The sequence below is a fragment of the Effusibacillus consociatus genome, from assembly GCF_042652925.1.
In the GTDB taxonomy this organism is placed as follows: Bacteria; Bacillota; Bacilli; order Tumebacillales; family Effusibacillaceae; genus Effusibacillus; species Effusibacillus consociatus.
Genome location: NZ_JBHSHC010000115.1, coordinates 1 through 40,449, shown reverse-complemented (window position 1 = coordinate 40,449; position 40,449 = coordinate 1). Strand labels below are relative to the sequence as shown.

Genomic DNA, 40,449 nt, shown 5'->3' with positions numbered 1-40,449 from the left:
ACGAATAAACTCGATTTCCAATCCGTTGTCATGAGCGATTCGTTCGGCGTGTTCCCGTAATTCTTCCCGAATAACGTCAGGATCCTGACGCACACAAAATTGAAATAAATTAAAATAAAAGGCGACATTTTCGAAACAAATGTCACCTCCAATCTTACCGACCAACATATAAATTTCTTAACAATGTTGGCACGGATGTATCAAATCCCTTATTTCACCATAAAGAGTTTGCCCTAAGCTATGAAAAAAGAAGGGCTTATTCCCAATAAAATCATTCGGTACATGAACGTCTGTACCTTCCCAATCCGTTCATTTTCGCATTGAATGTAAAAAAGGTGAAAAGAGGTACAGCCCATGTTCTTGCAAATCCTGCAATGGTTTCTAAATCAATACGGCGGAACTAACGGTCAATCTTTCCTTCCACGATTTTTCGGCCAACAACGGGAATTTCCACCTGCAATGCCGGGATTTCCAAATTTTTTCTTCCCACACAAATCTGGCAACCCAGATCCTTCACCCCATATGCCATTTGGCTTTCCGACCTGGATGTCAAAATGGATGGAGGGAACCGGGGGTAGACCGGGGACGGTCAATCCATTCTCTATGTTTCAAAACAATGGTCAACCATCCAATCCGAATGGTTTCTGGCCATTTCCGGCAAATGCGAACTTTCCCGCTGCTCATACCTCGAAAAAAAGGAGAAAGAACAAGAAACGGCGTACAAGATGAATCTATCGAAAAAGCCTTCTTTCCGTTCAGGATAGAAGGCTGCTTTTTTAACTGTCGAGGAGTTGGTCATGAAAGACGAAGAAGGATCTTCTCATTCCCCAATGTTGTCCTCAAACCATACTTGTAATGCTTGAAGCGAAGTAAAGCTGAAGATTTCTTCTCCGTTTTGACCATCATCGCTTCCCGCATTTTCTCTTAACGAGATTTGACCTCCGTCGTCTGAAACGATTATGGCGTATGGATAATTTATGTTGATGTATCTCGAATCATCATCGATATCGAGTTGATTGGCAAATCTTTTGGAGGCCTCTTACTCTGCTTTCCTCCGATCCACACCTCAATCAACATTGCAGTTTGGTTAAGCTCCAACTTGATGTCCTGAATTCTAGTTGGCTCCGGAATAGGATCCCCATCTCTTTCCATACCGTAAAGATGGAGAGCCATCGCTTCCTTTGCCATCGCCAATGCTTCTGTATCGTCATTCCCGCATGTGTAGCCACCTGGAAGATCAGGAAACTCAATTGATATGCCATCTGATCATTTGATTTGCAAAACAAAAAATCGGCAGTCTGTATGACTACCGATTTCCTTGATATGACTGGTGCCGGAAGCCGGACTCGAACCGGCACGGGTTATACACCCGAGGGATTTTAAGTCCCTTGTGTCTGCCATTCCACCACTCCGGCATGGAATAAATGGAGGCGCCACCCGGATTTGAACCGGGGAATAAAGGTTTTGCAGACCTCTGCCTTACCACTTGGCTATGGCGCCGTGAAACACCCATGAAAGGTGCACACTCCAAGGTGTCTGAAAATGGTGGAGCATAGGGGATTCGAACCCCTGACCTTTGCACTGCCAGTGCAACACTCTACCAACTGAGCTAATGCCCCATTATCGGCGACAAAGTATATTATACATAGCCGGAGCGAGATAGGCAAGAGGGCGAAAAAACTACCAGCGGGACTCTTCGCTTAACTCGGACTTACACACCCGGGCAAAACTTCAACATGCTCCTGAAAAGCTCCGGTGAAACCCTCGCCACGCTCGATTTGAATCCATTCTCTCCGCTGGCAGTGCAGTCCTTGGGTAATAAAGTCGCAAGCAATCTGCGGATCAATCCTGTCCCCGCAGGTATACACGTCGACACTCGCGTATCCGTGCTCGGGAAAACTGTGAATGGTCAAGTGCGATTCGGAAATGATAACGACCCCGCTTACCCCGTGCGGCGTGAACTTGTGGAACGTCACTTCCCGCACTTCCGCTCCCGAATTCAGAGCCGCATTCACCATGATCCGTTCGACTTGCTCCATATCATTCAAAATTTCAGGGTCACATCCCCACAATTCCGCAATAACATGACGCCCCATCGTATCCATTTCAGATCCCTCCAAACTCACAACAGCCATCCACCCAAGCAGCACCACACTCGTGATGGATATTGTGCAATATGTACGTTTCAAGGGCAATTGTGATACTTAGTATCTGACAGGGGGCAACAAATTAGACTTGGAAAAATTTAATGTTTACGATTTAGGAAATCCTCAATTGCGGCCTGGTGAATGTCCGAATTCCAAAGTGACGCACACAACCGGCTTTCAAGATCCATTGCTTCTTCCAGGCGCAGATCCCGCGCCTGACGCATCATTTGCAGCATGCTCTGAACGGCCAACGGAGAATTTCCGGCAATTTCTTCTGCGAATTTCCACACCTTCTCCCAGAAGGCCTCTTTTGCTGCAACTTCATCCACAAGTCCAATCCGCTCCGCTTCTTCGGCTGAAAGCACCCGACCTGTTAAAATCAGACGGAGCGCTTTTTGATACCCAATTGTTCTTGCAAGAAGAGCTGCCCCTCCCCAGCCGGGAGTTATCCCAAGTTTCACCTGTACAAATCCAACTGTAGCTGTTGTGGAAGCCACCCGAAAATGACATGCCGCAGCAACCTCCCCGCCACCGCCGCGCGCAGCCCCGTTCAATGCAGCAATCACAGGCTTTTGAAACGTTGCAATCCGGTACAGGATATCGCGCATGTCTGTCCATTTTTCATATACATCATTAGGTGTTTGAAGCACTTCGTGGAATTCTTTCAAATCCCCGCCGGCAACGAATGACCGTTCCCCGGTTCCGGTCAGGATTACGACCCGGACCTGATCGTTCTCCTCCGCCTGAACCAGTGCATGCGAGAGACCTTCCATTACTTCAGAGTTAATTGCGTTGCTTGCTTCAGGTCGATTAATTCGCAGTACGGCAATATGATTGTTTGTTTCATACACAACCGATCCGGACATAAAAACCCTCCGTTCAAAACAGTATGCATTTATCGTAACAAACTTCGAATGGAGTGTGAACATCACGAAAATAAAAAAAGGCCTTACCCAACGAAGGTAAGACCATATTCAGAATCTTGAGTCGGAAGCCGCCCCCAGTTTAAACATCTTGGTCACTAAAGGGACAAACTGTTCCCCCGGTAACTGTTTAATGGAAGAAAATTAAGGAGTGTTCGAAACTCCTTCCTGTTTAACCGGACCACGCTCCCGTCGATTCACCGCGAATGCGACCGCCAGAACAACAACCGCTGTCAAAATCGGGATTAGATAATGAGAACCCGGAATCGCATGAACCCATTTTTCGATGTTTTTATCCGATATCAGCATTTCCCCTGCCGTATAGGCAAGGATCCCGGCTCCTATGTAGATGATGGCCGGATATTTTTCAATTAATTTAAGAATGAGCGTACTTCCCCACACGATGATCGGAATGCTTAACGCGATACCGATTACCAACAGCCAGAAGTTTCCTTTTGCCGCTGCGGCAACCGCCAATACGTTATCCAGACTCATAACCAAATCTGCGACAATAATCGTCTGCACAGCCTGGAACAAGTTAGCTCCTGCCTTAATGTCTACATTTTCTTCTTTGTTCACCAGTAGTTTATAAGAAATCCAGACAAGCAGCAGACCTCCGATTACCATTAAGAACGGGATCTTTAAGATCCAAACCACCACAAACGTAAGGAGGATCCGCAATACCACCGCGCCCAAAGTGCCGTAGCCAATCGCTTTTTTCCGCTGAAGATCGGGAAGATTGCGGCTTGCAAGCGCGATTACGATCGCATTGTCTCCGCTGAGTACCAGGTTGATAATTATAATTTTCAATAAATCCGCAAAAAATCCAACATCCATTCTTGTCGCCTCCCCAGAGTAGTGTTCCACAAAATCGAAAAATAAAAAGACCCCTGCCTCAAATCAAGAGGCAAAGGTCTTGCAAACAACGTTACGTTGCCAGTAAAGCCGGGGTCATTACCCGGAATGACGACTTTACTGTAAAAGCTACTCCCCTTTGCGGAACAAACATATGCTTTCAAAAAGCATATCGCGGTCCCGCCCATATTGTCAATGAGAATGTTTCCATGTGAATATTTCCAGAAACGTTTTTTGACAGGAATCTGTCGAAGTGTATCGAATTCTATATAGGATATGTTGTGTAGATGGAGGTTGTGACTGATGGAAAATCGGCTGAAGCCCCGTGTGAAAATTTTGCGTTATTCCGATCCGGACCGGTTATCCCTCGCCAAAAACGCGGCGATATTTTTAGGAAAATTAGACGAAGAAAACATCAAGCGCCCGTTAAACATGCTGAAAATGGGCCATACATCGGTGTTTCGCGGCGAACACGTCAAGTTTGAATTCTGGACCACCAAGGTGGTGTACGACCACTTGGCGACCTATACAACAGCTCAGCTTCGTGCATGCGGGGGGCTTCGGGCTAACGAAGCCCACCATTTTATCCCGCCCGTTGAAGCTCCCGAATTGTACGAAATTGGGCAGCGGCATTTGGAAACTTACAAAATGCTGGTTCACGGGATCGACCCCGAAACCAATGATCCAAAAGAGCGCATCCGGTTGCAAACTGCCCGTTCTGTGGCTCCGATGAGCGTCGAATTGCATTACATCCTGCAGTTTAATTTCCTAACCCTGATGGAAGCTGTCTTTCCACAGCGCATTTGGGAACCGGGTGCCCAACCGGATACGTTCGAAGTCGTGAATATGATGTGGGAACAGGTTCGCGAACATGACCCCGAGTTGTGGGAGCTTGCAAAAGACATCTACGGCCCGGAAGCGATTGCCTGGAAAAAAGCCCGCGCTCGATTAAAGAAAGAGAACCCTGAACTGTTCCAGGAAATTATGACCAAATACGGTCAGCTTAAATCCATGTGGAGCTAAGCTACTATTAAAATCTTTTATGGAGGAAAATTATGAACGTATCACGCCGGCTCGAGAATTTTAGCTCGGCCATCTTTTTTGAACTGAATGAACTTAAACAGCAGCTTCGTGCCGAAGGAACGGACATTATCGATTTGGGGATCGGATCACCTGATCTTGCTCCACCACCTCATGTGATCCAAACTTTGTCGGAAGCAGCTGCCGATCCGAGTGGATACGGATACCCGACTTCTGAGGGCAGCCTCTTTTTTCGGGAAGCGGTCGCAAATTGGTATAGGAATCGGTTCGGCGTTCACCTGGATCCTCAGACCGAGTGCATCGCACTTATGGGTTCCCAAGACGGGTTGTCCCATTTGGCACTTGCTTTAGTGGATCCGGGGGACTATGTACTGGTTCCCGACCCTGGATATCCGATCTACGAAGTCAGCATCCATTTGGCAAACGGGGTTCCTTACCTGATGCCGCTCAAGGAAGAGAATCAGTTTCTGCCCGATTTCTCGACGATTCCCGCCGAAGTCGCTCAGAATGCAAAATTCATGATCCTCAACTACCCGAACAACCCGGTCACAGCAGTTGCAGACCGTGAGTTTTACGAAAAAGCCATTTTGTTTGCCAGACGGCACAACATTGTTATTGTCAGCGACATTGCTTATTCAGAATTGGCGTTTGACGGTTACAAGCCGATGAGCATACTGGAAATTGAGGGTGCCAAAGAGGTGGCTGTCGAGTTCCATTCTTTGTCCAAAAGCTTTAATATGGCGGGCTGTCGGATCGGCTTTGGGATTGGAAACAAAGAGATTCTCAAAGCACTCGCCATTGTGAAATCCAACATCGACTATGGAATTTTTACCGCGATTCAAAAAGCGGGTGCAGCCGCACTTCTGGGTGACCAAACACATACCGTTACAATGTCGAAGACCTATCAGGCACGGCGTGACGTATTACTCGACGGACTTGCCAAGATCGGTTGGACGATTCCCAAACCGCAAGCCACCATGTTTGTTTGGGCCAAGATTCCGGTGGCTATGTCATCCCGTGAGTTCACGCGTGAGCTTCTGCGTCACACAGGTGTTGCAGTCGTACCGGGTGTTGGCTTTGGAACCCATGGGGAAGGGTTCGTACGAATTGCCCTGGTACAGCCCGCAGAGAAACTTCAGGAAGTGGTAAGCAGAATTAAGGACAGCGGAATGCTTCGTTAACGCGGAAATGCAACCGGCAGCCCCCGTTATCTGCTGGATGAGGCAATTCGTCTCTTAACCGAACAAATGGAGAAACTGACTTATTCGTAACAAGCTTGATAAATTGCGAGCACATCCGCCTCCCGCAGTTGACGAATCCCCGGGATAAATCCTTGCCCGCGGCCGCCCACCCGAACCGCATCGGCCGCGATCCGGGGAAGTGCATCCTGCGGGATTCCCTGATTTTTCAGGGTGTCTTTCACACCGATTTCTTCAAACCAGGTTTCCACCGCTTGAATGGCAGCTTCCGCCGCCTTCAGATCATCCGCCTCCTGCACCCCAAACACGCGTCTTCCCATTTGGGCGAATCGTTCCGGACGTTCCTTGTACACATAGCGAAAATAGTCGGGTGCCAGAATAGCAAGTCCCCTGCCGTGCGAGATGTCATAGTGACCTGACAGGGGATGCTCCAATTGATGAGCAGTGAACGAACCTCCCCGGCCTGCCCCCGCCACCCCAATCAGAGCCAGCGTACTGGCCCAAAGGATCGCCGCTCTCGCCTCATAGTTTGTCGGCTCTGCCAGGGCAATTTTTGCAAAACGAATCACCGTTCGCATCAACCCTTCACTGATCTCATCCTGCACATGGGCATCCTCTTCTCCCGTCAAATACACTTCATACAAGTGGGAGAAAATATCCGCACAACCGTCTGCGGTATAGGAAACCGGAACGGTATAAGTAAGTTCAGGGTCAAGGATGGCAACTACCGGAAAAAGAGCCGGTCCGGTAATGCTGGCCTTTTCCTTCGTTTCCCAATTCGTGATCACTGCGATTGAATTTGCTTCTGAGCCTGTGGCGGCCAAGGTGGGCACCGTAAGGACAGGAAGGGCTTCTGTGATCGGCAGCAGTTCTTTCCAGAGTCCCGTATGTCCTCCCGCCATGTATTCATGGATCGGTCGAAGGGATTTTGCCACCGCGGCAATCGCTTTCGCAGCGTCCATCACTGATCCCCCGCCGAGCGCAACTATCAGATCGCAGTCTTCTTCTCTCGCGATGCGGCCCCCTTCATCAATTGTTGAAGCTCTGGGATTTGGTTCGATCCGATCAAATACCAATACCTCAAGCCCTGCCCCGTTCAGGAATTCAAGAACGCAATCCAGGATCCCGGTTTTCTTGGTGGAAGTTCTGCCGGTAACCAGAAGAACTTTCCGGCCATATTTAACCGCTTCCGCGCCGATTTTCCCAACTTCGCCCGCTCCAAACAGAATTCGTGTCGGCATCTGCAATTGAAAATTCAACATTCTTCTCATCCCCTTTTTTCCGATCGTATGGCTTAGTATTTTATAGCTCCCTTGGGAAATTCTAAAAAGGACTATTTCCCCATGTAGGAGGGCTTGTTGTGCGTTTCATGACTGTTCTTATGCTGCTTGCCGGCCTCACTGTCCTTGCTGGTTGCAATAACCCCAAGCAAGCTTTGCCGAAAGTAGGAGGGCCTGCCATACAAGGTGTCATCGGCGAGGGGCCGATCAGTGAATTGGATCTCCCGATTGTCGAACGACAATTGCTCGAAGGCATGAAGATACGTGCTGCCGGCGAGCGTCCGTTAAAAATTGTCCAGACAGCTCATACCAGCCGGGTTTCCTATGTATTGTACAGTATGCCAAACAACGACGGGCTCGCGGTAGTGTCCAAACAGGGTCCCAATGTGCGGATCCTGAATCGCATTCCGATTGTTCCCGGAGATCCGAATAAAAACCTAGTGTCGTATAATACGATCGTGGCCGGTAACCCGTGGGATCCTGACAACGGCGTCGTGTTCGGCATAGTGTATAATCCCTACATCAAAACCATTGAAGCGTTCTTCCGGGATACCACCAAAGTGAAAGTGGATGTAACAAACCCCCGCGGGTTTATTATCATTCGTCCCGGGGCCGATACCCGATTCGTCCAAATTAACGCGATTGGCGACGGTGGATTGTGGTGGACGCAGGACACCCGTTGACCGGCTTACTTAAACAACTCTTGGTAGGCTGACAGGTCAATCCCCTTTTTTTCAAGGAATTCTTTAATTCTCGCCTGATCCTTCTTTTCTCCGGCGATAATATATCCGCGAATCACATCATCTTCTTCAATCTGGGAATGTCCTTTTTCGGAAGCGACTTCCCGGATTTTTTTATCAATCATCTTTTTTGCCATCGGTCGAACGAAAAATGGGATTGGAGATAACAGTTCCTCCAACAGCTCTTTGGATTTGGTCGTATATTCCATGTGTAACCGCTCCTCACGATGTATTAAATTGAACCATCCAAAATTCTACCATTGTCCCGCAATCATTTCCAGTGATCGTCCGGTACAGGCGAATTTTACCTCTCAAAAAAACACCTTTTTGGGCACACACTATCTGTAGTTATTTCTTATAAGCAAGGGGGATCTCACGTGAGACCTGTACTCCGCCGCAGAACAGATAAGGGAATTCCTTTTTTTTATTTTGACTTGGCAGACCCAAGTCACGAAAGTCTGTTAAAAAAGGCCCGCAAACTGGATCCTATGGCTGCAATCAGCAAGGTAACCCGGTACGACGAATATTGAGGTGGTGTTCCATGAAGACAGCATCCCGATTACTGCTCTCTCTGCTGATCGTATCACTCATTGCGGTTACTCCCGTTCGGGCGCACGATGAGTTGTCAGCACCGCCGCAAACCGATCCGACAGCCAAGTTTCAAAAAGCGTCCGCATTGACCAAAGCTCCCTGGTTTTACATTGCAGCGATGTATCAGTATGAAACAAATTTGCAGTGGAAAAAGAAAGGACAAGCAGGAGGAACAGTTGTTGAACTTCCGTCCAATCTTTGGTGCGGTACACTGAATCCGAACCAAACGGACCGTTACGAGGGGACCATCAGGATCTACAACGGGATCGGACGGGACGGCAATAAGGATGGGATTGCAGATCCCAAAAATGAAGAAGATGTATTGTATGCGCTTGGGACTTTTCTCGCTTCGAACGGAACTTCTGAGGAAGATGTGCGTATCACACTGTGGAATTATTATAACGAATCGATGATTGTCGATCGGATCACCAATTTCGCCCGCATCTACAACCAGTTTAAAACTACAGAATTAAAGGGAAACGCCTTTCCTATCTCCAAGCGATACAATTACTCTTATCGAAGCACTTGGGGGGATCGCCGGGGGTGGGGCGGCCGCCGGATCCATGAGGGCACCGATATCTTTGCGGGATACGGAACGCCGGTTGTTGCCACATCCTATGGATTTGTTGAACTAAAAGGATGGAACGATTACGGCGGATGGAGAGTTGGTATTCGAGATTTGAACAACGTGTACCATTATTACGCTCATTTATCCAGTTATGCGAAGGGAATTCAAATCGGAAGCATTGTTACCCCAGGACAAGTGATCGGGTATGTGGGATCCTCCGGCTACGGAAAGCCGGGCACGTCCGGAAAATTTGCCCCCCATCTTCACTATGGGATGTACAGGGATACGGGAAAAACAGAATTTGCTTTTGACCCAACCCCGTATTTGCGGCGTTGGGAACGGCAAACGAAAGCCCGCTAAACAGCGGGCTTTGTTGTTTACTCATCCCCGTAAGTCACATCATGTGTGGGGTGGATGAACGGGGCGAGCGGTGACGGAACATCGCCTGACAATAACAGTTGGTTCTCTCTTCGTTCAGAACCCGGGTCATGTTCATTATCGACCCATTGATCTCCCGACAGAATCGCCGGGTCAATCTCTCTGCTCCAATGATCAAGCGGTGTGTCACGCCAAGGTGCCTTTTTTTCACGCAGTGGCGGATTGATGTCTGTCATCTCCGCATCACCTCCGTTCATATTTTTCCCGCCTGATGCCGTGGAATGCGCTCATGTAGAATTGTCATCAGGTACATACTGGGTAAAGAAGGCGATTCATGGATGGAGCAGGAGAATAGGATATGAGTGATGAGTTGAATATGGAGCTGCTTGGCGACCGAATCCTGATCGTTACTCCCCACCCGGACGATGAAACGATTGCAACAGGCGGCCTCATCCAACGAGCTTTGCAAAGGAAAAAACAAGTTCGATTACTTGTCGCAACAAATGGCGACGGCTTCCGGAAGGCGGCCTGTCAAATGTCCGGCAATCGCTCCCCCAAGCCGCAGCACTACAAACTTTTGGGAGAAAAACGGCAAGCTGAACTTTTGCGCGCCGTATCGATTCTGGGTCTTTCTGAAAATCACGTACGCTTTCTGGGGTTTCCGAATGGAGGGCTGGCCCATCTTTGGAATGAGCATTGGGACACGACAAAAAAATATTCCGGACGAACCGGGTGCACCGAATGTCCGTACTCTCTGGCTTATGCTTCCCATGCGCCTTATTCGGGCCAACAATTGGCACGGCTAATCGAATCCGTGTTAACTCAATATGAACCAACGGATGTGATTTTTCCGGCGCGTGAAGACCGCCATGATGACCACTGGGCGACACAGGCGTTCACACAATACGCAATTGCCAAATGCAAAATCCAATCGCATCAGTGGAGCTACCTGGTACACTATCCGGATTGGCCCAATCCGTACGCATATCGGCCAAACCACAGTCTGTCTCTCCCTTCCGACTACGATTTCACATCTCAATGTCCGTGGTTCACCTTCACTTTAACCCCGACGGAGGTAACAGCGAAATTACGGGCACTTTACGAACATAAAAGCCAAATCGAGGTCATGAAAGAGTATCTGGAATCATTCGTGCGAAAAAATGAACTGTATCAGTCAGTCCATCCTGAGCTCTTCCGGCAATCTGCCACCCTTCGAGGGTCTAAACACGAGATCAACCTGACTTATCAATCAGGGATTTGGAATCTTACTGTAATGCCCTATCCGCCTTCAGATCCCGCTCTGAAATTCGTGGTGTTTTTGCGTTCTTTATCGACCGATTCCGAACAACAGTATGTTTCATACGGAATGGCCCATCGAATTCCTAACCAGATTCTGCGAGGTGCCCATCATTTCTTTTTGTCGTCGGAAGTCCGAAAAAAGGGGAAACCGATTGACCGCACCTCTTGGGGACTCTATTGTCTTTCGGCAGATGACTCAGGTTCGGTCGATCTATAAGAAAATCTAATTTCAGTTTCAAGTCCCCTCGCATATTTATTTACTAGACAGCAATCTGCTGTCAAAACCTGAGGGGGGATTCAATTGGCAGCCACTTTTGCTCGCGTGTCAGGTTGGATTTTCATTGTCCTCGGCATTTTAGGATTTTTTATCAATGATTTATTCGGACTTATTCAATTTGATTCAGTTCATAATGCGGTTCATCTACTATTCGGAATACTGGGTCTGGCGGCGGCAGCAACGAACAAAGCTCAGATTTATGCAACCATCCTGGGGGCGGTCTATGTACTCTTGGGGGCAGTCGGATTCTTTCTCCCATCGCTTTTGGGAATCCACCTCGAAGCACTTGAAAATATCCTGCATCTCGTTCTTGGTGTGTGGGGCCTTTTTGTCGGAGTATATAAGAAGGCATAATGGCAAATCCTACAGACTGCGGACTTACCCCGCAGTCTTTTTCTTTTTTCATCACCAAGAGGAGGCGATTCGATGAAACTGCGCGAACTCATGACCAGTGAGGTTCAGACCTGCAGTCCCCAGGATACGGTTGTAGAAGCTGCTAAAATCATGCGGAATATTGATGTGGGGATTGTCCCGGTTTGTGAAGGCGACAGATTGGTTGGTGTGGTGACCGACCGGGACATTGTATTGAATGTCGTTTCTGAGGGGAAAGACGTCAATACCACTCGTGTACAAAATTGCATGACCAGCTCCGTGGTAACCGGTACTCCGGATATGGACGCACATGCTGCAGCCGATCTGATGGCGGAAAATCAAATCCGCCGTCTGCCGGTAGTCGACAACGGACGACTGGTGGGGATTGTTGCAATTGGTGATTTGGCAACCATCACGATCCATGAAAATGAAGCTGGCCACGCACTGTCCCAAATTTCGGAACCGAGCCAACCCCAACACTGATAGGCCCATCAAAGTGAAGATAAGTTCACGCAGCTTATTCCGGGTACTTTCACTCTGAGTACTAAGTCACGCTTAGGCACTAAAGTGCCAAAGCGTGCTTTGGTTGGAGGCCCGAAAATTTTAAAAGTGACAAACAGACCGCCCTTCCGGTAGAATCAGATCGACACACTACCGGAAGGGCGGTCCTTTATGTCACCTCGAAAATGGCGATTGTTTATTTGGCTCACCATCACCATATTGTTTATGCTTTTGATCTTTGTAAAATCGGCCGAACCCTATCAAGAGCAGGATCTAAAACCCCAATTGTCCGCTTGGGTTCCGCTTTCGGTTCTGGAAACATTGCTTCCCCGTATTGAATTCCAATACGACAAGGATCTGATCACTTGGCGGCAGCCCTATGACATGATGGAATTTTTGATTCGAAAAGCGGCCCATGTCAGCGAGTTTGCCATTCTAACCTTGCTATGGATTCGAACATTCTCCCATACGAGGCTAACAGGTCCGAACAGCACATGGATCAGCGGAATGATCAGTCTTTTGTATGCGCTGTCCGATGAATGGCATCAAACGTTTGTGCCAAATCGGACAGGACACTTGATTGACGTTGGCGTCGATTCCATCGGAATAGCACTGGTCGTCGTGCTGGTCTGGATCCGCTTTTTAAAAACCGGTAAATCTTGACTGTCTACACCGCAACTCCCTCTGCAGAGTGCATTTTGACTCCCGGGTGGCGACGAAGCGACAAGAGTGTCATCGCTATGCATGAACCGCCAGCAAACAACAGGAGCATCCGAATATCCGACCAGATGAATGCTGCGTCCCCATTTGAAATAACCGCCTTTTATCGCCCGTTCCCCGAGTTGGGAGGAAAGCAAATTGCGGCTTTCATTCGGAATGTAAAGAATGTCTGCTTGTTCCGGTTTCTCTTTCGAAACGGTAGCGGCTTTTTGGGAGAAATCAGCGGGAATTTGAATCATCATGTAATATTTCCCGTTTTCAAGTCCTTCTTTCCCACTCTCATAAGATATAAAATCCCATTTTAGCTTGGGATCTTCAGCCAGCTTCTTCACCAAATCCTGACCTATATCGACCTTTTCTCCGTTCATTTCGGCCCCTAGATCCTGGTTTCTTATTTTTATCTTCCTCATGCTTTTTTTATCTTAGAAAATCGGAAAATTACCGGGGTTGTCTTTCCAAATGAAGGGAATCCAAAGCGAACGGAGTACCGTAAAAGTAAGAGAATCAATCCCGTAAAAACAAAAAAACCCCCGGCTTTTTCGGGGGTTTTACCATTATTTACGTTCGCTGATCGGTACGAATTCCAGATCGACCGGACCTGTGTATTCGGCACGCGGACGAATGATTCGGTTGTTTTTATACTGCTCGAGGAAGTGAGCAGTCCAACCGGACATACGGCTCATCACAAAGATGGGGGTAAATAACTCGACTGGAATTCCCATCGCGTTATAGAGACAGCCGGAATACAGATCCACGTTGTATTTCAGATCCTTCCCTTTTTTTGCGAAATGCTTGAGCACAACATCCTCTGTAATCTCGGTCATTTCAAACCACTTGGTGTTTCCCGCTTTTTCGGTAAGTTCTTTTGCATAACGCTTTAATATTAAACCCCGCGGGTCGTAATTGCGGTATACACGATGTCCAAAGCCCGGAACCTTCACTCCACTTTCAAGTTTTGCCTGAACAGCCGCTGCTGTATTTTCGACAGAATCAATCTCCATCAAGAGACGAAGGACGTCTTCATTCGCTCCTCCGTGCAACGGTCCCTTGAGGGCGCCGATTGCAGAGGTAACGCCAGAATACAAGTCGGATAAAGTAGCCACGGTAACACGACCCGCAAATGTGGATGCATTCAATTCATGGTCGGCGTGGAGAATCAATGCAACGTCAAACGCTTCAACAGCCAAGGGATCCGGCTCCTGACCGGTTAGCATGTAAAGGAAATTCGCAGCATGACCAAGATCGTTGCGAGGTGCGACATATTGTTCACCTTTTTTGAAACGGCCGTCAGCAGCCGTAATTGAAGCGGACAGGGAAATCAATTTGGCAGCTTGCTTAAGATGGGTATTACGATCCATCTCTTTGTTCGGATCAACAGCACCTACATAACTGATCGCTGTACGAAGAATTTCCATACCCGTAGGATTTGCCGCATTTGTGGACAAGGAACGGACCAGTTCCAATACGTCTGCCGGAATATCGCGGTGCTTAATGAGTTCGGCATTCAGTTCATCCAGTTCGGATTGATTCGGGAGCTTGCCATGCCATAGGAGATAAACAACTTCTTCGAACGAAGCTTTCCCAACAAGCTCATTAATGTCATATCCGTAATACACCAGTCTTCCTTTTTCGCCGTCAACAAAACAAATATCCGAAGTACCGGCAACTACATCTTCCAGTCCTGCTTTTACTTGAGTACTCATAACAGTTCCACCCCCAAAAAAATTAACAGCCAAACGCCTAAGCGGGCATGTTTCTATAACAATTCATTTCATTGTTTCTGTTATATAATAGCATATGTTAGCGTATACAAAAATAGGTTGCTGAAAAAACTTGGTTCCTATTCGTTCATAACAGCCATGCGTGCAGAGCTGCATGGGAACCTATCGAGAAGCCGACGCCGATAATAATCCCGGCCAAGACGTCCGTCGGATAATGAAATCCCAAATAGATCCGGGATACGGCGACGAGCGTGGCGAGCGCATAACACCAGACCGCCAGGGTTGGAAATGTAATGACAAAAGCCGTAACAATCGAAAAAATAGATGTGGTATGGCCTGAAGGAAACGAATGATCCTTTAAAGGCGTTCCGAGAAGTTTAATTTCCGCCATCACAAGATAAGGCCGAAATCGTTTCACCATTCTCTTGATCCATTGTACCAGCAAAAAACTTCCCGCCAGTGCTGCGGCCGCCACCATGGAAGCCTGCTTTCCGCGTCCTTCGGTAACGAATAACAGAACCACTACAGCCCCCACCGTAAAAAGAGCTCCGCCAAAGACGGTACACGTCCTCATCAACAAGTTTAATTTGGCACATCCGCGAAGCCGCAGCAGGGAAGTGATAAGTTTTCGATCTCTTTCCCGTATGTAAGTAATGACCCGCTGCATAAATTTCTCCTCCACTACGATAAGTCTATTATCCACCAAATCTGCATAAAAAGGAATAGATGGGGGAAAAGTTCCTCCTTGAAAAATTTTCTGCCAAAAACCGACAGCGAGAGAAAATTGTGAATAAGTTTATCCTCGTTATTCACACCCGACTGTTAAGTGAAAACCATACTTTTCCACACATCATCCACAACCTGTGCACATTTTATCAACAACCTATTGTGGATAACTAGAACGCTTGTTCTCGTGAGATGGAGATGTTACGATTAATTCACATCAAAAAGATCCCACAGGACGAGGAAATTATTCGCTCCGAGGTGATAGGTAATGCGGTTATTGAGCGATAAGGTGTTGTTGGAAGCCTATAAACAAGCAGTGGAATTGAAACTCGATGAACAGTTCATTCAATTGCTTTTGAAAGAAATCAACCAGCGTGGACTCAGCCTGCTCAGCGAATCTTATTCAGCTTGAAGGACATTCCAGTAAAACATATGCGATCGCCAGACCGGATGCATGGGACAAGCTTACCCTTACCGCGGAAACTCCCAGAGTATCAGCGATTTGTCGAGCTTTGCCTTGCAGGTGAACAACCGGCTCTCCATCCTTTCCCCGCAGCGTTTCAATATCCCGAAACGTAATACCGCCTGAAATGCCGGTTCCTAGAGCTTTCGCTACAGCTTCTTTCACAGCGAACCGTCCCGCAAGTATCTCCGACCTTCTTTCAGCTGATACCTCTTGGACGAGCTGCAATTCCTGCTCTGTATACACTCTGTCCAGGAACGAAGGATTTTCCGCAAGATTTTCGATCCTTCGTATTTCCACCAAGTCAACACCAATCAGCAAGAGTCTTTTACCTCCCCAGTGAAAACCATCTTTCTGATCATTTTGTCCAAACCATTATGGTATAGTAAATTTTATCATACCGTTGGAGGACTGAATGTGATGAAAGCTTTACCCCAATCCTATGTAGCGCGCATGACCGATTTGCTGGGAGAAGATTCACATCTTTTCTTCAAAAGTTATGAACAGCCCAAAACGCTGGGAATTCGAATCAACACCTTGAAAATTTCCATTGAGGAATTTCTTGCACTGTCTCCTTTTAAGCTGGAGCCCGTTCCGTGGGCTCCCCAGGGATTTTACTATGAAGAAGACGCCTCTCCGGGGAAGCACGTGTTTCATACGGCCGGACTGTACTATATCCAAGAACCCAGTGCGATGTCAATTGCCCCTGCTCTTGCTCCGGAACCGGGAGAGAAGGTCTTGGATCTGTGTGCGGCCCCGGGGGGCAAGACGACACATCTGGCAGCTTACATGAAGGGTCAAGGCATCTTGGTTGCAAACGAGTTTACTGCGAGTCGTGCGAAGATCCTGGCGGAGAACGTTGAACGTCTCGGGTTGCCGAATGCGATCGTATTGAATGAAACCCCAGCCAGACTCGCCTCCGCATTTCCCAATTGGTTTGACCGAATTCTGGTGGACGCCCCTTGTTCCGGAGAAGGGATGTTTCGGAAAGATCCGGCAGCCTGTGAAGAGTGGTCGCCGGAAAATGTGTCTCATTGCGCGATCCGCCAACTGGATATACTTGAAGAAGCAGCCAAAATGCTTCGGCCGGGAGGCAAGCTGGTCTACTCTACATGCACATTCTCACCTGACGAGAATGAATCGGTGGTGGATAAGTTTCTGGAGCGTAATCCTAAATTTAAACTGCTTCCATTTCCAAATGCCGAATTCTTTTCACCCGCCAATCCGAAATGGGGAAACAACCGCAATGATCTGCAATATGCTGTCCGATTATGGCCGCATCGTTTGCGCGGCGAAGGCCATTTTGCAGCCCTATTTGAAAAAACGGACGGAAATGATACGCGGTTAGCTCCGTTTCAAACGAAGGTCTCTGCTGAATCGGTCTCCCTTTTTCATTCGTTTGTTCGGGACAATCTGGTTTGCGCCCCGAGAGAAGGCCAGTACCTTCTCCAAGGCGACCATCTTTATCTGCTTCCGCACAATCTTCCAGATCTAAAGAGCCTTAAGTGGGTACGTCCGGGATTGCATCTGGGCGAATTGAAGAAAAAAAGGTTTGAACCAAGCCATACCCTGGCGATGACCTTGAAAAATTCGGACGCAGTACATTACATATCGTTTGAACCGGATCACCCCGATATTGAGCGGTACCTCCGGGGAGAAACGCTGCCTGTCGAACAGGAAGAAGGCTGGACGCTCGTATGCGTATTGAACTTCCCCCTGGGTTGGGGAAAAGTGGTGCAACATACATTGAAAAATCACTATCCGAAAGGATTGCGGATCCCCTAACATCATCGAACAGCAAGGACGCGGCTCCACATTGATGTGGAGCCGCCTTCTTTATTAATTCACAGCAGTTTCTTTTTTCTCTTCGTTGAAGAAGGTATCCAGCATTTTTTCCGCGACCGGCCCGGCCATTTCATAGGAGTGCATTCCCACACGACCTTCCGGTACAACGACCGCAATCGCAATTTTGGGATTGTTATAGGGAGCATAGCCTACAAACCAGTAATTTTCTGTGTCACGCCCGGTCTGAGCCGTACCGGTTTTCCCTGCAACATCATACTTCTTGCGTCCAAACATATAAGACGCTGTACCATAAGGTTCATGCGTAACCTTCCACATGCCCTCACGAGCGTACTGCAGCAGTTCCGGGCTAAACGATACCTGATTCAGCACTTCGGGCTCCATTTTCTTAATCAGTTTCCCTTCAGGATCTTTGATTTCCTTAACCAGATACGGCTTCATGCGCTTGCCGCCGTTTGCAATCGTGCTCACATATTGCGCCAGCTGCAGGGGAGTAAAGTTTGAATTTTGTCCGATTGCCGTGAAGGGCATATTCGTTGTGATCTCAGGTTGATAGTTATATTTTCCGGCGGATTCAAAAGGCAGATCAATGCCCGTTTTTACACCCAGACCAAATTCGTTCTGATACTTTCTGAACTTTTCATACGCAGGTTTGTCATACTTTTCCATCCAACTCTTCACGCCGCCGTTTTGGAAAATGAATTGGTGCTTGGCAAGCCGTTTTCCGATCGTGTACATATAGACGTTGCAGGATTTCGCAATTGCTTCCCGTCCATCGCTCAAACCGTGTCCTTTGGGATCCCAACAGGACGCATAATAACCGGATAAATCCAAACCACCGGGACAAAAAATCTTTTCATCCGGCTTGACCACCCCTTCTTTTAATCCAATCATGGTGGTCAGCATTTTCACCGTCGATCCCGGTTCATGCGGGTATTCCACGGCATGGTTCCACTCCGCCGGTTGGAATTGGGCGTATTCTTCGTCCGACATTCCGTCCAGCCAAGCGTTCGGATCAAATGCCGGGTAGCTGGCCATAGCCAGAACTTCTCCCGTGTTGGGGTCTAAAGCGACAGCCGCTGCGTTTTTAACCGGTGTTCCTTTTAACGCATTGACACGCTCTGCTAGCGCTTCTTCCGTGACTTGCTGCAGCTTTTTATCAATCGTAAGAGTCAAATCATTGCCCGGAATCGGTTTCTTTTCGATAAAATCCACATTATTGTCACGCCGGATCGGATCCCCGTTAATGTTTACTTCGACACGAGTGGCGCCATGGATCCCTTTTAAATACTGCTCATACTGTTTCTCGAGCCCGGTTATGCCCACAAGATCAGTCATAAGATATCCCTTGGTCTGATACTCATTCCACATTTTCTCATCCATCTTGCGCATATAACCGAAAATGTGCGAGCCAAACGTTTTCAAGCGGTAATCGCGGATCGCTTCCGGAATGACGGCAATACCCGGCAGATCCTGCAGGTTTTCTTTTACTCTTGCCACCTGTCTTTCAGTTGCTTTCGTTTTGATTTTCCGCGGTGCGGATCGGGACAGATATTCATCCGTGCCCATCATTAATTTGACGATTTTATCTTTTGTGACTTTCTCTTTCTCTTCAGGATCATCCAGCAAGGGAACTAATTTCTCGGCGATCGCCTCAATATTTGCCTGTACCGTTTTGGGATCGTCGCTTTTTGTGAAAGGGCTTGTGTATTGAATTGTAAAAGAGGGTTTATTGGCAACGAGGATTTCTCCGTGGCGGTCTTTAAACTGTCCGCGAGGTGCTGGCAGGATTTGTTGGGCGTACCGGTTGGCCTCCGCCTTAACGGCATAATCCTCTCCCTTGCCAAGTTGGATAAAACTTAAACGAAGCAGCAAGATGACCAGCCCGATGAACATAATCAAGAACAAAAAATGAAGTCTTCCGCTATGCAGTGACTGGTCTTCCGATTCCATGGGAATACTCCTCTCCGTCCAACTGATATCCTGTTATTATTATTGTATCAACCACACCCATTATTTTGCACGGGCATTTCTTCCTAATTTGCGTCAAAAATTGGTAAATTCCTAGATCTTCTATTATCATTATACTTGGAACTATTCGAAAGGGAGGAATCGATGATGAAGTACCGCAAGCTTGGGAACAGCGGTCTCCGTGTATCGGAAATTGCACTCGGAAGTTGGCTTACATACGGAAGCTCAGTGGAAAAGGATATGGCCATCCGCTGTATCGACAAGGCATATGAATTGGGAATCAACTTTTTTGATACGGCAAACGTGTATGCTCGCGGCGAGTCGGAGAAAGTAGTCGGGGAAGCTCTGCGCAAATATCCTCGAGAATCCTATGTTCTTGCCACAAAAGTTTTTTTCCCAATGGGTGAAGGCCCTAATGACAAAGGACTGTCCCGCAAGCATATTATTGAACAATGCAATGCCTCCTTAAAACGTTTGGGTGTGGAGTATATTGACCTTTACCAATGCCACCGGTACGACCCGGAAACTCCGCTTGATGAAACCCTGCGAGCGCTTGATGACCTGGTAACTCAGGGAAAAGTCTTATATGTGGGTGTTTCGGAATGGAATGCGGTACAAATCAACGATGCTCTTCATCTCGCAGATAAAAATGGGTATGACAGAATCCTATCCAATCAACCGGTATACAACATGTTAAACCGCTACATCGAAGAATCGGTTCTCCCGCTTTGTGAAAGAGAAGGCGTTGGACAGGTGGTATTCTCGCCACTGGCTCAAGGGCTGCTTACAGGAAAGTACAAACCGGGGCAACCAATTCCGGAAGACTCACGAGCCGCCAACCCGCAGCAAAACATGTTCATTAAGCGCTATATGACAGAGAAAGTCCTGCAGCAAGTGGAACAGCTTGATAAAATCGCCAAGGAAGCAGGAATGCCATTGTCAAACCTGGCGCTGGCATGGATTCTTCGTCAGCCGGGAATATCCTCGGCAATCATCGGTGCCTCCCGCCCGGAACAAATTGAGGAAAATATCAAAGCAAGCACCATTCATCTCTCTCCGGAACTTATTGAATCGACTGATGCAGTGTTGGGATGGTAAGAAAATGTATTCAGGGCACCCCTCAGGGTGTCCTTTTCTTTCCAAAAAAAATTTACGTTTTCTTGTTACCAACCTCCTGATTCAACGGAATCGAAGGCGGAACAAAAATGCTGATTCATCGAACCATTAAAAAACTCCGGGAGCTATGCTTATGAAAGACGAAATGTACGAAGCAGAGCAAATGGACCGTTACATCGACTTATTGAAAAAAGGAAAAGCATCGGAAATTCCCGACCAGGATCTTGCGATCACCTTACAGTCTCTACAGGTGATTCTGGCGGACGAAATACCTGATTCTGTGAGAAGCTCTCTCCGTCACAAGCTTTCTGTCGCTCTGGAGAGCACCCTCTCCTGGATCACATGGTACTGGAATACGGTGCTTTATCCGTGGCAGTGGTGATCGGAATATGCATGGCCCTCTTCCGGCCCGAACTGATTCCTGGACTTCTTCCGGTGATCTTGATATACAAGGGAGTGGTTTTGGCCCTATTAATCGGTGAACTGCTTCACCATGCACCAATGCAAGATAGCCTTGCTTACCACCACTCTTGTAGAGAAAGAATCAATACCACAAGTGGTGTCCACTCTCCAGAATGAACAGGTTGATGCGGCACTGCTCGTTCCCGGCTGAGGCACTTGCCATAATGTACTCGGGCTGTATGCCCGGGCCTTGGAGAATGCCGGAATCGGGACCATGGAAACCTTTAGGCCAAAACATCCCGCTTCGTAAACACTGCAAACCCGACTGCGAGGGCCGCGGCCCCCCAGGCCAACAGTACCATAATGGAAAACGGCAGCGACATGCCTTCGATAGGTGGTACCATCCCCGACAGATAGCCGGTAATCCGCATGTTTACCATAAACAAATATTTTGCGGCTGTCCACGAACTGGCCAAATCAATCAATATGTTTCCGCCAATGAGCGCCGCCAGCATCAATCCCATCGCGGCAGCCGCATGACGAACAAGAATGGAGATTGTAAACGTGATGGTCGCGACCACCATGCACACAACCCATCCCAGACCATAGGAGCAAAGAATGTACTGCCACTGCGGGATGTTATAAGCGGTCGACGAATCCAGTTCTCCACCCGCAACCGCGAAACCGGTCGCAACCGGCATCGACCAGCCAGCCCATCCGAAGAAGAAACCTCCCACTACCGCGGCAATCAATAAAGCAGCCATGACGGTCAATGACACAAACATGACCAGTGCTGTATATTTGGCCGCAAGGATCTTCCATCGCTTCACTGGCCTGGTAAGCAGCAGCTTGATCGTGCCCTCTCCCCACTCCGACGACACCAGGTCGGCTGACAGAGTCACCACAAGGAGAGGAAGCAATAACGATACGCTCAAATCCATAAAGGTCCGCACAAACGTAGCGGTTCCGGGAGCGGCCGGGTTAATGCCTTTCTCAAGGTAATATCTCGCTTGCTCGATCCGATATTGATAGAATTTCTTGCGGTCTTCCGGTACGAAAGCATTGCGCATTCGACTTTCGTAATCTGTAATCTGTTGTTGGACAACCGGCTTCCAATCGAGAGTTCCCACCTTCTGTAATGTCCGCTGCTGAGTTAACTGCTGCGCATATGCAAATAGAGTGACCAGTGCAACGAGGATAATCATTACCAATCCAAAGCGTTTCCGCTTCACAAGCTTAATGGTCTCATTTTCAACCAGCCCGATAAACTTAAGCAATTCGATCATCCCCTGTCATCTTTAAGAACAAATCTTCCAACGACGGCGCCACCTGTTGAATCGAGAATACTTCGATCCCCTTTGCGGCCAACAGCGAATTGAGCTCCGGAATCCGCTCCACCTGAACGCTGCAGCGAATCAGATTCTCTTCGATGAGTACTTGGTGCACATAAGGCTGTGCCTTCATGATTTCCAACGCTGATTGCAGTGGATGGACTTGCCAGAGAGTATCCCCTTTTTCACGCTGGACCAGATCCTCGACAAGGCCTGCATACAAACAGTGCCCTTGATGGATAATCGCCACCCGGTCGCACATCATTTCAACCTCACTAAGCAGATGGCTCGAGATAAACACACTCAGCCCCTCGTGTTCCGCCAATCTCCTGACAAATTCACGGAGCTCCCGAATTCCGATCGGATCCAGCCCGTTCGTCGGTTCGTCGAGGATCAGCAATTTGGGTCTGCCAAGCAGCGCTTGGGCAATTCCCAACCGTTGGCGCATGCCTAGCGAATAGGTTTTCACCTTGTCGTCAATCCTGTTTTCGAGGCCGACTACCCGAACCACTTCTTCAATTCGCTCTTCCGTAATTCCGTCGAGCATTCGGGCAAACTGCTCCAAATTTTCACGTCCGGTCAAAAACTTATAGAGTTCAGGGTTTTCCACGATACACCCGACATGCTGCATCGCTTCCACAAAGTGATCCTGCAGATCATATCCGCAAATCTTTATGGAGCCGCCTGAAGGCTTCATCAGACCCACCAGCATTCGAATGGTTGTTGTTTTGCCGGCCCCGTTCGGTCCGAGAAACCCGAATACTTCCCCTTTATAGACATCAAACGAAATCTTATGGATCAGCTTTTTCCGGCCGATTGTTTTTTCAAGATCCTTGACTGACAAAACAAGAGCAATTTTTTCCATTTGTTAGGCCTCCAGATCAATTCCTGCTATAATCATATCGAAGGAGGAATGGACATGCAAAGAGGAAAAACGATCTGGTATACAATTGCTGTAACGTCTGTCGCCAGTCTGCTTCTTCTGAGTTCAGGAGCCATACTTGCTTTTCAAAATGGTCCAACGTCCGCTACGGAAAACAGTGGACCCCATAGACAGGATTCCCCAGCCGCCCAACAGATGAATCCGGTCAAAGAAGAATCCATTCCTGCCGCTTCACCCGCGGATGTAAAGGGTGATTATCGGATCGTCGCTTTAGGAGATTCCTTGACCCGGGGAGCCGGTGACGAAACGGGACAGGGATATGTAGGGTATTTAACAACTGAACTGCAAAAGATGACCAAGAATAAAGTGATTACCACAAACCTGGGCATCAATGGAATGAAAGCACCGGAACTTTTACAATATATCCAATCCCCCGAGGTTCAGAAGGAAATCAAGGCCGCACACCTGATTACACTTTCAATTGGCGGCAACGATTTGGTACGCGGGGCCGGTCCCGTGACTACGACACCGAATCCTGGCCTTGCAAAGCAAACGCAGGACCAGTTTTTGAATACGCTGGATCAAATCCTTAAAGAAATCCGATCTCAGAACGAACAAAGCCCCATTTTATTTGTGGGATTATACAACCCGTTTCCTTTGTCGGATGATCAGCAAAAAACAGCCCTTCGAATCTTGGAGGAATGGAATTCCAAAACTTCACAAGTGCTCTCGAAATATCAGCATACGCTGCTCGTTCCCACTCAAGATCTGTTCACTTGGAACAGTTCCAAATTTCTTGCAGCGGACAACTTCCATCCCAACGGACAAGGATATAAAGCGATTGCCATGCGGATGCTCCAGGACCTCAAATAAAAGACTTGGATAATAATGGTGGATAACGTTGTTTTGAAGGATGTAGGAAGAGGAACATCCTTCTCTAAAGCCCCATTATTGTATTTGAGTCATTACCCCCCTTATCTTGTTAAGCGGGGTATCAGAAGAGTATCAGAAGAACAGAGGGGAATTTTTTATGTAACGTAAAAACACCTTAATCCCTTTTATTTCAAAGGATTCAGGTGTTTATTAAGCAACGCGTTACAATCAATTATACCAAGATGTCCATCCAAAGCCATTCTGGAAAGCAAAGGCTGTAATGTTCCTTGTCCAAAATTCCATTGTAAAAATCCAAATGACATCTCTGCACCGTCAAAATCTCCTGCTAAAGCAGTAATAACCTCTTTCACACTGTTCACATCTTGAACCGGGATGTACCACTTACTGATCAATCCCATAGGCCGTGACTCCCGTAACTTCGTCTTCTTCATTGGTGGTCATGAGATCTTAGGGTAACATCGTTAATGAAGTTCTGGACATAGAACTACTCCTTAAAATCACTGAGTTTTGCAGTCCAACAAACGCATTATTTTTTCATATATATTATCGGCAAATTCTTAAAACCTTGCCTCCACTCTTCAATTGTCTTAGGTAACTTAGTTTTGTAAGAATTATCATTTGTGTAGTACTTAACTTGTTTATCATCAATGAGAGCAGCCCAAAACTTCCCTTTGGAATCAGACATCACAATTGCTTCCATAACGGTGTACAATCCCTTGACTGAACCCGATTTTACGGTTGCATCAAACGCATCTACATTTTTTGGTTCTGATATTATCTGGAATCTCTCGATAAATAAGTTATAATCATCCCCTACTAGTTCTTTAAATTTTTGGTCTTGATCGTGGTTTTTCAAAACGCCCAGCTGTACTAAGTCGCTCTTTTTTTCTTTTTCTTCACCTTTTTGATAAGTCCCACTAAAAGTAACTCCCATACCAACGTGCGATAGACATCCTTGGTTTTGATCAACTTTTATTGTTTCACCTATTAAATTAAACGTGATCGTGCAATTATCTCCAGACTCATAAATGGCTGTATTTCCTTTTTTGACAGCATTCCCTTTTATATTGCCTGTATTTCCACCACTAGAAGCTTCGATTGAAAAGTCAAAACTAGTAGAATTTTCGTTAGAGATTGATAATATGGCACCATTGGAATTTAAAGAACGTGTCCATGTTCCTGACCAAATCGACTGGGCTACATTCTTAGAATCGACCTGTTTTTCTACCTTTGGATCAACCTGTTTTTCTGTTTTGCTTTCCGTAATCGCTATTGGTGGTTGGTAAGCTTGTTCCACTTTAGGGGAGGTACATCCCGATACTAACACAAGCACAAAAAATAGGGTAAAAACATGTTTCATAATTTAGACTCCTTTTCTTTTAAACGTTCATCTCATACACTAATCACACGAACAAACCATATAATTGAACCATTTGGTTATTATCATTTTGTGAACTTACCAAATGGTTCAATTTCTTAGTAAAATATGTTATTCACTTTCCAACATTTTGAGAGCATCTGCTTTTTCATTAACAAATCTGTTGTATACAGCTCTTTTAACAGATGGCGAACTACTTCTAAAATAAATCTCTACTTTCATACGTTCATCATAAACAGCAGTTATAATCTGCCTATCATTCATATGTTTTAAATCTACATTGCCAAAGAAATCTTCGACAATACCGGGTCCATGTTGCACAGCTACTGACCAAAGAACATTTTTCAAAGCATTAGACCTTGTACTTATATCAAAACCATACCGATCTTTTAAAATCTTAGCAGCAACGTCATAATGGGAATACTTTATATATCCATGCTGTAATGCTAAAAATCCTTCTCTATCATTTTGAGCTAGTTGCCTCCATACTTTGTCAAAATTTTCCCCCAAGGTCCAACCATCTCTTTTTCTAGCCTCATGAAGCTTTTCCCAGTATCCATAGTTGACTCCACTCAACCATTTTAGGAAGTCATCTACCCTTCCCATATTGCTAGCAAGTTGATATGCTCCATAAGACTTACCACCTGGATCACCAGGAGTATTTCCGATAACACCTGGATCTCCATTAGATTCATATTTTGCTGATAAAATACCTAGCTGTAAATCCCCTTCAATTCCACTTGAATTAGGGGTGTTTTGAATAATCTTCGGCTTCACCCTGGCTATTTCAGTTGTAACCGGAACTTGCTCTAACGTTGTCTTGGTAATTTTTACTTTACTGCTATTTTCATCCCAGCTTACACCAAACCCTAAAGCATCTGCAACATCTCGCACTTTTACATAGGGTTGACCGTCAAACAAATTGGAAATAGAAAATGATTTTCCGCCTATTTCAACTCTACCGTTTCTTGCTGAATAGGAAACTCCAAGGGAATCTGCCAATTTTTTGCTGACATATAGGTGGTACCATTCTCAAGATAGGAATCGCCGATTCCCTGCGGTTTGAACGTGGCAATTTTGTCTGTAACCTGTTGAACCTTCGTGGTTGTTTTTGAAATGATAACAGATCCGGAATTGTTATCCCAATCCACATTATACCCTAAGGTTTCAGCGACTTCTCTAACCTTCACATATGATTTTCCATTCACAACTTTCTCCGGAGTAAATTCTCGACCGTTGAAAACCACTTTGCCGGTTTTTGAATTCCATGATACGGGTGCCCGAAGGACTTGGGCTAATTTTCCAGACCACATATAGATCGATCCATTCTGAAGATAGGAATCACTTTGATCTGGTTTGATTTTTGCGATTTGTTCTTTTTCGGGTACTGATTTTGTAGTTGTTTTTGTAATTGAAACCGTACCATTTCCTCCATCCCATTCAATACCATATCCCAAAGCTTTTACAACATCACCAGCTTTGACATATGCTTGTCCATTCATTGACTTCGCGACTAAGAAGTTTTTACCTCCAATGTTTACGGTACCATTTCCTAAATCCATCGAATGGGATACACCCAGAATACCTGCTAGTTTTTTTGAAGATATATACGTTATATTATTCTCAAGATAGGAATCCTCTAGAGCTTTGGGGTTGAAACTCAGTATTTCTTTGGTTACAGGCTTTGTTTCATTCGTTGTTTTGGTAATGATCAATTCGCTCGTAGAATTTTTCCACTCAAGACCGAAACCTAATTTTTCAGCCACATCTCGAACTTTAACGTACGACTTACCATCTTCGACTTTTTGAGGTGTGAATTCATATCCGCCAATATTGACTGTGGCTTTAGATGGATTCCAGGAAGCTGAAACACCAAGTGAATCGGCCAATTTTTTTGACCATATATATGCAGTTCCATCTTTAAGATAGGCATCTTCGTCCCCTATGTGCTTTGGAACTGAAGTAGTTCGAGATATACTGGACACTGCATTAAGAAGTTTTCCATTAGAATTATAAATTTGGTGGAGCGTACCTGAAGAAGTTGAACTACTCCGGGAAGAGATTTGAATGAGCACCCCTTGATTTGCCAAATTGTTGGTGTCATCAACGCTGGCTTTTTTAGAAGAAGACAGTCCTCCCAAATCGTAATTTTCCCATCCCCCGTTGTTAGGAGGTATTCGGTTATAAATACTAATAGAAACTGACACTTTTCAATCCCCCTTATAAATTGTAATATTTATCACAATTGCTTTTAAACCTATAATAACAGAATATTCATATTGTTTCAATCGTTTTGCATCTATGCGTCTACTATGAACACTCCCCCGCCTTCACTTCGTTTAGAGGCGGAGGTTTCTGATCTGCGCATGTCGAAATGGAGCTTTTTATGTTACAGGCCCTCGAAAAATTTTTCACCCGAGAAAGTTATTCAACGAAGGGCAGAAAAGTGAAACAGGATACGACATTAATGGGGTGGTATAATATTGCCCAATTCTCGACTGGAAAACGGAATGAAAAAGGATGGCACATATTCGTCATGTATAATATGTGTCATCCTTGAAGAAGTTTTTTGTTGTATTTAAATGGGACGAAATCAAATGTTTTGGGAGAAAAGCTTTGCAGTTTCACCCTCCTCCGGGAACCGTCCCAATTCCTTTTTTGAGAAAATCAACTTGTCCCCGACCTTGACTTCAAACACTCCACCACTTGATGGAATGAGTGTTAAGCCGGAAATTTCTTTTGTGTACTGACCAAGCAATTCTTCCGTCACACTGACGGCTTTTGGCAAAAAGTTTCACATCGTGCAGTATTCAATACTTACCTTTACCCCTTGGGTCATAAAAACGCCTCCTATCAAAGAATTCGTTTTTATTGTACCCCTCTTTCAACTTCCTTACAGTGTTCTGAATCACATTTGTCCGTTATTTTCCATTGCTGATGTAGAAAATGACTCGATCACCCGGTTGAAACGGATGGTTCGGCGGTTGGTCCTGCTTGAATACCGTTCCGGCAGGCTTATCAGAACGCTCAAGAAAATATTGATAACGAAGACCTAAAGAAAGCAGCAGCTTTTCCGCTTCGTGCCTCTGCAATCCAATCAAATCGGGCATTAGTCCCCCTCCTTGTCCCACTCTTGCAATCGGTTCTTTTGGAGAGATCGTTATGGTGGATGAGGTTTCGGTGACTTCCGCTTTCGCCACACTGATCGGCCCTTTTTCAATGCTCGATTGTAATTTGCCTGGTGCTGCGGACTTCGTATTTGCGAGGAACAAGGAAGCAACCGCTCCAAGCAGCAGCATTCCGATCGAAACCGCAAAGTACGACAGGAACATCTTGCGAATTTTTCGCAGACCGCTCTGCTTAGGGGCGCCAAGGAGAGATTGGATCTCCGCCCGGGTGATTTCATACGTTCGAGTATGCTCGTCTTCGTTCGTCAGTTGGTTTGTATAGAGCGGATTTGCGTCCTTTGTGAGAATCATCTTCAGATCATAAGCCACATCCGACGCATCTGTATAGACGGGGTGGCGCGCACCTAATAACCGGTCAACCACTTCCATGACTTTTTCCCGAACTTCCGGCTTATAAAGGGGAGGGGTGGCGGCAAACAGTTCTTTATAGAGTTTCCCTAACGCGAGAAGGTCTTCCTGTTTGTGTGCGGGGATCCATTCCGGGATCACTTGCGGGCACACAAATGCCACTTTAATGTCATCACCCTGAATCCAGATCATTTCCGAAGATAAATGGCCATGCACGACTTGCTGTTCGTGTGCGTGGGCAATCGCCTTGGCCATATTCATTGCCATAAACAAAGCTTCCTCAAGAGAGAATCTCCGTTCTGCGTCCAACGCTTCACGCAGAGTGAGGCACTCCCGATACTCCGATATCAGATAACAAGAGTCCTCTTGGCATTCCATGTCGTATATACTCATGATATGATGGTGAGAAAGACCGGCAAGAGATTGCGCACGCGCGCGGAAAGATTCAACAGCAGAGGAGTCACAATCCGAAAAAACGGTTACGAAGACATTGCGAGGAAACGAAACGTCCAAAGCTCGATACAAGTCTGCACCGTTCGAAGCTTCCAACCTTTCTTCCAGCTGATAGCGATCTGAAAACATGCGGCGCTGCAACACTTGTCCCTCCTTTCACCTCATTGATGTCAAATTGCGACATAGCTAATAGACAATATTCGTCAATTTACGTCAATTTCCTTCAAAGAAGATGTTAAATTTTCATTAAAAAGAAAATTCATTTGAGGTATAATAGTCCGTTGCGAGGAGTTGTTCCAGATGAACACGCGAAAAACTGTGATTTTTCTGATCTCCCTGCTCATTGCTGCGGCAGGAACGGCGTTGTTTGTTGCCGGAAAGCGGGCCGGTGAACCGACTCCTTATTATGTGATGGGAATGCTGGCATACGGATGGATTTTTGTCGGCTACATGGTGATCGATTCGGCGGCTCGTGCGGCCAAAAAACGGTATCGAGGGAAATAACTGTATATGCGAACATTCGTAACGGAACCAGTGGTTCTCGCTATGTTTGGCGAATTGCTGCAGCCTTCTTCACCGGTTCGCTATTTGTTTCCTTTGTCTTCTATCAAAGAATTGCACCTTCTACTGAATGAAACCCTGTCCTCAGACGATGAAGAGCAAACGGTGATACGCAGCAATATTGAGAATTTGATCGCGTTCTTTGAGAATCCGTTTGTGAACAAAAAAATAGATCAGTGCAGCTTTGCCCCTTGGGCAATCAGCAAGCCGATCATCTATCACGAGCTGGTTACTTTTCAAGTGGTAAATGCGGTCGACACCGCTGCGTACGGTGAAGAATTCGATCCGATCGAAACGGAACTGATCCTTCTTGCCATGAAGGAAAATGTTCCTCTCCTGATTGAAGACCCATCCATTCAAGAGCGTATCGTGGAATCCGATCTGCCGATGCAGGTTTTTGACGTTGCCGACTTCGAATTCGCCCTTGAAGAAGACCTGACAGGCGGTACTCCGGCATCGGACCGCACCGAGACTGAAAACCACACTCTGCCTGCTGTCATATTCGGAGGTTTTTTGTTGATTCTTGTCAGTGCAGTAGCGATTTCCTTTTTCAGGTAAAAAAAGGGGGCGTTCCCCCCTCTTTACCTTTTTCACAACTGCTCCGGCAGATCCAAAATTAAACGGGCCAGCTCTTCATGACTGAATGCCTGCGGGAAGTTGCCCCACTGCACCTTGGTCGGCACATCAAAGTGTTCCGCCATTAACAACAAGTCGGTTGAGCATTCAATGCATACATCGACTAGCTGTCTCACACGTTTTAAATTCCCTGCGTTCAAATAGTGGCGAGCCAACCAAATTGTCGGCAGATAAAATGGGACATGTGCATAGTCGTAACGGGCAATCCCGCCGTTCATGTTCAATCCGCCCAGATCCATTCCTGAATACGGTGAAGCAGTGGTATACTCTCCCGACTCCAACCGGGGCCGGACAAGGGGTTGTTCGATGAGTTCCACTGTCTTTCTCATCCGTTCATCCGCCGCATCCAGCAAACCGTAAAATTCAAGTGCCAAAACTGAGATATCTACGGGTGCATCCTCACTGTAAGACTGCAAATATGCCTCCCGCCGAGGGTTCCAACCATTCTCCAGTATATCCTGTTTGATTCGGTCAGCTTCTGATTGCAAATTTCCTGCAGCCTCTTGATCCCCCAATTCCTTTGCGATCAGCGAAGCAGTATGGATGCATGCATAACACATCACTTTTCCGTGAACCCAGTGATCTTTTCGTTCACGAATCTCCCAGATTCCGTTTTCCTTCTCACGCCAATGCTGCTTCACCCACTCAGCAGCCTTAATCACCTGCGGGTAATAACGCTCCAGTACCGATTTGTCACCCGAATACTGATAGTGCATCCAGAATCCATGAACAATGTTTCCGGCATTATCAAGCTGCAGCTGTTCTGCCGCAAGATTCCCAAACCGGATTGGCTTTTCTCCGTTCGGCCCCGTCATGTCGGGTACTATGAACTCAATTGGATTCCCGCCTTCTATTGTATAAAGAGGTTGCCGCCAACTGCCGTCCTCTTCTTGAAGGCTGAACGCAAACACATAAAAACGTCTGGATTCTTCATGAAGTCCTGCCTGATCCAATGTCCAAGCGGTATAGTATCCATCCCGAAGCCAGCAATACCTGTAATCCCAGTTGTCCCCCCCGCCTGGAACTGCAGGAAAGGATGCGGTGGGAGCCGCCAACATGGCTCCCGTTTTTTCGTAGCATACTAACTTAATTGTCAATAAGGAACGATAATACGCTTCTTTATATAATTCATCTTTCACGGAAGGCGTCTTCGCCGAGGCGATCCACTTCTCCCAAAAATCAAGTGTATCCAGGAGGTTCTCATTGCGATGCAGATTCACCGCTTGTTGAGACTCCTCGATGGTTTTCCCATATCCCAACACCAACCGGTGGGTTACGGACGAATGAGCCGGAATCTCCCAACCATCCCGGGAACACCATTCAATCCAAAGAGCTCCGTTCTCGTCGCTGAGGCAAGCGTACTTATCAGATTTCTCTACCCGTATCGGGTGGACTGCCGTTTCGGTTCCGGTTACCGTGAAAGTCACGGGCACTGTCCGGGCCGCATCGCTTACATTCTCAATGAGAATCTCCCGAATGAATACAGGTTTGCCCCATGGCATAAAATCGGTCACCGTCGCCTGCGTACCCTCTCCCGCCAATTCAACCCGCAATACATTCGTTCGGCCAACGTATTGCTGGGATTTTGCAGACAGCCCTTTGATTTCAAGGGACAGTCGGCCTCCCTTTTGCGGATCAAGAGCACGCGCGAAAAACGGGAATCCATCAAACCTTGGCACACACAGCCAATCCATATTCAAATCGGCATCGATTAGAGCCGCTGTTTCACCATTGCCAACAATTCCATAGTAAGAATTTCGTTTCATCTCCGCCCTCCAGGTTGCTTGAAAACAGTGGTTTAAAGCTTTAATTTATACACACGAGCTTCGTATGGCTTTAAAGGTATCGATTGAATATCTTCATTCGGGTCCACTTCATAATTGCTGATCAGCAGCTCTTTCCCCTCGAATGTCAGCTCCGTCGGAAGCACAAAAGCAGGCGTTTCTTCCGAGAAATTCGCAATTACGAGCAGCTTTTCATTCCCGAGGGTTCGGGTATACGCAAAGATTTGTTCATGGTCTTCAAGAATCAAATCATAGGTGCCGTACACCACGATCGGGTTTTCCTTGCGTAGCCGGATCAACTTCTTGTAGTAATGAAAGATGGAATTGGGATCTTCCAGTTGATTCTTCACATTAATTTCGACGTAATTGGGATTGACCCGGATCCAGGGAGTTCCGGTGGTAAACCCTGCGTTTTTGCTGGTATCCCACTGCATCGGAGTTCTCGCATTGTCCCGCCCTTTGTTCCAAATCGCTCTCATCAATTCGTCCGGCTCTTTTCCGTCTTTGAGGGACTCCCGGTAGAAATTCAGGATTTCTACATCTTTATATTCATCAATCGAATCGAACTGAACGTTCGTCATTCCGATTTCCTGACCTTGGTACACATACGGCGTCCCTTGCATCATATGGAGACACGTTGCCAGCATTTTTGCCGATTCCGCGTGATACTCCCTGTCGTTTCCGAAACGGGAAACCGAACGGGGCTGATCGTGATTTTCAAAGTACAAACTGTTCCATCCCCGACCTTGCAACCCTTTTTGCCACTTGCTCATGACCTGCTTCAGTTCCACCAGGCTCCATGGCTTTACATCAAACTTTCCGCCCGGACCGGCATCGACTTCCATATGTTCAAACTGGAAGAGCATATGAAACTCTCCTGTTTGCTCATCCACATACCGGAGAGCGTCTTCCGGAGTTACTCCCGGTGTCTCGCCGACGGTCATGATATCGTATTTGGAAAGAACCTTTTCTTTCATTTCCTGCAAGAAATCATGAATCCCGGGTTGATTGAGATGGTATTCGAAAGCGGGAACATACTTTTTTCCTTCCGGATTCGGCAAATCGGGAAAACCGGGCTTTTTCTTGATATGCGTAATCGCATCGACGCGAAAACCGTCTATTCCCTTATCCAGCCACCACATCATCATGTCGTGGATTTCTTCCCGGACCTTTGGATTTTCCCAATTCAGATCAGGTTGTTTTTTGCTGAACAAATGCAAATAATACTCGCCTGTTGTTTCGTCATATTGCCAAGCCGAACCGCTGAAAATGGATTCCCAGTTGTTGGGTTCCCGCCCGTCTTTTCCCGGATGCCAGATATAGTAGTCGCGATAGGGATTGTCTTTGGAAGAACGGGATTCGATAAACCAGGGATGCTCGTCGGACGTGTGATTGACTACCAGATCCATAATGAGTTTGACGCCCCGCTTATGGCATTCGTCCAGCAGTTCTTCCCAATCCTGCATGGTGCCGAATTCGTCCATGATATCCCGGTAATCGCTGATGTCATACCCGTTGTCGTCATTGGGTGACTTGTATACCGGAGACAGCCAAATTACGTCAATGCCCAATTCTTTCAGATAGTCCAGCCTGGAGATAATCCCTCTCAAATCTCCAATCCCGTCTCCGTCGCTGTCCATAAAGCTTCTCGGATACACTTGATATACAATGCTTTCCTTCCACCATTTTCTCTCCATATCTTTAAGCCTCCTGAGCTGTGTCTGTTGTCTCTATTCTTTTACTGCACCGGAAGTAAGCCCGGAAATGATTCGCTTTTGGAAGATCAATACCATAATGACCAACGGTATGGTTACGATAATGGAAGCAGCCGCAATTTCTCCCCAAGGCATTGTGAATTGGCCCTGGAACATGGTAATCCCTACCGGGACCGTTTTCATGCTTTCCTCTGTATTGATGGTCAAGGCAAACAAGAATTCGTTCCAAGCGGCAATGAACACCAGAATGGCAGTGGTAAACACTCCAGGCAGGGCAACAGGGAAGAACACCTTGATCAATGTTTGCATAATGGAGGCTCCATCCACTTTTGCAGCTTCCGACAGATCATATGGAATTTTGCGGAAGAAATTGGTCAGATTCCAGATCGCAAGTGGCAATGCGAATGTAGTATACGGGAGAATCAAGCCCAGATAGCTGTTGGTAAGTCCTGTCGACTGCATGAACAGGAAAATCGGCGATATGGTGGCAATCTGCGGGAACATCGATACCGCCAACACGATTCCTAAAATGATCGCCTTTCCTTTAATGTTGATCCAGGCAATCGTATACGCCGCGATAGAAGCGATTACGATGCTGTACAATGTGGTCAGCGTGGCCACAACCGTGCTGTTCCAAAGATAGGTTCCAAAAGGTCTTAACGTGAAAGCTCCGATATAGTTGTCCAATGTCGGATTTTTGATGATAAGGTTAAATGCATTTTCCCCAAAAAGTTCACTGGGGGGTTTGAATGATGCAATCAGTAACCATAAGAACGGAAACATTACGACAAAAAGAAATCCAGCCAAGAAAACGTAAAACAAGGGCCCAGCTTTCTTTTGCATTGCATGTCACACTCCTTCCGAAATCGCCTCAGGCCTATTTGCCTTTTGCGTCCCCCAACAGATCAGCACCCAAGAATTTGATATACCCGATACTTATCAGTGCCACACAGAGAAACACAATAACCGACAAGGCAGAACCCGCTCCAAAATCCATTTGGGCAAACATGGTTTTATAGGCGTAAATTGAAATCGTTTCAGTGGAGTTCGCCGGTCCTCCGCCGGTAAGCACGTAAACAAGGTCAAATACCCGGAATGCATCGAGGGTACGGAACAACAACGCCACAAGAATTGTCGATTTCAACATCGGCAGGGTAATTTGGAAAAATTGCTGCCTTTTCGAAGCCCCGTCTATATCCGCCGCTTCATACAGGGAATCGGGTATGGTCTGGAGACCTGCGAATATCAGTAAGGCCATGAACGGAGTGGTTTTCCAGACATCGGCAAAAATGACCGAGAACATCGCTCCCCATTTGGTTGTCAGAAGAGTGCTCATGTCCGGAGTGATACCGACAACGGAAAAGACCTTGGCGACGATCCCGTTCTGCCCATCATACATAAACTTCCACATGAGCGCCGAAATCACCGTAGGAATTGCCCAGGGAATCAGTACTGCAGCCCGAACCAGACCGCGTCCCCTGAATTGCTTGTTAATCAATACCGCAATCCATATGCCCAACACCAATTCCACAAAAACAGATACCAGGGTAAAAGTCAGAGTATTGGACATGGAAGCCCATAACCGCTTATCCATCAAATATTGTTTATAGTAAACAAATCCCTTGAAATTCGGTTCAATCGCGGATGCTTGCAAACCTTTGACAAGACCAAGAACGTCGTTTGGTTTCTTCAGCAGCTTCCGGTCGTTCAGTTGGTTCAGTTCCTTTTCAACTTCAGCCAACGCCGTTTTCATCTGTTGGAACTTCGCATTCTCTACCTTGGCATACTTCAAATCGGCCGGAACCGGTTTGAACTCATAAAGGAGCTGACTTACTTCATCATATCTCTCTTTGACTTGAGGCTCTTCTCCAATTGAATTTTTGACAGTTTCCAGTTTCCCCTGCAGGGAAGTCAATTTTTGTTTGGTATCCCCCTGAGCCTGATTGATTTCTTTGTCCAACGACTTTATCAAATAAGGCATTGTACTTACATACCGTTCCATATCAATCCCATAGGTGGAATGGACTTCGGTTTTCGTCGGATCATTCAACCGAATATCATGCAAACTGAGCCAAAAGGAACGAAAGACAGGCCAGATGGCGATCACCATGATGATCAGCAAGGCCGGCAGGAGGAAAAGATATCCCGTCTGTTTTTCCGAAAGGCCCTTTTTAAATCCCGTCTTCATATCATTCACCCACTTCCGTTTTTATCTCACCAAAACCAGAAATAAGTTCAGTAAAATACCATGATTTCCGCTCCCCGGGATGACTGAGGCACCCTCCTGCCCCGGGGAGCGGTCTCATGGTATTTTTCAACTGCGAGAAATGGACTTTACTTGATTACTTCCTTCATTTTCTTGTCCATGTTCTCTACGGCCTGCTCTGCAGTTTGTTGTCCGGCGATCGCCTTGGAAACTTCGATCTGGATGATCTCAGAAATCTTCGGATAGTTGGGGGTAGTCGGACGCGGAACCGCGGCACTTATTCCCTTCACATACTCCTTGTCGCCAAACAGCGGAATTGCCTTCGTTACGTCAGCATCCTCATACAGCGGCAAATAGGTCGGGCCTGAACCACCGTCAATTGCTGTTATCTTTTGACCTTCGGAACCGGTCATGAACTTCAGGAATTCCCAAGCTTCCTTCGGATGCTTGGAATTTTTGTTGATCCCCGACATCCAGCCACCGAGCGCAGCGGCAGAACCCTTATCCCCCGCGGGAAGAGGAGCCACGCCCACTTTACCGACAATCTTGGATTGTTTTTGATCCTGTGCCAACGCGTACTGGTACGGCCAGTTGCGAATGAAGGGAGACTGTCCTTCTAAAAATGCGGTATGGGACTCCAATTCGGTGAAGGTGTTGATATTCTTCGGCACGAAATCGGAATTTGCCACTTCGATCATTTTCTTCAAGCCTTTAATTGTTTGCGGGTTGTTGATTGCAACCTTTCCTTGGTCATCCAAAACTTTGCCGCCGTAAGAAGCATTAAATTCAATAAAGTTACAAACGAGTCCTTCATACTGCTTGGCCTGCATCAGGTAACCGAATTGAGTGCCTCCCTGACCTTTCGTCGCCTTTGCTTGGGCAATCAGCTCATCCCATGTTTTTGGCACTTGTTTGACAAGATCTTTCCGATAGAACAAAAGGCCTGTATCGACAAACTTCGGCATGGCCCACTGCTTGCCTTCAAAGTTCCCGGCATCAACGGCCCCGGGAATGTACTTTTTCATGTCGATTTTGTCTTCCTCAATGAAACGGTCAAGCGGCAGCAGATATCCTGCTTGCGCAAATTCGGCCGGCCAAATCACATCGAGGTCAAAAACGTCGATTTCCGAAGACTTGGCGCTGAACATCGTTACATACTGGTCATGGCTTTGACCGGTGTCCGCAGGCATTTCCCGAATTTCCACATCAATGTTGGGATGTTTCTTTTCGAAAGCTTCAACCAGCTTTTGTGACGCACCGGTCACATCCTTACCACGCGCAAATACGATTTTTACTTTTTCTCCTGTTTTTGCCGCATTGTCTGTTCCCTTGGGCTGCTCTTTGGTTCCGCTGCTGCAGGCGGTCATCGACAGCACAAGGGTGGCTGCCACGCCAATAGTCGCAATTCTTTTCCAATTTCTTTTCATCATAATTCCCCCAGATATAGATTTAATTGATCGATAATCAATCTCTTTCTATCCTGCGTCTCACCTCCCTAAAAGAATGGCCAGATCTGAAAAGGTTTTCTGTAATCGTTTTCTGAAAAGGTTTTCAAGTCAGCGAAAAAAATTAGACTCTGCGTCGGACGGATTCCCGTTCGATAATCTCATGGGGAAGATAAGTCCTTAATTCGTCAACAGTTCCGTATTCAATCAGATCTATCAGCTTATTTAGTGCCCGGTACCCCATTTCATAGATCGGCTGCGCCACAGTAGTCAACTTGGGCCACGTCATGGTAGCTAAACGGGTATTGTCAAATCCCATGACGGAAATTTCATCGGGGACACGAATCCCATTTTCCTGAAGATACGAAATGGCCCCAAGCGCCATCTCATCCGCCACAGCAAATACAGCCGTCAAATCAGGGAATTTCTTGATCAATCGGCTCATTGCTTCATACCCGTCTTGAAACAGATATCCTCCATATTCCACACACTTTTCGAAATCCGCTTTTAACCCGTAACTCCTTAATCCCCTCATGAACCCCTGCGTTCGGGGAATGCTTGAAATCGGTTCTATGCTGGAACCACTAATAATCCCAATCTTTTCATGCCCCTGGCGGATTAAATATTCAACCGCATCATACCCGGCCTGTTCGTTATTAATCATGACGGATGGAATTTCGTATTCCAAACTGTGTGTTGCCGCCAATACGAGAGGAATATCATATCTCTTGAAGACTTCATAATAATCCGGATAAACCGGCTCGCTGACAAAAACAATTCCGTCAACCTGCTTCTCATTCAGGACTTGCAGATAAGAGATCATGCGTTCCTTGTCAATGTCGGTATTGCATATGATCAGGTTGAATAAATTTTCCCGGGCGGCATCTTCCATTCCCCGGATCAATTCAGCCATAAACACATTTGATATATCGGGAATGAGGACGCCGAGCGTTTGAGTCCGTTTGTGAATCAACCCTCTCGCCAAGGCATTCGGTTGATATTTCAACTTCTCGATTGCAGTAAGAACAGATTCTCTTTTATCGGGAGCAACAAGCTCCGGGTTATTCATCACCCTTGAAACTGTGGTAATTGAAACTTTTGCCAACCTTGCAACATCTCGAATCGTTGGTTTCACTGGTCAAAACCTCTCTATCATGATGAAAACCTTTTCAAATATGCTCACTTCGGGATGTTCCATTTATCTTTCAAAAGTTTTGAAACCCTTTTCATAGATAAGTATACTAAATTCATTTTTTTCGGGCAACATAATTTTCTGAACTTTGTTGCCGCGGAACGTTTAAACATACATGAACACTAGCGTTTGCAACGCTCATATAGTGACGGAAAGGAAATAACGACTTATCACGGCGTTATTTTAGAATTCTTAATGAAATTTATTCAAATAGCGACTTGAGAGGGTCTTATTTTCTAGAAAAACATCGGATACGAGTGGTTTTCCGCCAGATAAGACCCTGAAAGTCGTTTATTTCTTTATTTACGAATCAAACGGGGAAAATAACGTCCCGAAAGTCCGTTAGTCCACCTTTGAAAAATCAGAGGTCCTTGAAAACACCTATTATTAATTTCGGAAAAAGCCACCTTCTGAATGAATCACCTGTCCTGTAATCCATTGAGCCTCGTCGCTTGCAAGAAATGCCACTAAGCGAGCTGCATCCTCCGGAAGTCCAATACGTCCCAGCAGAAACTTTGGCAATAAATGCTGTTTTATTTCTTCCGTCATCCCTCCTGAATCTGTGGGACCGGGGTTCACTGCGTTCACTGTGATACCTAACGGTGCGAGTTCTGCCGACAACGAATTGGTAAACGCCGAGATCGCACCCTTAGTTGCAACATAAGCCAATTCACCGGGCATCGGTCCCTGTGCTTGACCTGAAATCATGTTGATAATGCGACCTGTCGATTGATTTGATTGTTGAAATCGCCGAGCAAACTCAACACTAAGAAGACAAGTTGCCCGCACATTCACCGCGCAATGAGCGTCGAGTGTTTGAGCGTCCAACGCCAAATATCCATCCCTCGCAGAATGTGCAGCATTATTGACCAAAATTGATGGGAAACCCAACGTATCACAAACGGTATCAAGCAGTTTAAACGGGCTGTTCGGATCGGATAAATCAATTTCTAAACTCTCACACCGAACTCCCATTGCCTGTATCTCGTTTCGCAAAACGCCAGCCCACTCAACCTCAGCACCCCAATGCATGAAGAAAATATCTGCACCCTCGCTTGATAATTTACGACATATAGCCGTGCCAATACCTTTACCATGACTTGCGCCGGTAACTACCGCAATCCGTCCACTCAGTCTATTTATGTCAGACACCTCCAACTACCCTTCCAAACACTCTTTGAACAACGGTTCAAAATAGACCCTTCCCAAAATATAATAGATTCTCCCATTAGGTTCCACCACAAAATCCGAACAGCCTTACTTTAAAATAAGTGGTTCATTGTAAAATGAAATGCAACACATAAATATCACAAAAGCCACGGTAATTCCGTTATGATTAAGT

General features: G+C 46.6%; 43 protein-coding genes and 3 tRNA genes. 16 read left to right on the top strand and 30 right to left on the bottom strand.

Features of this window, described 5'->3' with window-relative positions; genetic code table 11:
• Positions 1 to 975: 975 nt before the first annotated feature.
• From ACFO8Q_RS17000 to ACFO8Q_RS16970, 7 genes are all read right to left on the bottom strand, one after another.
• Entirely contained in the window at positions 976 to 1,194 is a 219-nt protein-coding gene (locus ACFO8Q_RS17000) for a type II toxin-antitoxin system HicB family antitoxin (protein WP_465251894.1), read from the bottom strand.
• A gap of 134 nt (positions 1,195 to 1,328) precedes the next feature.
• Positions 1,329 to 1,415 (bottom strand) — tRNA-Leu (locus ACFO8Q_RS16995).
• Positions 1,416 to 1,425: 10 nt separating this feature from the next.
• A tRNA-Cys gene (locus ACFO8Q_RS16990) sits at positions 1,426 to 1,500 on the bottom strand.
• A 43-nt stretch (positions 1,501 to 1,543) separates the two neighbouring features.
• Positions 1,544 to 1,619, bottom strand: a tRNA-Ala gene (locus ACFO8Q_RS16985).
• Positions 1,620 to 1,700: 81 nt separating this feature from the next.
• Positions 1,701 to 2,105: an adenosylmethionine decarboxylase gene (gene speD / locus ACFO8Q_RS16980; RefSeq protein WP_380027137.1), complete on the bottom strand. Its 405-nt coding sequence runs from the start codon at positions 2,103 to 2,105 to the stop codon at positions 1,701 to 1,703.
• 140 nt (positions 2,106 to 2,245) lie between these two features.
• Positions 2,246 to 3,013 carry an enoyl-CoA hydratase/isomerase family protein gene (locus ACFO8Q_RS16975; RefSeq protein ID WP_380027134.1) on the bottom strand — a complete coding sequence of 256 codons (768 nt, stop codon included), beginning with the start codon at positions 3,011 to 3,013 and terminating at the stop codon, positions 2,246 to 2,248.
• A gap of 201 nt (positions 3,014 to 3,214) precedes the next feature.
• A complete protein-coding gene (locus tag ACFO8Q_RS16970) occupies positions 3,215 to 3,907 on the bottom strand; it encodes a TerC family protein (RefSeq protein WP_380027132.1) in 693 nt (230 codons plus the stop codon).
• 321 nt (positions 3,908 to 4,228) lie between these two features.
• On the opposite strand from ACFO8Q_RS16970, the gene ACFO8Q_RS16965 reads away from it, so the two are divergent.
• Together ACFO8Q_RS16965 and ACFO8Q_RS16960 are read left to right on the top strand one after the other, a co-directional pair.
• Positions 4,229 to 4,948: an FAD-dependent thymidylate synthase gene (locus ACFO8Q_RS16965; protein ID WP_380027130.1), complete on the top strand. Its 720-nt coding sequence runs from the start codon at positions 4,229 to 4,231 to the stop codon at positions 4,946 to 4,948.
• A gap of 32 nt (positions 4,949 to 4,980) precedes the next feature.
• A complete protein-coding gene (locus ACFO8Q_RS16960; protein WP_380027128.1) occupies positions 4,981 to 6,147 on the top strand; it encodes an LL-diaminopimelate aminotransferase in 1,167 nt (388 codons plus the stop codon).
• A gap of 80 nt (positions 6,148 to 6,227) precedes the next feature.
• Here the strand turns inward: ACFO8Q_RS16960 and ACFO8Q_RS16955 are convergent, their stop codons facing one another.
• Complete coding sequence (locus tag ACFO8Q_RS16955; RefSeq protein ID WP_380027126.1) at positions 6,228 to 7,427, bottom strand: iron-containing alcohol dehydrogenase; 1,200 nt, start codon at positions 7,425 to 7,427, stop codon at positions 6,228 to 6,230.
• 98 nt (positions 7,428 to 7,525) lie between these two features.
• On the opposite strand from ACFO8Q_RS16955, the gene ACFO8Q_RS16950 reads away from it, so the two are divergent.
• Complete coding sequence (locus ACFO8Q_RS16950; RefSeq protein WP_380027124.1) at positions 7,526 to 8,128, top strand: hypothetical protein; 603 nt, start codon at positions 7,526 to 7,528, stop codon at positions 8,126 to 8,128.
• Between the two features lie 5 nt (positions 8,129 to 8,133).
• Here the strand turns inward: ACFO8Q_RS16950 and ACFO8Q_RS16945 are convergent, their stop codons facing one another.
• The gene (locus ACFO8Q_RS16945) at positions 8,134 to 8,394 is read right to left on the bottom strand and encodes a DUF2621 family protein (protein ID WP_380027121.1); all 261 of its coding nucleotides are present in this window, start codon (positions 8,392 to 8,394) and stop codon (positions 8,134 to 8,136) included.
• Positions 8,395 to 8,562: 168 nt separating this feature from the next.
• Here ACFO8Q_RS16945 and ACFO8Q_RS16940 point away from each other — a divergent pair, with 168 nt between their 5' ends.
• Together ACFO8Q_RS16940 and ACFO8Q_RS16935 are read left to right on the top strand one after the other, a co-directional pair.
• Positions 8,563 to 8,715, top strand: coding sequence for a hypothetical protein (locus ACFO8Q_RS16940; RefSeq protein ID WP_380027119.1), 153 nt, complete (start codon positions 8,563 to 8,565; stop codon positions 8,713 to 8,715).
• A gap of 11 nt (positions 8,716 to 8,726) precedes the next feature.
• A complete protein-coding gene (locus ACFO8Q_RS16935) occupies positions 8,727 to 9,704 on the top strand; it encodes a M23 family metallopeptidase (RefSeq protein WP_380027116.1) in 978 nt (325 codons plus the stop codon).
• 17 nt (positions 9,705 to 9,721) lie between these two features.
• On the opposite strand, the gene ACFO8Q_RS16930 is transcribed toward ACFO8Q_RS16935, so the two are convergent.
• Positions 9,722 to 9,979 carry a DUF3905 domain-containing protein gene (locus ACFO8Q_RS16930; RefSeq protein WP_380027114.1) on the bottom strand — a complete coding sequence of 86 codons (258 nt, stop codon included), beginning with the start codon at positions 9,977 to 9,979 and terminating at the stop codon, positions 9,722 to 9,724.
• Positions 9,980 to 10,080: 101 nt separating this feature from the next.
• Between ACFO8Q_RS16930 and ACFO8Q_RS16925 the strand changes: the two genes are divergently transcribed.
• From ACFO8Q_RS16925 to ACFO8Q_RS16910, 4 genes are all read left to right on the top strand, one after another.
• Positions 10,081 to 11,238, top strand: coding sequence for a PIG-L deacetylase family protein (locus ACFO8Q_RS16925; protein ID WP_380027111.1), 1,158 nt, complete (start codon positions 10,081 to 10,083; stop codon positions 11,236 to 11,238).
• Positions 11,239 to 11,322: 84 nt separating this feature from the next.
• A complete protein-coding gene (locus ACFO8Q_RS16920) occupies positions 11,323 to 11,652 on the top strand; it encodes a DUF4383 domain-containing protein (RefSeq protein WP_380027109.1) in 330 nt (109 codons plus the stop codon).
• 72 nt (positions 11,653 to 11,724) lie between these two features.
• A complete protein-coding gene (locus ACFO8Q_RS16915) occupies positions 11,725 to 12,153 on the top strand; it encodes a CBS domain-containing protein (protein ID WP_380027107.1) in 429 nt (142 codons plus the stop codon).
• A gap of 189 nt (positions 12,154 to 12,342) precedes the next feature.
• Complete coding sequence (locus tag ACFO8Q_RS16910; RefSeq protein ID WP_380027105.1) at positions 12,343 to 12,834, top strand: VanZ family protein; 492 nt, start codon at positions 12,343 to 12,345, stop codon at positions 12,832 to 12,834.
• Here ACFO8Q_RS16910 and ACFO8Q_RS16905 read toward each other — a convergent pair.
• From ACFO8Q_RS16905 to ACFO8Q_RS16895, 3 genes are all read right to left on the bottom strand, one after another.
• A complete protein-coding gene (locus tag ACFO8Q_RS16905) occupies positions 12,717 to 13,301 on the bottom strand; it encodes a YhgE/Pip family protein (protein ID WP_380027103.1) in 585 nt (194 codons plus the stop codon). The two genes, ACFO8Q_RS16910 and ACFO8Q_RS16905, sit on opposite strands and share 118 nt — an antisense overlap.
• A gap of 144 nt (positions 13,302 to 13,445) precedes the next feature.
• The gene (locus ACFO8Q_RS16900; RefSeq protein WP_380027101.1) at positions 13,446 to 14,594 is read right to left on the bottom strand and encodes a citrate/2-methylcitrate synthase; all 1,149 of its coding nucleotides are present in this window, start codon (positions 14,592 to 14,594) and stop codon (positions 13,446 to 13,448) included.
• A 145-nt stretch (positions 14,595 to 14,739) separates the two neighbouring features.
• Positions 14,740 to 15,279, bottom strand: coding sequence for a phosphatase PAP2 family protein (locus ACFO8Q_RS16895; RefSeq protein WP_380027099.1), 540 nt, complete (start codon positions 15,277 to 15,279; stop codon positions 14,740 to 14,742).
• Between the two features lie 327 nt (positions 15,280 to 15,606).
• Here ACFO8Q_RS16895 and sda point away from each other — a divergent pair, with 327 nt between their 5' ends.
• Entirely contained in the window at positions 15,607 to 15,750 is a 144-nt protein-coding gene (gene sda, locus ACFO8Q_RS16890; RefSeq protein ID WP_380027097.1) for a sporulation histidine kinase inhibitor Sda, read from the top strand.
• Here the strand turns inward: sda and acpS are convergent.
• Positions 15,742 to 16,122 (bottom strand): holo-ACP synthase, encoded by a 381-nt coding sequence (gene acpS, locus ACFO8Q_RS16885; RefSeq protein WP_380027095.1) that lies wholly within the window; start codon positions 16,120 to 16,122, stop codon positions 15,742 to 15,744. The two genes, sda and acpS, sit on opposite strands and share 9 nt — an antisense overlap.
• A gap of 99 nt (positions 16,123 to 16,221) precedes the next feature.
• Here acpS and ACFO8Q_RS16880 point away from each other — a divergent pair, with 99 nt between their 5' ends.
• Complete coding sequence (locus tag ACFO8Q_RS16880; protein WP_380027144.1) at positions 16,222 to 17,586, top strand: RsmF rRNA methyltransferase first C-terminal domain-containing protein; 1,365 nt, start codon at positions 16,222 to 16,224, stop codon at positions 17,584 to 17,586.
• Positions 17,587 to 17,640: 54 nt separating this feature from the next.
• Here the strand turns inward: ACFO8Q_RS16880 and mrdA are convergent, their stop codons facing one another.
• Positions 17,641 to 19,557 carry a penicillin-binding protein 2 gene (gene mrdA, locus ACFO8Q_RS16875; RefSeq protein WP_380027093.1) on the bottom strand — a complete coding sequence of 639 codons (1,917 nt, stop codon included), beginning with the start codon at positions 19,555 to 19,557 and terminating at the stop codon, positions 17,641 to 17,643.
• Positions 19,558 to 19,722: 165 nt separating this feature from the next.
• Between mrdA and ACFO8Q_RS16870 the strand changes: the two genes are divergently transcribed.
• Together ACFO8Q_RS16870 and ACFO8Q_RS16865 are read left to right on the top strand one after the other, a co-directional pair.
• Positions 19,723 to 20,673, top strand: coding sequence for an aldo/keto reductase family protein (locus ACFO8Q_RS16870; RefSeq protein WP_380027091.1), 951 nt, complete (start codon positions 19,723 to 19,725; stop codon positions 20,671 to 20,673).
• A 151-nt stretch (positions 20,674 to 20,824) separates the two neighbouring features.
• Positions 20,825 to 21,073, top strand: a complete 249-nt coding sequence (locus tag ACFO8Q_RS16865; RefSeq protein WP_380027089.1) for a hypothetical protein — start codon at positions 20,825 to 20,827, stop codon at positions 21,071 to 21,073.
• A gap of 304 nt (positions 21,074 to 21,377) precedes the next feature.
• Here the strand turns inward: ACFO8Q_RS16865 and ACFO8Q_RS16860 are convergent, their stop codons facing one another.
• Positions 21,378 to 22,379 (bottom strand): ABC transporter permease, encoded by a 1,002-nt coding sequence (locus ACFO8Q_RS16860; protein ID WP_380027087.1) that lies wholly within the window; start codon positions 22,377 to 22,379, stop codon positions 21,378 to 21,380.
• Positions 22,363 to 23,280: an ABC transporter ATP-binding protein gene (locus tag ACFO8Q_RS16855; protein ID WP_380027141.1), complete on the bottom strand. Its 918-nt coding sequence runs from the start codon at positions 23,278 to 23,280 to the stop codon at positions 22,363 to 22,365. The genes ACFO8Q_RS16860 and ACFO8Q_RS16855 overlap by 17 nt, the downstream gene beginning before the upstream one ends.
• A 63-nt stretch (positions 23,281 to 23,343) precedes the next feature.
• On the opposite strand from ACFO8Q_RS16855, the gene ACFO8Q_RS16850 reads away from it, so the two are divergent.
• Complete coding sequence (locus ACFO8Q_RS16850; protein ID WP_380027085.1) at positions 23,344 to 24,180, top strand: GDSL-type esterase/lipase family protein; 837 nt, start codon at positions 23,344 to 23,346, stop codon at positions 24,178 to 24,180.
• 185 nt (positions 24,181 to 24,365) lie between these two features.
• Here ACFO8Q_RS16850 and ACFO8Q_RS16845 read toward each other — a convergent pair whose 3' ends face one another.
• The 6 genes from ACFO8Q_RS16845 to ACFO8Q_RS16820 form a co-directional block, all read right to left on the bottom strand.
• Entirely contained in the window at positions 24,366 to 24,599 is a 234-nt protein-coding gene (locus ACFO8Q_RS16845; protein WP_380027083.1) for a hypothetical protein, read from the bottom strand.
• 128 nt (positions 24,600 to 24,727) lie between these two features.
• Positions 24,728 to 25,561 carry a hypothetical protein gene (locus tag ACFO8Q_RS16840; RefSeq protein WP_380027081.1) on the bottom strand — a complete coding sequence of 278 codons (834 nt, stop codon included), beginning with the start codon at positions 25,559 to 25,561 and terminating at the stop codon, positions 24,728 to 24,730.
• 129 nt (positions 25,562 to 25,690) lie between these two features.
• The gene (locus ACFO8Q_RS16835; RefSeq protein WP_380027079.1) at positions 25,691 to 26,581 is read right to left on the bottom strand and encodes a VgrG-related protein; all 891 of its coding nucleotides are present in this window, start codon (positions 26,579 to 26,581) and stop codon (positions 25,691 to 25,693) included.
• Positions 26,527 to 27,786 carry a stalk domain-containing protein gene (locus ACFO8Q_RS16830; protein ID WP_380027077.1) on the bottom strand — a complete coding sequence of 420 codons (1,260 nt, stop codon included), beginning with the start codon at positions 27,784 to 27,786 and terminating at the stop codon, positions 26,527 to 26,529. The genes ACFO8Q_RS16835 and ACFO8Q_RS16830 overlap by 55 nt, the downstream gene beginning before the upstream one ends.
• 386 nt (positions 27,787 to 28,172) lie before the next feature.
• Complete coding sequence (locus tag ACFO8Q_RS16825; protein ID WP_465251893.1) at positions 28,173 to 28,367, bottom strand: SelT/SelW/SelH family protein; 195 nt, start codon at positions 28,365 to 28,367, stop codon at positions 28,173 to 28,175.
• A 133-nt stretch (positions 28,368 to 28,500) separates the two neighbouring features.
• Positions 28,501 to 29,709: a protein kinase domain-containing protein gene (locus ACFO8Q_RS16820; RefSeq protein WP_380027073.1), complete on the bottom strand. Its 1,209-nt coding sequence runs from the start codon at positions 29,707 to 29,709 to the stop codon at positions 28,501 to 28,503.
• A gap of 159 nt (positions 29,710 to 29,868) precedes the next feature.
• Between ACFO8Q_RS16820 and ACFO8Q_RS16815 the strand changes: the two genes are divergently transcribed.
• Both ACFO8Q_RS16815 and ACFO8Q_RS16810 read left to right on the top strand, forming a co-directional pair.
• Positions 29,869 to 30,072: a hypothetical protein gene (locus ACFO8Q_RS16815; protein ID WP_380027070.1), complete on the top strand. Its 204-nt coding sequence runs from the start codon at positions 29,869 to 29,871 to the stop codon at positions 30,070 to 30,072.
• Between the two features lie 6 nt (positions 30,073 to 30,078).
• A complete protein-coding gene (locus ACFO8Q_RS16810) occupies positions 30,079 to 30,687 on the top strand; it encodes an ADP-heptose synthase (protein ID WP_380027068.1) in 609 nt (202 codons plus the stop codon).
• A 32-nt stretch (positions 30,688 to 30,719) separates the two neighbouring features.
• Here ACFO8Q_RS16810 and ACFO8Q_RS16805 read toward each other — a convergent pair whose 3' ends face one another.
• From ACFO8Q_RS16805 to ACFO8Q_RS16775, 7 genes are all read right to left on the bottom strand, one after another.
• Entirely contained in the window at positions 30,720 to 32,531 is a 1,812-nt protein-coding gene (locus ACFO8Q_RS16805; protein ID WP_380027066.1) for a glycoside hydrolase family 15 protein, read from the bottom strand.
• 32 nt (positions 32,532 to 32,563) lie between these two features.
• Positions 32,564 to 34,246 carry a glycoside hydrolase family 13 protein gene (locus tag ACFO8Q_RS16800; protein ID WP_380027064.1) on the bottom strand — a complete coding sequence of 561 codons (1,683 nt, stop codon included), beginning with the start codon at positions 34,244 to 34,246 and terminating at the stop codon, positions 32,564 to 32,566.
• Positions 34,247 to 34,279: 33 nt separating this feature from the next.
• Entirely contained in the window at positions 34,280 to 35,107 is an 828-nt protein-coding gene (locus ACFO8Q_RS16795) for a carbohydrate ABC transporter permease (RefSeq protein WP_380027062.1), read from the bottom strand.
• A gap of 34 nt (positions 35,108 to 35,141) precedes the next feature.
• Positions 35,142 to 36,452 (bottom strand): carbohydrate ABC transporter permease, encoded by a 1,311-nt coding sequence (locus ACFO8Q_RS16790; RefSeq protein WP_380027060.1) that lies wholly within the window; start codon positions 36,450 to 36,452, stop codon positions 35,142 to 35,144.
• A gap of 146 nt (positions 36,453 to 36,598) precedes the next feature.
• Positions 36,599 to 37,897: an ABC transporter substrate-binding protein gene (locus ACFO8Q_RS16785; RefSeq protein WP_380027058.1), complete on the bottom strand. Its 1,299-nt coding sequence runs from the start codon at positions 37,895 to 37,897 to the stop codon at positions 36,599 to 36,601.
• 142 nt (positions 37,898 to 38,039) lie between these two features.
• Positions 38,040 to 39,050, bottom strand: coding sequence for a LacI family DNA-binding transcriptional regulator (locus tag ACFO8Q_RS16780; RefSeq protein WP_380027056.1), 1,011 nt, complete (start codon positions 39,048 to 39,050; stop codon positions 38,040 to 38,042).
• A 444-nt stretch (positions 39,051 to 39,494) separates the two neighbouring features.
• Positions 39,495 to 40,250 (bottom strand): SDR family oxidoreductase, encoded by a 756-nt coding sequence (locus ACFO8Q_RS16775; protein ID WP_380027139.1) that lies wholly within the window; start codon positions 40,248 to 40,250, stop codon positions 39,495 to 39,497.
• Positions 40,251 to 40,449 lie beyond the last annotated feature (199 nt).

Bases quoted from the DNA above. Each gene is read 5' to 3' on its own strand.
- ACFO8Q_RS16860 (WP_380027087.1), bottom strand. From the start codon at position 22,379: ATGATCGAATTGCTTAAGTTTATCGGGCTGGTTGAAAATGAGACCATT.
- ACFO8Q_RS16930 (WP_380027114.1), bottom strand. From the start codon at position 9,979: ATGAACGGAGGTGATGCGGAGATGACAGACATCAATCCGCCACTGCGT.
- sda (WP_380027097.1), top strand. From the start codon at position 15,607: ATGCGGTTATTGAGCGATAAGGTGTTGTTGGAAGCCTATAAACAAGCA.
- ACFO8Q_RS16840 (WP_380027081.1), bottom strand. From the start codon at position 25,561: ATGAAACATGTTTTTACCCTATTTTTTGTGCTTGTGTTAGTATCGGGA.
- ACFO8Q_RS16800 (WP_380027064.1), bottom strand. From the start codon at position 34,246: ATGGAGAGAAAATGGTGGAAGGAAAGCATTGTATATCAAGTGTATCCG.
- ACFO8Q_RS16965 (WP_380027130.1), top strand. From the start codon at position 4,229: ATGGAAAATCGGCTGAAGCCCCGTGTGAAAATTTTGCGTTATTCCGAT.
- ACFO8Q_RS16865 (WP_380027089.1), top strand. From the start codon at position 20,825: ATGAAAGACGAAATGTACGAAGCAGAGCAAATGGACCGTTACATCGAC.
- speD (WP_380027137.1), bottom strand. From the start codon at position 2,105: ATGGATACGATGGGGCGTCATGTTATTGCGGAATTGTGGGGATGTGAC.
- ACFO8Q_RS16870 (WP_380027091.1), top strand. From the start codon at position 19,723: ATGAAGTACCGCAAGCTTGGGAACAGCGGTCTCCGTGTATCGGAAATT.
- ACFO8Q_RS16880 (WP_380027144.1), top strand. From the start codon at position 16,222: ATGAAAGCTTTACCCCAATCCTATGTAGCGCGCATGACCGATTTGCTG.
- ACFO8Q_RS16815 (WP_380027070.1), top strand. From the start codon at position 29,869: ATGAACACGCGAAAAACTGTGATTTTTCTGATCTCCCTGCTCATTGCT.
- ACFO8Q_RS16955 (WP_380027126.1), bottom strand. From the start codon at position 7,427: ATGTTGAATTTTCAATTGCAGATGCCGACACGAATTCTGTTTGGAGCG.
- ACFO8Q_RS16850 (WP_380027085.1), top strand. From the start codon at position 23,344: ATGCAAAGAGGAAAAACGATCTGGTATACAATTGCTGTAACGTCTGTC.
- ACFO8Q_RS16975 (WP_380027134.1), bottom strand. From the start codon at position 3,013: ATGTCCGGATCGGTTGTGTATGAAACAAACAATCATATTGCCGTACTG.
- ACFO8Q_RS16915 (WP_380027107.1), top strand. From the start codon at position 11,725: ATGAAACTGCGCGAACTCATGACCAGTGAGGTTCAGACCTGCAGTCCC.
- ACFO8Q_RS16970 (WP_380027132.1), bottom strand. From the start codon at position 3,907: ATGGATGTTGGATTTTTTGCGGATTTATTGAAAATTATAATTATCAAC.
- ACFO8Q_RS16945 (WP_380027121.1), bottom strand. From the start codon at position 8,394: ATGGAATATACGACCAAATCCAAAGAGCTGTTGGAGGAACTGTTATCT.
- ACFO8Q_RS16805 (WP_380027066.1), bottom strand. From the start codon at position 32,531: ATGAAACGAAATTCTTACTATGGAATTGTTGGCAATGGTGAAACAGCG.
- ACFO8Q_RS16895 (WP_380027099.1), bottom strand. From the start codon at position 15,279: ATGCAGCGGGTCATTACTTACATACGGGAAAGAGATCGAAAACTTATC.
- ACFO8Q_RS16925 (WP_380027111.1), top strand. From the start codon at position 10,081: ATGAGTGATGAGTTGAATATGGAGCTGCTTGGCGACCGAATCCTGATC.
- ACFO8Q_RS16785 (WP_380027058.1), bottom strand. From the start codon at position 37,897: ATGAAAAGAAATTGGAAAAGAATTGCGACTATTGGCGTGGCAGCCACC.
- mrdA (WP_380027093.1), bottom strand. From the start codon at position 19,557: ATGGAATCGGAAGACCAGTCACTGCATAGCGGAAGACTTCATTTTTTG.
- ACFO8Q_RS16905 (WP_380027103.1), bottom strand. From the start codon at position 13,301: ATGAGGAAGATAAAAATAAGAAACCAGGATCTAGGGGCCGAAATGAAC.
- ACFO8Q_RS16910 (WP_380027105.1), top strand. From the start codon at position 12,343: ATGTCACCTCGAAAATGGCGATTGTTTATTTGGCTCACCATCACCATA.
- ACFO8Q_RS16845 (WP_380027083.1), bottom strand. From the start codon at position 24,599: ATGGGATTGATCAGTAAGTGGTACATCCCGGTTCAAGATGTGAACAGT.
- ACFO8Q_RS16900 (WP_380027101.1), bottom strand. From the start codon at position 14,594: ATGAGTACTCAAGTAAAAGCAGGACTGGAAGATGTAGTTGCCGGTACT.
- ACFO8Q_RS16795 (WP_380027062.1), bottom strand. From the start codon at position 35,107: ATGCAAAAGAAAGCTGGGCCCTTGTTTTACGTTTTCTTGGCTGGATTT.
- ACFO8Q_RS16790 (WP_380027060.1), bottom strand. From the start codon at position 36,452: ATGAAGACGGGATTTAAAAAGGGCCTTTCGGAAAAACAGACGGGATAT.
- ACFO8Q_RS16935 (WP_380027116.1), top strand. From the start codon at position 8,727: ATGAAGACAGCATCCCGATTACTGCTCTCTCTGCTGATCGTATCACTC.
- ACFO8Q_RS16810 (WP_380027068.1), top strand. From the start codon at position 30,079: ATGCGAACATTCGTAACGGAACCAGTGGTTCTCGCTATGTTTGGCGAA.
- ACFO8Q_RS16960 (WP_380027128.1), top strand. From the start codon at position 4,981: ATGAACGTATCACGCCGGCTCGAGAATTTTAGCTCGGCCATCTTTTTT.